The organism is Streptantibioticus rubrisoli (assembly GCF_024436055.1).
GTDB lineage: Bacteria > Actinomycetota > Actinomycetes > Streptomycetales > Streptomycetaceae > Streptantibioticus_A > Streptantibioticus_A rubrisoli.
In genome coordinates, this window is the sequence record NZ_JANFNH010000045.1 from 1 (window position 1) to 57,671 (window position 57,671).

Here is a 57,671-nt window from a genome sequence, read left to right on the forward strand (position 1 = left end):
GGGGCGGGGTGCCGGGCGGAGGCGGTGTCGGCGGCTGAGGCGGTGCTGGGGCGGGGGCCGGTGTGCGGCAGCTGGACCGCGTAGCCGATGGCGGTGGCCAGCACCAGCAGGGCGGCGGCGGCGCGGAACGCCACCGGGCGGTAGTCGGCGGGGAGTTCGTACACCCGGCCGCTGCGCTCGGCGGACCAGCGCAGCGCGGCGGCGCGGGCGAGCAGCACCGCCACGACGGCGAGTGCCGCGAGCGGCGCCGTACTCAGCAGGGCAGAATCCACCGGCGCACCAACTTGGGGGACGACGCGGGCCGTGCGGCCCGGGGCAGCGTGCAAGGCTTCCCCCCGCCGGGTGCGCCGCCAACCGCGCGACGCCCGAGGATCACCCGAAGGCACCAAGCGGCCGACGGCTGGTCGGGGCGCCCCGGTCAGCCCGCGCGCAGCGCCATCGTCATCGCCTCCACCGCGAGCAGCGGCGCCACATTGCCGTCCAGCGCCTCGCGACAGGCCAGTACCGCCTCTATGCGGCGCAGGGTGTTCTCCGGGCGGCCGGACGCCGCCACGCGGCGGATGGCGTCGCTCACCTCGGCGTTGGCGATCGGCCTGGACGTGCCCAACTGGACAACCAGTACGTCGCGGTAGAAACCGGCGAGATCGGTCAGCGCCTGGTCCAGGGTGTCCCGCTGGGTACGGGTGGCGCGGCGCTTCTGGCGGTCGGCCAGCTCCTTCATGGCGCCCGCCGTGCCACGCGGCATCCGGCCGCCGGTACCGGCCGCGGCGCCCAGCGCGGCGCGCAGTTCCTCGGTCTCCTTGGCGTCGACCTCCTCCGCGACCTGCTTGGCGTCCTCGGTGGCCGAGTCCACCAACGTCTGCGCGGCCTTCAAACAGCCACCTATGTCGTCGAGTTGGAGCGGCAGCCGCAGTACGGCGGCGCGGCGCTCCCTCGCCCGCTCATCGGTCGCCAGCCGCCGCGCCCAGTCGATGTGGCCCTGGGTGGCGCGGGCGACGGTCGCGGCCAGTTCGGGTTCGATGCCGTCGCGGCGGACCAGGACGTCGGCGACCGCGTCCACCGGCGGGGTGCGCAGATTCAGGTGGCGGCAGCGGGAGCGGATGGTCGGCAGCACGTCCTCGATGGACGGCGCGCACAGCAGCCACACCGTGCGGGGGGCGGGCTCCTCGACCGCCTTGAGCAGGACGTTTCCGGCGCCCTCGGTGAGGCGGTCGGCGTCCGCCAGGACGATCACCTGCCAGCGGCCGTTGGCCGGGGACATCGAGGAGCGGCGCACCAGGTCGCGGGTGTCCTTCACGCCGATCGAGAGTTGGTCGGTGGCGACGACCTCCACGTCGGCGTGCGTGCCGACCAGGGTCGTATGGCACCCCTCGCAGAATCCGCAGCCGGGCGCGCCACCGAGCGCGCGGTCCGGACTGACGCACTGCAGGGCGGCGGCGAAGGCGCGGGCGACGGTGGTGCGGCCGGAGCCGGGGGGGCCGGTGAACAGCCAGGCGTGCGTCATCTTCGATGACGCACGCGGCGGGGCGGGTTCGCCTGCGGCGGGCTGGGCAGCGGTGACCAGCGCGTCCGCGTCGCGCGCGGCGGCGGTGAGCTGCGCTACGACGGGGTCCTGACCGATCAGGTCGTCCCAGACTGCCATGGGTGCGCCTTTCCCTGCGGTGCGTGCGTTTTCATTTTGCGGGATGGGTCTGACAGGGCGGCTTTTCCCACCCGTCCGCCCTTTTCCGGTTTCCGGGGGCGCGGTCCCGGGGACGCGGTCCCGGGGAGGCCGGGGGTCAGGTGAGGCGGGGGTCAGGTGAGGCGGGGTCGGGTGAGGCGGGGGCCCCGGAGGCCAGGAGCCCGGGAGCCCCCTACCGCTTGCCCCCGCCCCTTCGGTCGTCCGGGTCCTCCTCCCGGGGGCCGAGCAGTTCGTCCGCCAGCGAGGGCAGGTCGTCCAGCGGGGTCTCCTCCGCCCAGCTCGGGCGGGGGCGCTTGCGGGGTTGCGGGTCTTGTGGGTCTTGCGGGTCCAGCTGCGGGAGTTCGCGGGTGCGTTCCTCGTCGCGGAAAAGCCACGGCGGAACGCGGTGCGTGGGGTCGGCCTCGGGGCGTACCGGAGGTAGTACCGCGGTCTCGTCCTGCGCGGACTCCGGCCGTACGGGAGGCAGTACCGCCGTCTCCTCAGCGTCCGAGGGGTATGCGGAGGGCAGGACGGTCGTCTCCTCAGCCTCGGAAGGCCGTGCCGCAGGCAGGACGGTTGTCTCCTCCGCGTCCGGGTGGCGGGGGACCTCGACGGTGCGGGTGGCCTCCGAGTCGGGGTGCGAGGTCTCCACCGTCGGCGTCTCGACCGTCTTCTCGGCGGCGGCAGCCGCCTCCGCCGCCTGCCGGGCCCGTTCCGCGCGCAGCAGGGCCTCCTCGGCCTCGCGCTGCTTCTCCCGGCGGCGTTCCTCCGCCTCGGCGCGCAGCCGGTCCTGCTCCTCCTTCTGGCGGCGCAGCCGCTCCTGCTCCTCGGCCCGGGCGCGTTCCTCCGCCTCGGCGCGCAGCCGGTCCTGCTCCTCCTTCTGGCGGCGCAGCCGCTCCTGCTCCTCGGCCCGGGCGCGTTCCTCCGCCTCCTTCCGGGCCCGCTCCTCCTCGGCCCGCCTGCGGGCCTCCTCCGCCTGGCGCTCGGCCTCCTCGCGGCGGCGCTGCTCCTCGGCGAGGCGCTTGCGCTCCTCCTCCTCGGCGCGTAGCCGGGCCAACTGCTCCTGCCGTTCGCGCTCCTTGCGCTCCTCCTCGGCCTTGCGGGCGGCTTCCTCCTCGGCCCGCCTGCGGGCCTCCTCCGCGGCCTTGCGCTCGGCCTCGGCGCGGGCCTGGACCTCCTGCGCGGACAACGGCAGCAGTTGGTCGAGCCGGTGCCGCACGACCCGCGTCACCGTCTCCGGCTCCTGACCGGCGTCGACCACCAGGTAGCGCGCCGGGTCCGCCGCGGCCAGCGTCAAGAAGCCCTTGCGCACCCGCTCGTGGAACTCCACCGGCTCGGACTCCAGCCGGTCCGGCGCCTCCGTGAACCGCTCCCGCGCCGTCTGAGGCGAGACGTCGAGCAGCACCGTCAGATGCGGCACCAGCCCGTTGGTCGCCCAGCGGGAGATGCGGGCGATCTCGGTCGGCGACAGGTCGCGCCCCGCCCCCTGGTAGGCCACCGAGGAGTCGATGTACCGGTCGGAGATCACGACGGCGCCGCGCTCCAGCGCCGGGCGGACCACCGTGTCGATGTGCTCGGCGCGGTCCGCGGCGTACAGCAGCGCCTCGGCGCGGTGCGAGATGCCGGTGCTGGAGACGTCCAGCAGGATCGACCGCAGCCGCTTGCCGATGGCGGTGGCGCCCGGCTCGCGGGTCACGACGACCTCATGGCCCTTGCCGCGGATCCACTCCGCGAGCGCCTCCACCTGGGTGGACTTGCCCGCGCCGTCACCGCCCTCGACCACCAGGAAGAAGCCGCTGGCGGTCGGCGCCTGCTCAGGCTCACCGCCGAGCAGCGCCTCGCGCAGGTCGCGCCGGAGCGACACGCCCTGCCGGTCGTCCAGCTTGCCCAGTACCAGCGCGGCCACCGGCAGCAGCAGCGCGCCGACCAGCATCAGGGTGTAGGCGGCACCGCCGTGGTCGAAGGTGAAGTGCCCGGTGACCACCCGGTGCGGCCCGATCGCTCCGGCGACCACCGGTGCGATGACGACCGCGGCGCCCACCGCGACCCGTGCCACCGCGTGCAGGTGCTCGGTGGTGCGGGCCCGGCGCGGCTCCTCGGCCTCCTGGTCGATCAGCGCGTGGCCGGTGTTGGCGGCGACCCCGGCCGCGTAGCCCGCGAGCAGTGTGAGCAACAGCACCGTGGTGGCGTCCGGCACCAACCCGGCGAGCAGCAGCGCGATCCCGCTCACCGCGATGGCCAGGCCGAGCAGTCGGCGCCGGGACAGGGCGGGCAGCACCCGGGTCGCGGTGCGCACCCCCACTACCGGCGCGGCGGTGAGCGCCAGCACCAGCAGCCCGAACTCGACCGGTCCGCCGTCCAGGTCGGCGGCGTGCAGCACGGCGAGCGACACCGCCGCCGCTATGGCCCCGGCGACCGCGCCGCAGGCCAGCACGAGGGTGGGCAGCGCACCGGTGCGTCCGCGCTCGGCGCCCGCCAAGCCCCTGGGCAGCCGCAGGCCCTCCAGCGGCGAACGCGGCCGGGGCGTGCTGCCCCCGGGCAGTTCGAGGAAGTACAGCACCGCGACGGACGCGGCGAACAGCCCGGCCGCGACGTACGAGGAGAGCGCGACGGAGTGCAGGGAGAACCATTCGACGCCAAGCGCCAGCACGTTGTTGATCAACGTGACGACGACCAGGGCGGCCGCCGCGACCGGCAGCGCGACGAATCCGGTGCGCAGGTTCAACCGGCGCAGCGCGTCGAGATGGTCCGGGGCGGGCCGCACCGCGCCGCCGTCGGTCGGTGGCGCGGGCAGCAGTGCCGGGGCGGCGGCGTCCTTGGCGACCTTCCAGAAGCGTTCCGCCACCCCGGTGACGAAGGCCGTCATCAGCAGCCAGGCCAGCGCGCTGTTCGGCAGCCACTCGATCCACAGCGGGGCGACGACGAACAGCGCGAGCCGTACCCCGTCCGCGCCGATCATGGTCCAGCGCCGGTCCAGCACCCCGGAGGACGCGGTGAGCGCCGACAGCGGGCCGAGCAGTACCGCGCCGAAGACGAGCGTGGCCAGCAGCCGCAGCCCGAAGACGGCGGCCAGCGCGAAGGCCACCCCGCGGTAGCCGCCGCCGAAGCTCTGCGCCTCGTCGGCCGCCTGGACCGCGAGCACCAACAGCACCAGCAGTCCCAGTCGGTCGCCGATGGCTCCGGTGAACTGGGCGGTCCACAGCTTTCGCAGGGTCGGAATACGCAACAGCGAGGACACGGCACGCTCGCGGGAGTCCGCGGCGAGTGCTTCCGTGAAGTCGGTGGAACCGTGGGCCTCGCCCGTTGGCTGCTCGGCACGCGTCATCCTGCCAGCCTAACCGCACGGACCCCGCCCGAACCGCCCCAGCCGAGGGGCCGTCCGGGGCGGTTGCGGAGTCGTAACGGAACGATCATCCGCCGATCGAAACGCCTTCCGGCCGGGGCTACTCGGGCTGCTCCGCGACAGCCGCCTTCTTCGCCGCCGTTGTCTTGGCCGCGGCCTTCTTGGTGGTCGTCTTCTTGGCGGCGGTCTTCTTCGCCGCCGTGGTCTTCTTCGCGGTGGTGGTCTTCTTGGCGGCCGTCTTCTTGGCCGCGGTCTTCTTCGCCGGGGCCTTCTTGGCGGTCTTCTTCGCCGGTCCCTTGGCGCGCTTCTCCGCGAGCAGCTCGAAACCGCGGTCCGGCGTGATCGTCTCCACGTCGTCCTCGCGACGCAGCGTCGCGTTGGTCTCGCCGTCGGTGACGTACGGGCCGAACCGGCCGTCCTTGACCACCACCGGGCGCCCGCTGGTCGGGTCGGTGCCCAGCTCCTTCAGCGGGGGCTTGGCGGCGGCCCGGCCGCGCTGCTTGGGCTGCGCGTAGATGGCCAGCGCCTCATCCAGGGTGATGGTGAACAACTGCTCCTCGCGCTCCAGCGAGCGCGAGTCGGTGCCCTTCTTCAGGTACGGGCCGTAGCGGCCGTTCTGCGCGGTGATCTCGGTGCCGGACTCCGGGTCAGTGCCCACGACGCGCGGCAGCGACATCAGCTTCAGCGCGTCCTGGAGCGTCACGGTGTCCAGCGCCATCGACTTGAACAGCGAGGCGGTACGCGGCTTCACCGCGTTCTTGCCGGTCTTCGGAGTGTCCTCGGGCAGCACCTCGGTGACGTACGGACCGTAGCGGCCGTCCTTGGCGACGATCATCCGGCCGGTCTGCGGGTCGGTGCCCAGCTCGACGTCGCCGCTGGGCTTGGCCAGCAGTTGCTCGGCGAGCTCGACGGTCAGCTCGTCAGGGGGCAGGTCCGCGGGCACGTCGGCGCGCTGGCTGCCCTCCTCGCCCTTCGCGCCTCTTTCGACGTACGGCCCGTACCGGCCGACGCGCAGCACGATGCCTTCGCCGACGGGGAAGGACGAGACCTCCCGTGCGTCGATCGCGCCGAGGTCGGTGACGAGTTCCTTCAGGCCGCCGAGGTGGTCGCCGTCGCCGTTGCCCGCCTCGGCGGCGCCGCCCGCGGTGCCCTCGCCGAAGTAGAAGCGCCTCAGCCACGGCACGGCCTGGGCCTCACCACGGGCGATGCGGTCGAGGTCGTCCTCCATCTTGGCGGTGAAGTCGTAGTCGACCAGCCGCCCGAAGTGCTTCTCCAGCAGGCCGACCACGGCGAAGCTCAGGAACGACGGGACGAGCGCGGTGCCCTTCTTGAAGACGTAACCGCGGTCCAGGATCGTGCCGATGATCGACGCGTAGGTGGACGGGCGGCCGATCTCGCGGTCTTCCAGCTCCTTGACCAGCGACGCCTCGGTGTAGCGGGCCGGGGGCTTGGTGGCGTGACCGTCGGCCTCGATCCGCTCGGCGGTCAGCGGGTCGCCCTCGGCGACCTGCGGCAGCCTGCGCTCACGGTCGTCCAACTCGGCGTTGGGGTCGTCGGCGCCCTCGACGTAGGCCTTCATGAAGCCGTGGAACGTGATGATCTTGCCGGAGGCGGAGAACTCGGCGTCCCGACCGTCGGAGGAGCGGCCACCCACCTTGACGGTGACCGACTGGCCGACGGCGTCCTTCATCTGGGAGGCGACGGTGCGCATCCAGATCAGCTCGTAGAGCCGGAACTGGTCGCCGGTCAGCCCGGTCTCGGCCGGGGTGCGGAAGCGGTCGCCGGAGGGGCGGATCGCCTCGTGCGCCTCCTGGGCGTTCTTGACCTTGGAGGCGTAGGTGCGCGGCTTGTCCGGCAGGTAGTCGGCGCCGTACAGCTCGGTGACCTGCGAGCGGGCGGCGGCGATCGCGGTGTCCGACAGCGTGGTGGAGTCGGTTCGCATGTACGTGATGAAGCCGTTCTCGTACAGCTTCTGCGCCACCTGCATGGTCACCTTGGCGCCCATGCCCAGCTTCCGGCTGGCCTCCTGCTGCAGCGTGGTGGTACGGAACGGGGCGTACGGGGAGCGGCGGTACGGCTTGGACTCGACGGACCGCACGGTGAACCGGCTGTCCGCCAGCGCGGCGGCCAGCGCCCGGGCGCCCGCCTCGTCCAGGTGGAGTACATCGACGCCCCGCTTGAGCTGACCGTTCGGGCCGAAGTCCCGGCCCTGGGCGACTCTTCGGCCGTCCACGCTGGTCAGCCGGGCGCCGAAGGTGCCGGGGTCGGTCTGGTCGCCGTCGCGGCCGGTGCCGAAGGTGCCGGTGAGGTCCCAGTACTCGGCGGAGCTGAAGGCGATCCGCTCCCGCTCGCGCTCGACCACCAGACGGGTGGCGACGGACTGCACCCGGCCCGCCGACAGCCGCGGCATGACCTTCTTCCACAGCACCGGGGAGACCTCGTAGCCGTATAGCCGGTCGAGGATGCGGCGGGTCTCCTGGGCGTCGACCAGCCGCTGGTTCAGCTCGCGCGGGTTGGCCACCGCCTCCTGGATGGCCTGCTTGGTGATCTCGTGGAAGACCATCCGGCGCACCGGCACCTTGGGCTTGAGCACCTCCTGCAGGTGCCAGGCGATGGCCTCGCCCTCGCGGTCCTCATCGGTGGCCAGCAGGAGTTCGTCGGCTTCGGCGAGGAGTTCCTTGAGCTTCTTGACCTGGCTCTTCTTGTCGCTGTTGACGACGTAGACGGGCTGGAAGTCGTGCTCGACGTCGACGCCGAGGCGGCGGACCTCGCCGGTGTACTTGTCGGGCACCTCGGCGGCGCCGTTCGGCAGGTCGCGGATGTGCCCCACGCTCGCCTCAACCACGTAGCCGGGGCCGAGGTAGCCCTTGATCGTCTTCGCCTTGGCAGGCGACTCGACGATGACTAGGCGGTGGCCGCCCTGCGTGGTGTCGGTGGTCGGGGACAACTTCGGCTCTCTCTCCGGATCGAAAGGGTGACGCTGCGGAGTGTGACCGTAACCCAGCCCCCCGTGTCAAACGGGAAAAGTCCACAACGCCACTCGAACGGTAACCCGACAGTCGGGCTTTCTGCCCCACGGCCCACCCGGTCGGTTCGCTTCCGGCCGTGCCACCGTGCCGCCCCGGTCAGTCCACCGGTTCGATAAATCCCTGTTCAACGAGGAGGCGGATGGCGGCCGGGGTGCGGTCGCGCAGCACGACGGGGTCCTCGCCGAGCAGTCGTGCGATCGCGTCCAGAATGCGACCGGCGCTCAGCGACCCGTCGCAGACCCCGGCGAAACCGGCGCCGACCGTGTCCACCTTGGTAGCCCGACGCATACCCCGGTTCGACCGGAGCACAACATGCTCGGGGTCCTCCGAGCCGGGCAGTCCGACCTGCTCCTGCACCACCTCGTCGGCCAGCCGGAAACAGGTCGCGAGCAGCGCCGCGTCGTCGTGGGCGCGCAGGAAGTCCTGGCGTTCGAACCACTTCCTGATCTCCGGACCGAGCGGCTGCTCCACCGGGTGTGGCCACTCTTCCGCTGTGACGGACGGCATAGCGGAACCGGAGTTGCGCAGCGTGATCCAGCCGAATCCGACGCCCTTGACCCGACGGTGTTCGAACTCATCCAGCCATTCGTCGTAACGGGCGGCGTAGCTGGCCGGATCGGAGCGGTGGTCGCCGCCGTCGCGCAACCACAGCTCGGCGTACTGCGCCGGGTCCTGCACCTCGCGCTGGACGATCCACGCGTCGCAGCCGGACGGCACCCAGGAGGTGACGCGCTCCCGCCAGTCCTCGCCGTCCACGTGCTCCCAGTTGGCCAGCAGCTGGCAGTAGCCGCCCTCGGTGAGGTGGTCCGCGGCCCGCTGCACCAGGGTGCGGCACAGGTCGTCGCCCGCCATGCCGCCGTCGCGGTAGACGAAGCGCTCACCCGGGGAGATCACGAACGGCGGATTGGAGACGATCAGGTCGAACCGCTCCCCGCTGACCGGTTCGAACAGGGTGCCCTGGCGCAGGTCCGCCTCGCGCGCCCCGGACAGCGCGAGGGTGAGCCGGGCGAAGTGCAGGGCGCGCGGGTTGACGTCGGTCGCGGTGACCCGGGAGGCGTGCGCACCGGCGTGCAGCGCCTGGATGCCGGAGCCGGTGCCCAGGTCCAGGACGCGGGAGACGGGCTCGCGGATGGTGATCCCGGCGAGCGTCGTGGAGGCGCCGCCGACGCCCAGCACCAGCTGGGAGCGGTCGAGGGTGGGGGAGAAACCGGCGCCGATCCCTCCCGCACCGCCCACCGCGCACCCCAGGTCGGAGACGATCCACCAGTCCTCGCCGGACTCCCCCGCGTACGGCCGGACATCCACGGTGGCCCGAACGGTGGCGTCGTCCGCACCGCGCAGCCAGCCGTCGGCGAGGGCGTCGTCCAGCGGGAGCGCGGCGCGGGCCTGCTCCGTGGTGACCGGCCGCTGCAGCAGGAACAGCCGGATCAGCGTCTGCAACGGGCTACCGCCACGGGTGGCGCGCAGCGCCGGAACGGTCTCGCTACGGGACAGCGCCGCGTAGGCCGTGGCGCCCAACAGATCCAGGCAGCCGTCGGCGGTGAACGCGGCGGCGCGCAGCGCGGCGCGCAGCCGGGCGGTGCGGTCGGGGTCCGCGGTGGGGAGGCCGGGGACGCTGCTGGCGGTGGGGCTGTTCTGGCTCACGGGGTCATTCTCCCGGACTTGGGCCCGGCCGGACGCCCCTGATCGGGTCACCCGGCCGGGCCGCGGTCAGCGCGCTCGGCCCTCAGCTCGACTTGGACGCCGACGGGGAGGCCGAACCCGACGGCTTCCCGGACGATTTCGCCGACGAACCCGCCGACGGCTTCGCCGAGGAGCCGCGCGACGGCTTCCCGGACGGCGCCTGGGAGTCGCCCGGGTTACCGCCCGCCGCACCGGACGCCGACGGGGAGTTGGCCGAGGAGGGCTTCTGGCAGCCGCGCTGCTTGGCCATCGCCTTGCCGATGTCGCCAGACTGCAGGTTGTTCAGCGCGTCGGCACCGATCTTGCCCGCATTGGTGAGTTGGCTGATCATGCCCTTGAGTCCATCGGCGAACTTGCCTTGGTCGCCGGTGTTCAGACCGTCCGTGTCCTGCTTGAGCTTGGCGTAGGCGGCTGCCGCGTCGTTCAGTTGCTTGACCGTGTTCTGCCGCAGCGTCGCGCCGTCCTTGACGGGTGGGTCGCCGGCCTTGTCCACCGCGTCGGCAAGGGCCTTGTAAGCGGAGGAATCCTGCTGGAACGCCGCCGAGTCGGTGCTCTTGACGTCTTCCGGCTTGTGGTCGCCGTTGGAGACCGACGCGATGGAGTTGCTGGCGTCCGTGATCTTCTTCAGCTGCGGCTGCACCTGGTCGCAGACCGACTTGGCGTACTTGTCGACCTTGTCGTTCGAGCTGCTGCTGCACCCCGCGAGCGCCAGCGTCAAAGTCGCCGCACCGGTCGTCACGGCCATGAGCTTCTTGTTCACCGGGTGAGTCCCTTCCGTGGCTCTACGGCCCCGGAACATACACGCAGAACCAGGAGCGTTCGCGAGTCGATCAACCGTTACGACCGGGAATTGGGCCAATTGCACCACGCCCCGGCCGACACGTGACGCTTCTCGCACCGGGGCGGGCGGCGCGCCCAACGCACGCCGTCCGCCCCAGTATTGACGCTGTGTCGGGTCCCGCTGCTACGACACCACCGCCGGGTCGGCTGATCGGGCCGCCTTCTCGCTGTTGTCTTCGTCACCCACGGCGATCCCGCGCCGCTTGGAGACGTAGACCGCGCCGATGATCACGGCCAGCGCGAGCACCGCGACCGCGACGCGCAGCGGCAGGCTCGCCTTGTCACCGTAGGAGTAGGTGACGATGGCCTGTGCGATCAGCAGCGAGACCAGGTTCATCACCTTCAGCAGCGGGTTGATGGCCGGTCCCGCGGTGTCCTTGAACGGGTCGCCGACTGTGTCGCCGATCACGGTGGCGGCATGGGCGTCGCTGCCCTTGCCGCCGTGGTGGCCGTCCTCGACCAGCTTCTTGGCGTTGTCCCAGGCGCCACCGGAGTTGGCGAGGAAGACCGCCATCAGCGTGCCCGCGCCGATCGCGCCCGCGAGGTAGGAGCCGAGTGAGCCGACGCCGAGCGCGAAGCCGACCGCGATCGGCGCCAGCACCGCCAGCAGGCCCGGCGTGGCCAGTTCGCGCAGCGCGTCCTTGGTGCAGATGTCCACCACCCGGCCGTACTCCGGCTTCTCGCTGTAGTCCATGATCCCCGGGTGCTCGCGGAACTGGCGGCGCACCTCGAAGACCACTGAACCCGCCGACCGCGAAACGGCGTTGATGGCGAGCCCCGAGAAGAGGAAGACGACCGCCGCGCCGAGCAGCAGCCCGACGAGGTTGTTCGGCTGCGAGATGTCCAGGCTCAGGGCCAGCCCGTGCGCGGCCGGGCCGACGCTCGCCTTCGCCGAGCTGATGGCGTCGGTGAACGAACCGAACAGCGCGGTGGCGGCGAGCACCGCGGTGGCGATGGCGATGCCCTTGGTGATGGCCTTGGTGGTGTTGCCGACCGCGTCGAGGTTGGTGAGCACCTGGGCGCCCTCGCCCTCGACGTCACCGGACATCTCCGCGATGCCCTGGGCGTTGTCGGAGACCGGGCCGAAGGTGTCCATCGCCACGATCACGCCGACGGTGGTGAGCAGACCGGTACCGGCCAGCGCCACCGCGAACAGCGCGAGTGTCAGCGAGCCGCTGCCGAGCAGGAACGCGCCGTAGACGGCGAGGCCGATCAGCACCGCCGAGTACACCGCGGACTCCAGGCCCAGCGAGACCCCGGAGAGCACCACGGTGGCCGGGCCGGTGAGCGAGGTCTTGCCGACGTCCCGTACCGGGCGCCGGTTGGTCTCGGTGAAGTAGCCGGTGAGCTGTTGGATGAGGGCGGCGAGCACGATGCCGATGGCGACGGCGACCAGGGCCAGGATCCGCGGGTTGCCGCTGTGGCTGGTGATCGACGCCGGAACACCCTTCAGATCGGCGAAGTGCCCGGGCAGATAGACGAATACCGCGGCCACCACGAGCGCCAGCGAGATCGTGGCCGAGATGAAGAATCCCCGGTTGATCGCGGTCATTCCACTGCGGTCACGCCTGCGCGGCGCGACCGCGAAGATTCCGATCATCGCAGTGATCACACCGATTGCCGGGACGAGCAGCGGAAATGCCAGTCCGGAATTACCGAAGGCGGCCTTGCCCAGGATCAGCGCGGCGACCAGGGTCACCGCGTAACTCTCGAACAGGTCGGCCGCCATACCGGCACAGTCGCCAACGTTGTCACCCACGTTGTCCGCGATGGTCGCGGCATTGCGCGGGTCGTCCTCGGGGATGCCCTGCTCGACCTTTCCGACCAGGTCGGCGCCGACGTCCGCGGCCTTGGTGAAGATGCCGCCGCCGACCCTCATGAACATCGCGAGCAGCGCGGCTCCGAAACCGAAGCCCTCCAGCACCTTCGGGGCGTCCGCCTTGTAGACCAGCACGACCACGGACGCGCCGAGCAGGCCGAGGCCGACGGTGCACATGCCGACCACGCCGCCGGTGCGGAAGGCGATCTTCATGGCGCGGTGCGACACGGTCGTCAGGTCGGCCGCGGGGGCGTCGGCGCTCGGGGTCGCGGCCCGGGCGGCGGCGGCCACGCGGACGTTGCTGCGCACCGCCAGCCACATGCCGAGGTAACCGGTGGACGCCGAGAAGACGGCACCCACCAGGAAGAACACCGAACGTCCGATGCGCTGCGTCCAGTTGTCCGCGGGCAGCAGCATCAGCAGGAAGAAGACCACCACGGCGAACACGCCGAGGGTGCGCAACTGCCGCTTGAGATAGGCGTTCGCGCCCTCCTGCACGGCGGCGGCGATCCGCTTCATGGCCTCGGTGCCCTCGTCGGCGGCGAGCACCTGGCGGACCAGGGCGATCGCGACGAGCAGCGCGACCACGGCGACGGCGGCGATGACGAGCACGAGGTTGCGGTTGCCGCCGGTCAGTACGGCCGCCGCTGCGAGCGGTTGGTGAAGCTGTGTTGGGTCCAGCACGTGAGGGGTGAGAGGCCCCGCCATTCGTCCTCCTTGACGTTTGGCACGTGGGCGCGCGGCTCCTGCGACTGCAACAGCCGCGGCGCTCAGGCTGCTTGAGCTAACTGAGCAAAGATGGACGGATTGTAGGTAGCGGGAACGGATCAAAACAGAGTGCGTGAACGAGAATTGGCCGGTGACACGCGTGTGGAACGGGTTCGCAAATTCCGTGACCGTTCCAGAAATCACCGATTACGGTGAACCGCGAGGCGCGCGGTAGACCCCGAATTGATCATTGGCATTGATCAAGGAGTTGACCGTGGAGATCATTTGGCAGTCTCGGTGTGTGAAAGCCGGGGCTGATGAGGCTTTTGGTACCGGCGGCGGAGCTGAGCGCCCGCGCCGCGCGTACGTGGTGCTTGGGGCGTGAAAAAGGCGCCCCGCGGGGCGCCTGGAGATCGGTGAGCGGTGCCGCCCGGTTACGGCAGCTCGACCGTCGGCGTGGTCGGCCAGCTCATGCGGATGGTGCCGCCGCCCGGACCGGAGGTGACCTCGACGTCGTCCACCAGGCCGCTGATCACCGCGAGGCCCATCGTGCCCTCGTCCTCGGCCTCCTCGGTCCCGGACTCCCCGGAAGCCACCGGGTGCCCGGCAGCCTCGTCAGCGGTCCGCGCACCGGGACCGGAGGGTGTCTCCGGCACCTCGTCCCCGACCTCGATGGAGAACTTCTTCTCCTCCTCGGTCAGCACCACGCGCACCGGCATGTCGACCCCGTTGCTGCGGTGCAGCCCGACGGCGCGCGAGCAGGCCTCGCCCACGGCGAGCCGGACCTCGTCGAGCGCGGCCTCGTCCACCCCTGCCCGACGCGCCACCGCGGCCGCCACCAGCCGTGCGGTGCGGACGTGCTCAGGCAGGGCGCTGAAGCGCAGTTCAACGGTGGCCATGGCCTCCCCCTTGGGCAAACGCGGGCGTGCTTGACAGGGGTCCGGGCTACTGCCGGGCCCGGTACCCCCGTGCTCGGTCAATCACGGAGCTGACACTGACGACGCTACGCCGTCAGACTCAGTCCGTGGCGTTGACAGCCTCGTCCACCGTGGTGTGGATGGGGAACACCTTGGTCAGACCAGTGATACGGAAAATCTTCAGGATGCGCTCCTGGTTGCACACCAGTCGCAACGAGCCCTCGTGGGCGCGCACCCTCTTGAGCCCACCAACGAGCACACCAAGGCCGGTGGAGTCGAGGAAGTCCACGTGCTCCATGTCCACGACCAAGTGGTAGCTGCCGTCGTTGACGAGCTCGACCAGTTGCTCGCGCAGCTTGGGCGCGGTGTATACATCAATCTCGCCACCGACCTCGACGACCGTACGGTCGCCAACGGTCCGGGTCGACAGGGACAGGTCCACGGATCCTCCAGCACCTTGCATCGAGCGGTCGCCCCCCATGGATCGGCAGCCGCGATGGCATTCAATCACTTACCACCGGGCCAAGACGACGCCTTGAAGCGATTGTCCGTCATGCCGGTGACACACTGAGTGCCGATGGCCCACGATGATCCACCGCAGCCCGAGCACGGCCGCCCAACCCCAGCAACGGTCCTGCACCGACTCGCCACAGGGGCGGGCCGCGCCGCGCGTGTCACTCATACGGAGCACTTGCCCCCTAGGACCGGTCGGCATGCCGATTGGCCTGATCAGATCCGCTCCGAAGTGATCAACGCGATCCGCGCGGCCGGTATCGCCCGCCCCTGGGAACACCAGGCCGAGGCCGCCCGGCGCGCCCTGCGCGGCGAATCCGTGGTGGTCGCCACCGGAACCGCGTCCGGAAAGTCACTCGGCTATCTGGCCCCTGTCCTGAGCACGCTGCTGACCGGCTCCGAGGCGCCCAACGGACGGGGCGCCACCGCGCTGTACCTCGCCCCCACCAAAGCGCTCGCCGCCGACCAACGACGCGCCGTGGCGGAGCTGGCCGCCCCGCTCGGCACCGCCGTCAGGCCCGCGGTCTACGACGGCGACACGCCGTTCGAGGAGCGCGAGTGGGTCCGCCAGTACGCGACGTATGTGCTCACCAACCCCGACATGCTGCACCGCGGCATCCTGCCCGGCCATCCCCGCTGGTCCTCCTTCCTGCGCCAACTGGCGTACGTGGTGATCGACGAGTGCCACACCTACCGGGGCGTCTTCGGCTCGCACGTCGCCCAGGTACTGCGTCGGCTGCGCCGCGTCTGCGCTCGCTACGGAGCGGATCCGGTCTTCCTGCTCGCCTCGGCCACCGCGGCCGACCCCGCGGCCGCCGCGGGACGGCTCACCGGCGTACCGGTGAGCGAGATCACCGAGGACGCCTCCCCGCGCGGCGAACTGGTCTTCGCCCTGTGGGAACCGCCGCTGACCGAGTTGAGCGGGGAGCGCGGCGCCCCGGTACGCCGGACCGCGACCGCGGAGTCGGCCGACCTGCTGACCGACCTGGTGGTCCAGGGCACCCGCACGGTGGCCTTCGTACGGTCCCGGCGCGCCGCCGAGCTGATCGCGCTGCTCGCCCAGGACAAGCTCGCCGCGGTCGACCGCTCGCTGCCCGGCCGGGTCGGCGCCTATCGCGGCGGTTATCTGCCCGAGGAGCGCCGGGCGATCGAGCGGGAGCTGCACAGCGGCCGACTGCTCGGCCTCGCCTCGACCACCGCCTTGGAGCTGGGCGTGGACATCTCCGGCCTCGACGCCGTGCTGCTGGCCGGGTATCCGGGCACCCGGGCCTCGCTGTGGCAGCAGGCGGGCCGGGCCGGGCGGGCCGGTCAGGGGGCGCTGGCGGTGCTCATCGCCCGCGACGATCCGCTGGACACCTATCTCGTGCACCACCCAGAGGCGCTGTTCGACCGGCCGGTGGAGTCCACCGTGCTGGACCCGGACAACCCCTATGTCCTCGCGCCCCACTTGTGCGCGGCCGCCGCCGAACTCCCGCTCACCGAGGCGGACCTGGCGCTGTTCGGTCCCGAAGCCCCCGAGCTGATACCGCAGTTGGAAAGGCGCGGACTGCTGCGGCGCCGTGGGCGCTCGTGGTACTGGACCCGGCGGGAGCGCGCCGCCGACCTCACCGACATCCGCGGCGAGGGCGGCCGTCCCATCCAGGTCGTCGAGGCCGCGACCGGGCGGCTGCTGGGCACCGTGGACCAGTCCGCCGCGCACGCCACCGTCCACGACGGCGCGGTCCACCTCCACCAGGGCCGCACCTATTTGGTGAGCCGCCTCGACCTGGACGACAACGTGGCGCTGGTCGAGGAGGCCGATCCGCCGTACTCCACGATGGCCCGCGACACCACCGCCATCACCATCCTCGGCACGGAGACCGAGCAGCCGTGGGGTGAGGCCAGGTTGAGCTTCGGCTCGGTCGAGGTGACCCACCAGGTCGTGTCGTATCTGCGCCGCAAGCTGATCACCGGCGAGGTGCTCGGCGAGACCAAGCTCGACCTGCCGCCGCGCACACTGCGCACCCGGGCGGTGTGGTGGACCCTGACCGAGGACCAGCTTGCGGAGGCCCGCCTTCACCCGGAGGAACTGCCGGGGGCCCTGCACGCGGCCGAGCACGCCTCGATCGGCATCCTGCCGCTGTTCGCGACCTGCGACCGCTGGGACATCGGCGGGGTCTCCTTCCCGCTGCACCCCGACACGGGTCTGCCGACCGTATTCGTCTACGACGGCCACCCGGGCGGTGCGGGCTTCGCCGAGCGGGCCTACCGCACGGCGCGGGCCTGGCTGACGGCGACGCGCGAGGCGATCGCCGCGTGCGAGTGCGAGTTCGGCTGTCCTTCGTGCATCCAGTCGCCCAAGTGCGGGAACGGCAACGATCCGTTGGACAAGCTGGCCGCGGTCCGCCTGCTGGACTGCCTGCTGGCCGCCGCCACCGACGACCACGGCTGACGGCGGCCCCGCACGAGCCCGCACCCGGGCCGGCCCCATCAGCAGCAGTCGCCCGCCGCCCGACACCTCCGCCACCACGTCGGCCACCTCGCCCCGCACCGAGCAGGACACCAGCCGCGCGCCCTGCGCATGGGCGACCCGCTCCGCGCACCGGCACGCCGACCGTTGACCGTCCAGCGCGTGGTCCGCCGCGGCGAGTGCCGCCAGGTCGGCGGCCCCGCCCGCCCGGTGGCGCACCACGACCGCCTGGCCAAGTGCGAGCAGGGCGGCGAAGACCGTGCACAGCGCTCCGATGAGCACCAGCGCCCAGATGGTGGCCGACCCCCGGTCCCGGCTCATCGGACCGTCTCCTCTGCCAGTGCCGCCGCCTCGGCGTGGACCGTCGCCGACAGCATCCCGGCCAGCCGTCCCGGCCCCAGCGACCGTGCGGTCACCCACACCCGCACCAGGTCGCCCTCGCGCCGTAGGTCGACGACCGCCCCATGGGGTGCGGCTGCCGCCGCCGCGGCCAGCGCGACGGTCCGCGGCTCGGACCGTGCGGCGGCCCGTGCCCCGGCTCTCGCGGCGTCCACGCAGCGGATCTGCGCGACCGCCGTCATCAGGCCCCACAGCAGCATCGCGGTGACCATCACCAGCACCGGGACGACCACCGCCGCCTCGGCGGTCACATAGCCGCCGTCCGGAGAGCCCCGCTCAGAAGGAGACATCGAGTGCCCTCTTGATCATCCCGCTGAGCGCCGAACTCACCTCGCCACTGGTGACGACCTTGTACAGCACGGCCGCGAAGGCACAGGCCGCCAGCGTTCCCACCGCGTACTCCGCGGTGCTCATTCCGGCGTCGGTGGCGGCCGCACGCACGGCGCGCCATCGGCCGCGCAGCCCTCGGCTGACGCCTGCGTTCTCCGGTGCGTGTCGCGTTGCGAACATCTTTCCTCCTGAGGTGCGTTGTGTCGCGTATGGCTTATGTGTTCTGTGCGGATGGCGAGTTGTCTTCCTCACCGACATCTCCGTGTTCCAGTGCCTCACCTCGCCCGTGTCATCGCCTGCGCCAGCCCGATCACCACCGGCACCACACCGACCACCAGGAAGGCCGGAAGGAAGCACAGCCCCAGCGGTGCGGTCGCCAGCACTCCAGCGCGGCGCGCCCTGCCGTTGGCTGAGCGGGCCCGTTCGGCGCGGTACTCGGTGGCGAGCCGGGAGACGGCGGCGACCGGCGGCACCCCGGTGGTGGCGGCACGCGCCATCCAGCGGCCAAGTCCGGCCGTTCCGGGCAGCGTTCCCAGCCGGGTCCAGCACTGGACCGGATCCGCGCCGAGCCGCAGTTCCGCAGCGACCCTGCGCAACGCACCGCCCAACTGCCCGTCGAGGGTGCGGCCCACGACGTCGGCGGCGTCCGCGGGGGCGGCGCCCGCCATCAGGCAGGCGGCCAGCAGGTCGGCGGCGAGCGGGAGTTGGCGGCTCGTACCGGATCCCTCGTGGCGGGTTGATGGTCTGGGCCTTCGCTGCCAGCGGCGTATGCCGTACGCCCCGGCGAGTCCGGCCACGCCCCCGGCCGGGCCGCCCACCAGGGCCGTGAGCACTATCCCGGCGGCCACCGGCGGCGCCCACTCGCGAAGCTCGCGCCGGGCGGCCAGGCGCAGACCGGGCCAGCGGTCCGGCCGGGCGGGCTCGATGCCCAGCAGCCACTCGCGGCGCCGTCTGGCGGTCCGCTGGCGGTGCGCCGACACCAGTGCCACGACGGTGCACAGGGCGGCCACCAAGAGCACCCCCGTCATCCCCAGCCTGTGGACAGCGTTTCCGCTCATGTCGCCTCCTGTGCGGCGCCGACGATGCGGGCGGTCCATGCCAGTCCGGCCCACTCCAACGCACCGCCGACCAGCAGGCAGCCGAGCCCGGTGGGGGTGCGCAGCAGCACCCGCAGCGGATCAGCGCCGAGGGTTGCGCCCAGCACCACCCCGAAGACCGGCAGCAGAGCGAGCATCACCGCGGTCGAGCGCGGCCCCGCCAACTGAGCGCGCAGATCCTCGCGTTGGTCCCGCTCGGCCCGTAGCGCGGCGGCCACCCGGTCAAGGCCGTCGGCGAGACCGGCGCCGCCGTCCACCGACACCTCCCAGCACGCGGCGACACCGGCCAGCCCCTGCGCACCCGGTCTGGCGGCCGCCTGCCGCAGCGCGCCCGGCACGTCCCCGCCGAAACGGGCCGCAGCCAGCACGGGCGTCACGCCCTCCGCTCCGTCGGGGCCGTCCGGACCGCGCAGCCCTTCCACGGCCTCGACCAGCGCGGCGTCCGGCGGTCGGCCCGCGCGCAGGTCTCCGGCGACCGTCACACACAGACCGACCACCACCTCCTGCCACCGCTCGGCCGTGCGCCGCCGGGCACGGACCCGCAGCACGCGGCGGACGTACGGGGTGGCGAGCGCTGCGACCAGCGCCGGGACCGGCGAGTGGGCGAGCAGCGCCAGCACCGTCCCGGCCACCGGGCACCACACCTCGTGGCCGAACCGGAACCCCAACCGGTGCTCGGCGCGCGCCCTGCCCCGCCGCAGCGCCTCCCGCGCCCGATCGCACAACGCCCTCCAGCGCGGCCCGACTTGGGGAACCGCCTCGGCCCGACCGCCGCCCGCGAGCATCAGCCGTGCCCTGCGCACCGCCTCGTCCTGCCGGTGCAGCCGCCACACCGCGCCAGCCGCGCAGACCGCCGCACACCACACCGTGAGCAGTTCCGCGTCCCTCATAGGGCACCTCGCTCGCACAGCGCGGCCAACCGTGGCCAACCGCGCTCTCGCCCGTAGCGCCCGTCGGCGTCCCGCACCACGGCCGGAACAGTGCTGACCAGACCGCCGCCGTCCCGCTCCAGCACATGGATCTCGGCGACCCGGCGCCGCCCCGAGCGGTCCCTGGCCAGATGGACGACGACCGAGAGCGCGGCGGCGAGTTGGCTGTGCAGCGCCGCACGCCCCAACCCGGCCGTCGACCCCAGCGCCTCCAGCCTCGCGGGCACATCGCAGGCCGCGTTGGCGTGCACGGTGCCGCAGCCGCCCTCATGTCCGGTGTTGAGCGCGGCGAGCAGGTCCAGCACCTCGGGACCGCGCACCTCGCCGACCACCAGGCGGTCGGGGCGCATCCGCAGCGCCTGCCGGACGAGGTCCCGCAACGTCACGGTGCCGACGCCCTCTTGATTGGCGGGCCGGGTCTCCAGCCGCACCACATGCGGGTGTTCGGGGCGCAGTTCCGCCGAGTCCTCGGCGAGCACGATCCGTTCGCCTGCGCCGACCAGTCCGAGTAGCGTGCTCAGCAGCGTTGTCTTGCCGCAACCCGTCCCACCACTGACCAGAAACGACAACCGAGCGTCGACCACCGCCCGCAGCAGCCGCGCCACCTCACCGTCCACGCTGCCCGCCTCGACCAGTTCGGCAAGGGTGAAGGCCCGGGTCCGCACCACCCGCAGGGACAGGCACGGCGCGCCGATCGCGACGGGTGGCAGCACCGCGTGCAGCCGGGTGCCGTCCGGAAGCCGGGCGTCGACCCAGGGGCGGGCGTCATCCAGGCGGCGGCCAGCGGCCGTCGCCAGACGCTGTGCGAGCTTGCGGACGGCCGCGGCGTCGCGGAAGCGGATACCGGTCCGCTCCAGGCCCGAGCCGCGGTCCACCCACACCTCGTCCGGTCCGTTGACCAGGACGTCGGTCACCCCGGGTTCAGCCAGCAGCGGCTCAAGCAACCCGGCTCCGACCATCTCCGAGCGCAGTGCCCTGACCACGCCGAGCACGGCGGTGTCGCCGAGCAGCCGCCCTTGGGCGCGCAGCGCGGCGGCGACCGCCGACGCGGTGGGCTCGCTCCCGGTCTCGGCCAGCGTGAGCCGTACCGCGTCGAGCAGCGCCGCACGGTCGGCGGGGCCAGTGCGCTGGCGCCGGGTGTCGACGGCGTTCATACGGCAACACTCCCGCCGCTGGGCAGTGCCTCGGCGAGGAACGCCGTACAGAACCTGGCGAGCGGTCCGCGGCCGTTGCCGCCGGGTGGTTTGCCACCGTTGACGGCCTCCAACAGGCCGTTCTCCGGCGGCAGTTCACCAGCCAGCCGCAGCCCCAGCAGCCGGGCGATCTCATGGTCGTCAAGGCCGGAGGGGTAGGGGCCGCGGGCCACCACCCGCAGGTCGGGCAGGATCATGCCGATTCTGGACGCCACCCGGTCCGCCGCCGCGACGGCCCGCAACTCGGCGGGGACGACGAGCAGTCCGATGTCGGTCTGGGACAGCGCCTCTACCACGCTGTCGTCCACCCGGCGCGGTAGGTCCACCACGACCACCCCACCGCGCCGCCGGGCGGCACCAAGGACCGAGCGCATCGCCTCCGGAGTGATGACCACGGAATCGCCACGGTCCCAACTCAGGACACTGAGATCGTGCAGTCGGGGCAGGGACTCCTCCAACGCGCCGCTGCTGACCCGGCCCTGGGACTCGGCGAGGTCGGGCCAGCGCAGGCCCGCGGAGCGCTCGCCGCCAAGCAGTACGTCCAGTCCGCCGCCGAGTGGATCGCCGTCGATCAGCATCGTGCGGCGGCCACCGCGCGCCGCGGTGACGGCGAGCGCGCAGGCCAGGGTGCTGGCCCCGGCGCCGCCTCTGCCACCGACCACGCCGATGGTCAGTGCCGGTTCCCCGACGCCCTCCGCGGCGTCGGCGATCCGGTCGACAAGCCAGGCCTCGGCGTCGGGCAGGAACAGCACATGGTCGGCGCCGATGCCCACGGCGCGGCGCCACACGTCCTGGTCATCGAGGTCGCGTCCGATCAGCAGGACGCCGGAACGGCGCTGCACGCCCCTCAGGGCCGCCGAGCGGTCGTCGCCGACCAGGACCAACGGCGCTGCCTCCCAACTGCCCGGGCTGGTCGGCGGGCCGTAGCTGACCACCGGCTCCACTCCCGCGGCGGCGCACAGCCTCAGCAGGTCGTCCAGCAGGTCCTCGTCCTCGGTGACGATCAGGGGGACGCCTGCTCTGGGAGCCCGGGGGATGCGGCTCGGCCGAGGTTCCGCCCCGGCGCGGCCGATCCGGACGCCCCGGTTTCGGCGCTCCTCCGCCGCCGGTTCCGCCTCCGGCTCCCGCGCGCCGTCAGGCCCCGGGTCCCGGCCACCGCTGCCCCGGCCCTGCGGTGCGGCGCCCGGACCCGGCACCGGCAGCTCGCCGCTCGGGGCTGCGTCTCCTTGGCCAAGGCCGCCCGATGTCAGACCCGAGGCCTGCGTGGCCGCAGCCGAGCTTCCGTCTCCCGGGACTCGGTCGCGCGACCCCGGATCAAAGCCCCCGTCCTCCACTTCGCCGCCCGGGCCTCCGTCTGCTGGACCGCGGCCACATGGCACCGGTGCCGAATCCACGTTCGCTGAGCGCCCGGCTGGGCCCGTGCCCAGCTGGCCGCGGGTCGCCAGGCCCGGCTCCTCGGCCGACACTCCGTCTCCCCGGCCTGGGCCACGTACTGTGCCCCAGCCTTCCTGCCCTCCGGCCGCGTCCCTGCCCCCACCGGGTGCCGGATCCGTGCCCCGGTCCGCCGCCCCGCCCGGGCCCGCGTCGGCACGGAACCAGCCACGCGACACCTTGCCCGAGCGGGCCTCCTCCGGCTCCCCTACCTCCCAGCCCCACCTGGGCCGTGCTCCAGCGGAACCCAGAGCCTCCGGCCCGGCACCCGGTCCACCGAACTCAGCGCCCCGCCCACGCGACCCAACGCTGGGGCCCAACTCCCCACTCAGGCCCCCCGTTTCGCGGAACGAGCCACCCGGCACCGCCCCCACGTCCGGCTCCTTCGGCCTCGCGACGGGGCCAGCGGCATCCACACGCCGTGCCCACGACGGCACCGCACCGGAACCAGGATCGTCCGGCCCGCCAACCCGACCGCGCAGCACCGCACCCGAACCCGGCCCCTCCAGAGCGCCGCCCAGGCCGCTCGGCACCGCATCCCACCCCGGTCGCTCTGGCCTCCCTTCCAACCGCCACGTCTCCCGGGGCTGGCTCTGGGAGCCCTCGGGGCCGGAGTGCATTTCGTTCGCCGTTTGGCCCGGCTGTCCAGTCCGTCCGTTCCTGCCGGGCCGTTCTGGAGTGCCCGGTGAGATGGATTCGGTCATGGCCCCCTCACTTCCCTCGCTGATACCGCGTACCTCGCGGGCCTTCTTGCCTCGCGGTTCTTCACGGTGGAGGAAGACCAGGAATCGAGTGGATCTTGGTCAAAAACAGGGGATAACTCGACGGTTGTGGATAACTCCGCCACTCACACGGGTGACTTCTCGGCGATAGCGCAACGATTACGTACGGTCACGCGTCGTACGTGTCACCAAGCGGGAAGGGGCAAGGAAATGATCATGAAAAAGATGGCGGCACAACCGGCCACGGGGTACGAAATGTGTCCGGACATGCGACGACCCCCGCCGGGGGGGAGAGCGGGGGTCGTCCCCACGGCCGACTCGGGGGGGGAGGAGCCGGACCGGGTTAGCACGGTCGCGAACGATCCGTGACTTCCATGGTGTACCCGAAGGCCTTCTCAGGCAAACCCACGCGCCTGAGCTTACGCCGAATGGTGGGTGCCTATGCTCGTCTCCGTGGAAAACCACTCCTTGCCGCGAACAGCCGCCTTCTTCGACCTCGACAAGACGGTCATCGCGAAGTCGAGCACTCTGGCCTTCAGCAAGTCCTTCTATCAAGGCGGACTGATCAACCGCCGGGCCGTGCTGCGCACTGCTTATGCCCAGTTCGTCTATCTACTCGGCGGTGCTGACCACGATCAAATGGAACGCATGCGGGAGTATCTGTCGGCGCTCTGCCGGGGCTGGAACGTCCAGCAGGTCCGGGAGATCGTCGCGGAGACCCTGCACGACCTGATCGATCCGCTGATCTACGACGAGGCCGCCTCACTGATCGAGGAGCACCACGCCGCCGGTCGCGACGTGGTCATCGTCAGCACCTCGGGCGCCGAGGTCGTGGAGCCGATCGGCGCGATCCTCGGGGCTGATCACGTGGTCGCCACCCGGATGGTGGTCGAGGACGGCCGCTACACCGGGGAGATCGAGTACTACGCCTACGCCGACACGAAGGCGAAGGCGATCGCCGAGCTGGCCGAGAACGAGGGATACGACCTCTCCCGCTGCTACGCGTACAGCGACTCGGCGACCGACATTCCGATGCTGGAGTCGGTGGGACATCCGTACGCGGTCAACCCGGACCGTGCGCTGCGCCGCGAGGCGATCGCGCGGGAATGGCCGGTGCTGACGTTCAGCCGACCGGTTCGGCTGCGTCAGCGCATTCCGTCGATGCCGAGCCGTCCGGTGCTCGCGGCGGCCGCCGCGGTGGCAGCCGTCGCCACGGCGGGTCTCGTCTGGTACGCGTCGCGTCGCCGTCGACCAGTAATGTCCTAAGACGCGCCATTAGTTGTTGATTGAGGCTAAAAGTAAAAGAACTGCGGCCAGGGGTTCCGCTTGCTGGTGGCGCGGAGTAGAAAGGAATTGACGGCCCGCGAGACCACGGATATCCGAGAGGAACCCCGTTGTATCAGGCCCCACGGACCGAAGCACGCACGTCGGGCACCCACGCGAAGCCAGCCCGCTGACCGGGCCAGCAGCACCAGGTGACGGGCGAAGTTCCCGACCTGATGGGCCAAGAGAGTGCACGCATGGTCACCCGGCGGACGTGCCAGCGGTGGCACCTGCGGGTGCCACCGCACATTTTTGCCCGCACGTACCGCGAGCGGCGCCGCAACCCGGCCTTCGGCCGCGCGTGATTGCCGTGCGGCGGATCGGCCGGGTCGCGCAGCGCCTGCGGCCGAAGCGGGTGCGTGCGCCGCCCGAACGGCGACGTCCGCCAGCGGGTCATAGCGGTGACGGTGGCGTGCGCCCGTAGCCGTAGCCCCCGCGAAGCCACTGCCCCGCCCCGACACGAGCCCCCACCCGGGCGCGCCCCGACCCGCCAAACCCCGCCACGAACCCGCGAACCCCACGCCACAACACCCCCCGCCGCGCCCCCCCCCCGAACCCCCCGCCGCGAAGCCCGCCGCAACGCCCCCGCCGGAGGCGCCCCTCAGGCCGCTCCGCGTTGGAGCGCCTCGCACACAGCGGTGCTTTCCCGCACCCCGAGCCGTACCGCCTCCGCGCAGTGCGCGATCCACTGGGCCATGCCCTGCGGCGTCCCTGACATGTACCCCTCCAGAGCCTTGAGGTACTCGGCGCGGCCGAGTTCCGCGTGGCCCACCTCCGCCGGGCAGATCGACTTCGGGTCGAGCCCGCTGCCCACCAGGACGATGCGCTGTGCCGCCCGCGCCACCGGGCCGTTGAAGGAGCCGAACGGGCGCAGCGCCAGCAGCTCGCCGTGCACCACGGCGGCGACCACCAGCGCGGGCGCCGAGCTTCCGGCCAGCAATAGCCCGGCCAGCCCTTCCAGCCGCGCCGCGACCTCCGCCGCATCGGGGAGCGGCAGTTCGGCCCACTGCTCATCGGCCACCGACTCACCCGCCCGGCGCGGCCGCCCCACGGTGTCGTCCGGTGCCACACCGCCCGCCGCGACCAGGTGCAGCCGCGCCAGCGCCTGCAGCGGTGACTGCCGCCAGACACTGAGGAGTTGACCGGACTCGGCGGTCAACCGCAGCGCCGCGCCCACCATGCGGGCCTGCTCGTCGGCCCCGAAGTCGCTGCGTCGACGCACCTCTTCCAACGGCCAGTCGGCCCCGGACAACGCGGCGGAAGCCCGCGCTCCGCGCAGTGCCGCCTCCGAGGTGATCTCGTTCGAGCGGCGGCGCATCACCCGGTGCCCGTAGACCCGGTCCACGGCCTGGCGCACCGAGTCCACCGAGTCGGCCACCCCGGGCAACGTGCCCAGTACGGCAAGCGGATCGGAGGACGCCGGGGATTCGGGGGCCGCCCCCCGGGAGAACGCAGTCATGGATACGACCCTACGCACCCATGGCCGCGTACCCCTCGTTGGAGTGGTGTTCTTCACTTCAGTGAGGGGCGGTGAGCGGACCGACCACTATCTTGTTGAACATGAAGATCGCTTTCGTTGGAAAGGGCGGGAGCGGCAAGACCACGCTCTCCTCCCTGTTCATCCGACACCTCGCCGCCGCCGGGCTCCCGGTCATCGCGGTGGACGCGGACATCAACCAGCACCTCGGCCCGGCCCTGGGCCTGGACGAAGCGGAGGCCGCCGCGCTACCGGCGCTGGGCGCCCATCTGCCGGAGATCAAGGAGTACCTGCGGGGCGCCAATCCGCGGATCGCCTCGGCCGAGACCATGATCAAGACCACCCCGCCCGGGCACGGCTCACGGCTGTTGCGGGTGACAGCGGAGAACCCGGTCTACGCGGCGTGCGCCCGGACCGTGGAACTCGACGGCGGTACGGTGCGGTTGATGGCGACCGGCCCGTTCAACGAGTCGGACCTGGGCGTCGCCTGCTACCACTCAAAGGTCGGCGCGGTCGAACTCTGCCTGAACCACCTGGTGGACGGGCGCGACGAGTACGTCGTGGTCGACATGACGGCGGGCAGCGACTCCTTCGCCTCGGGCATGTTCACCCGCTTCGACATGACGTTCCTGGTGGCCGAGCCGACCCGCAAGGGGGTCGCCGTGTACCGCCAGTACAAGGAGTACGCACGGGACTTTGAAGTGAACCTGCGCGTGGTGGGCAACAAGGTGCAAAGCCAGGACGACATCTCTTTCCTGCGCGACGAGGTGGGTGACGACCTGTTCACCACCGTCGGCCACTCCGACTGGGTGCGCGCGATGGAGAAGGGCCGCCCACCGCGGTTCGAGCTGCTGGAGCCGCCCAACCGCCAGGCGCTGCAGGCGCTTCACGAGGTCGCGGACGCCTCCTACGAGCGGCGGGACTGGCAGCGGTACACCCGTCAGATGGTGCAGTTCCACCTGAAGAACGCGGAGAGTTGGGGCAACGAGAAGACCGGCGCCGACCTCGCCGCGCAGGTCGATCCGTCCTTCGTGCTGAGCGAGGACGCGCTCGCCGCGCGGCCGCTGCCGGAGTACGCCGGGGTGGCTGGCGGCACCTGAGGCGGAGGGGCGCCCGCGAAGCAATCGACTAGCCATATCGCGGGCGCCTTTTCAAGGACTCCCGACCCACTTCACCCGATAGGGGCAAATACGGTCGGTCCGGCCTGTTCGCCCTTCCCAGGGGCGTTGAGCGTCCATTACTCTCCATTTACCGATCCTTGAAATAACGGAGTCACACACTCCGCGACCGACGCTCTGCCGGCCCGCTGGAGACCCAGATGCCCGAACCGCACGCCTACTCCCCCTGGACGCCCTGGCACCACCACCGCTGCACTCATCCACGGTCCGCCCCGCATGGAAGGAGTCAACTCCTCGGCGGCGTAAGGGCGTTCCAGAGCCACACGGCACCGCTGGTGCGGGACGAGCTGGCCCGGCTCGCCCGTGAAGGGCAGCGCCCCACCCACACCTTCCTGACCTGCGCGGACTCCCGCCTGGTCACCAGCATGATCACCGCAAGCGGCCCCGGGGACCTGTTCACCGTGCGCAACGTCGGCAACCTGGTCCCACCGCCAGGCGCCGAGGGAGCGTGCGACTCGGTGGCCGCCGCCATCGAGTACGCCGTGGAGGTGCTACGGGTCGACTCCATCACGGTCTGCGGCCACTCCGGCTGCGGAGCGATGCAGGCGCTGCTCGCATCGGCCACCACCGGGGCGGCAGCAGAGGCCGACCAACCAGCCAGCGCGCAGACCCCGTTGGCCCGCTGGCTGCGGCACGGGCGGCCGAGCCTGGACCGCCTCACGTCGGTCCGGTATGAACCGCTCGCCGACCGGGCGGTGGCCGACGAGGTGGAACGGCTCTGCCTCGTCAACATCACACAGCAGTTGGATCACCTGATCGCGCACAGTTGCGTGGCACGACATGCAGAGGAGGGAAGACTGAAGCTGTACGGGATGTACTTCCATGTCGGCGAGGCCCAGGCGTACCTGCTCGACAGCGGGTCGGGCGTCTTCCACGCCGTACGCCCCGAAGCGCGCCCACACACCGCACAGGTCTAAACCAATATCCGGCAGGTAACCCTTGTCAGCGCGCTTGTGGGCTGATGAGCTATGCGAAGGGACACATGGGGCATCCCCCCAGGGACATCCTGCGGCCAAGCGGATAAAGGGAGATGGGCGTGAGCAGCAACGAGAGCCTGGCCAACCTGTTGAAGGAGGAGCGGCGTTTCGCGCCTCCGGCGGAGTTGGCGGCGGCCGCGAATGTCACCGCTGAGGCCTACAAGAAGGCGGCGGCGGACCGGCTGGAGTTCTGGGCCACCCAGGCCCGTCGGCTGACCTGGGACATCGCGCCCACCGAGACACTGGACTGGTCGAACCCGCCGTTCGCCAAGTGGTTCGCGGACGGCAAGCTGAACGTGGCGTACAACTGCGTCGACCGGCATGTCGAGGCCGGGCACGGCGACCGGGTCGCGCTGCACTTCGAGGGCGAGCCCGGCGACGGCCGCACCGTCAGCTACGCCGAGCTGAAGGACGAGGTGTGCCGAGCGGCCAACGCGCTGATCGAACTCGGTGTCAAGGCGGGCGACCGGGTAGCCATCTACCTGCCGATGATCCCCGAGGCGGTCATCGCGATGCTGGCCTGCGCCCGTATCGGCGCCCCCCATTCAGTGGTCTTCGGCGGCTTCTCCGCCGACGCGCTGGCCACCCGTATCGCGGACGCCGACGCGCGCGTGGTCATCACCGCCGACGGCGGCTACCGGCGCGGCAAGCCCTCGGCGCTCAAGCCCGCCGTGGACGAGGCACTGACCCGGCCCGGCACCGAGAAGGTGCGCAACGTCCTGGTCGTCCGCCGCACCGGCCAGGAGACCGCGTGGACCGAGGGCCGCGACCTGTGGTGGCACGACCTCGTGCCACGGCAGTCGGAGCAGCACACCCCGCAGGCGTTCGACGCGGAGCACCCGCTGTTCATCCTGTACACCTCCGGCACCACCGGAAAGCCGAAGGGCATCCTGCACACCACGGGCGGCTATCTGACCCAGACGTCCTACACCGTGCACGCCGTCTTCGACCTGAAGCCGGAGACCGACGTCTTCTGGTGCACAGCGGACGTCGGCTGGGTCACCGGCCACTCGTACATCGTGTACGGACCGCTGTCCAACGGCGCCACCCAGGTCCTCTACGAAGGCACCCCGGACACTCCGCACCAGGGCCGCTGGTGGGAGATCATCCAGAAGTACCGCGTCTCGATCCTCTACACCGCCCCCACCGCGATCCGCACCTGTATGAAGTGGGGCGAGGACATCCCGGCCAAGTTCGACCTGTCCAGCCTGCGGCTGCTGGGTTCGGTGGGCGAGCCGATCAACCCCGAGGCATGGGTCTGGTACCGCAAGTACATCGGCGCCGACCGCACCCCCATCGTGGACACCTGGTGGCAGACGGAGACCGGCGCCATCATGATCAGCCCGCTGCCGGGCGTCACCACCACCAAGCCCGGTTCCGCGCAGCACCCGTTGCCTGGCGTCGCCGCCACCGTGATCGACGACGAGGGCAACGAGGTGCCCAACGGCTCCGGCGGCTACCTGGTGCTCACCGAGCCGTGGCCGTCGATGCTGCGCACCATCTGGGGTGATGAACAGCGCTACCTCGACACGTACTGGTCGCGGTTCGAGAACCGGTACTTCGCGGGCGACGGCGCCAAGAAGGACGAGGACGGCGACATCTGGCTGCTGGGCCGGGTGGACGACGTCATGCTGGTCTCCGGGCACAACATCTCGACCACCGAGGTCGAGTCCGCCCTGGTCTCCCACCCCAAGGTGGCCGAGGCGGCGGTGGTCGGCGCCGCCGACCCCACCACCGGTCAGGCCATCGCCGCGTTCGTCATCCTGCGCGGTTCCGCCACCGAGGAGGAGGGCCTGATCGAGGAGCTGCGCGCCCATGTCGCCAGGGAACTGGGCCCGATCGCCAAGCCCAAGCGGATCCTGGCGGTCGCGGAGCTGCCCAAGACCCGCTCCGGCAAGATCATGCGCCGACTGCTGCGCGACGTGGCGGAGAACCGGCAACTCGGTGATGTCACCACGCTCACCGACAGCACCGTGATGGAGCTGATCCAGTCCAAGCTCCCGGCCGCGCCCAGCGAGGACTGAGCCCGCCGAAGGACCACACACGCCATGAGGGGCGCCCGGCAACATGCCGGGCGCCCCTCGTGCACTTACTGTAACGATCAGCGGCCAACCCGTTCGAGGTCACGCGGTAAAGTGGCTGATGCGTCAAGAAAGCGCAAAATTTTCGGGTGTGCCGGGAAGTCTGGTCGGCGGATGCGACAGCCGTATCCAGCCACCGAGCCAGACCGGAGGACATCTCGTGACCCAGCCACGCCGCCGTTCCGTCTTCCTCGGCCGCCTGCCACTGCCCGAGCGGAACTACGTGGCGGACGCGCTGCGCACCGAGACCGTCGGCGGTGTGCTGCTGCTGGTAGCCGCCGTGGTGGCGCTGATCCTGGCCAACACCCCGGCGAATAGCGGCTATGTGGCCCTGCGGGACTTCCAGTTGGGACCGGCCGGGCTGCACCTCAACCTGTCCGTGGCCGACTGGGCCAAGGACGGCCTGCTCACGGTTTTCTTCTTCGTGGCCGGCATCGAGCTGAAACGTGAACTGGTCGCGGGTGAACTGCGCTCCCCGTCGGCCGCCGCGCTTCCGGTGGTCGCCGCCGTGTGCGGCATGGCACTGCCCGCGCTGGTGTACGCCACGGTGAGCCTGAGCGGCGGCGGCGACATCCGCGGTTGGGCGGTGCCCACGGCCACCGACATCGCCTTCGCACTCGCCGTGCTGGCGGTGATCGGCACCTCCCTGCCGTCCGCGCTACGGGCGTTCCTGCTCACCCTCGCGGTGGTGGACGACCTCTTCGCCATCCTGATCATCGCGGTCTTCTACAGCGCCAGGATCGACTTTCCGGCGCTCGGCCTCGCCGTGCTCGGCCTGTTCGTCTTCTGGCTACTGCTGCGCAGGCGGGTCCACGGCTGGTACGTCTACGTACCGCTGGCCCTGGTCATCTGGGCGCTGATGCACGTCAGCGGGGTGCACTCCACCATCGCGGGCGTGGCCATGGGACTGATGCTGCGCTGCGCCAAGGACGCCGGAGAAGACGTTTCTCCGGCCGAGCGCATCGAGCATGTGGTGCGTCCGCTCTCCGCCGGGATCGCGGTTCCGCTGTTCGCGCTGTTCGCCGCCGGGGTCCCGCTCTCCGGTGGCGCGATGCGGGGCGTCTTCACCAACCCCGAGACGCTCGGCGTGGTCCTCGGCCTGTTCCTGGGCAAGGCGGCCGGGGTCTTCGGCGGTGCCTGGTTCGCCGCCCGGTTCACCAGGGCGGAGCTCAACCCGGAACTGGCCTGGGCGGACGTGGGCGCCGTCGCGTGCCTGGGCGGCATCGGGTTCACCGTCTCACTGCTGATCGGCGAACTGGCCTTCGCCGGCAGTCCGGTGCTCGCCGGGGAGGTCAAAGCGGCGGTGCTGCTCGGCTCGCTGATTTCCGCGGTGGTCGCGGCAGCGCTGCTGAAGCTGCGCAACCGCAAGTACCGCGCGCTGTGCGACGAGGAGGAGCGCGACGACGACCACGACGGCATCCCCGACGTCTACGAGAAGGACGACCCCGAGTACCACCTGCGGATGGCCGCCATCTTCGAGGCGAAGGCTGCGGAGCACCGCAGACTCGCAGAACTGGCCCGCAGCGGAACTAACGGGGACCATGGTTCAACATGAATCCGGCATGATCGAACGTGACGGAGCACCGATCCACTACCGGACACGAACCGAATACGACGGAGGACGCGATGAGCGCAGTCGAACGGACCGATGAGCGGAGCCTCGGCCAACTGGTCGCGACGGCCACGGCCGAGTTGTCCGCACTCGTCCACGACGAGATCGCGCTCGCCAAGGCAGAACTGCGGGAGGACGCCAAGCGCGCTGGCATCGGCGGCGGCGCGATCGCCGGAGCGGGGGTCTTCGCGCTCTTCGCGTTGCCGGTGCTGAGCTTCGCGGCCGCGTACGGCATCCACAACCTCGGTCTGGGGCTCGCCTGGTCGTTCCTGATCGTGGGCGCCGCGTACCTGGTCCTCGCGGCGGTGTTGGGCGTCTTCGCACGGTCGAAGTTCAAGAAGGTCAAGCCGCCGGAGCGGTCGATCGCCTCCGCCAAGGAGACCGCCGCCGTGCTCCAGGGCGTCAAGCCGCATCCCCGCTCCCCCGCCGACCAGACGTCGTCGGGCCAAATGTGACAGTCTCTCGGACATGACGGTCGCTGACTCAACAGGTGTGCGCCTCGACGGCCCCTGGACCCACCGGGACGTCGCCGCCAACGGCGCCCGGTTCCATATCGCCGAGATCGGCGACGGCCCGCTGGTCTTGCTGCTGCACGGCTTCCCGCAGTTCTGGTGGGCCTGGCGGCGCCAGCTCACCGCGCTGGCCGACGCGGGGTTCCGGGCGGTCGCGATGGACCTGCGCGGCGTCGGCGGCAGCGACCGCACCCCGCGCGGTTACGACCCGGGCAACCTGGCGCTGGACGTCACCGGTGTGATCCGCTCGCTCGGCGAGCCGGACGCCGCGCTCGTCGGCCATGACCTGGGCGGCTATCTGGCCTGGACGGCCGCGGTGATGCGCCCGAAGCTGGTGCGCAGGCTGGCGGTCTGCTCGATGCCGCATCCACGGCGCTGGCGCTCCGCGATGCTGGCGGACTTCCGGCAGACCGCCGACAGCTCCTACATCTGGGGCTTCCAACGGCCCTGGCTGCCCGAGCGCCAGCTGGTCGCGGATGACGCGGCGCTGGTCGGACGGCTGATCCGGGAGTGGTCCGGGCCGCGGCTACCGGACGACGAGGCCGTGGAAACGTATCAGCGGGCGATGCGGATCCCGTCCACCGCGCACTGCTCGATCGAGCCCTACCGCTGGCTGGTGCGGTCGATGGCGCGGCCGGACGGGGTGCAGTTCTACCGGCGGATGAAGCGGCCGGTGCGGGTGCCGACGCTGCATCTGCACGGCTCGCTGGACCCGGTGCTGCGCACCCGCAGCGCGGCGGGGTCCGGGGAGTACGTGGAGGCGCCGTACCGCTGGCGGCTGTTCGACGGGCTCGGGCACTTCCCGCACGAGGAGGACCCGGTGGCGTTCTCCACCGAGTTGATCAACTGGCTGAAGGACCCCGAACCGGACAGGTGACGCACCGGACGGGTGATGCGCCAGAGTCCACTGGAGTCCTACTTTCTGACGATCGGCCAAATGCCGGGCGCATAGACCAATTGGGCGAGCACGGAGTGGTTACCGACCTTGCGGCGCGGGCACGTAGCTCGGTATGGGCTGGACGCACGACTACCGTGACGTATCACGCGACCACCGCGACACCACCGCTACGGGCCGCTCGGCGCCCACGGCGGCGCTGCGCCACCGGGCACAACTGTTGCCGCTGCCACGCATCCTGGGCCGCCGCGCCCGGTGGGTGGGCGCCCGGCTGCGCCATTCCGCGCGCAGTTGACGGCGGCACACCGCCTGAACACCGACAACCGCCAGATACCGGACCGCCTTCAGGCCCGAGACCGACCCCTACCCGCGGCCGAAAACAGACGGCTACAGGGCGCACTCCTGCGTGCCCACCGCCCGTACCGCGCCGCGGCCCGCGGTGACGTCCTGGGCCACCTCGTGTGCCGTCAGGGCGTACCCGGTCGAGTCGTCGTCAAGTGACTTGGCGAAGACCACCCCGTAGACCTTGCCGTCCGGAGTGAGCAGCGGGCCACCGGAGTTGCCCTGCCGCACCTCGGTGTAGAGCGAGTACACATCGCGGCTGACGCTGCCGCGCCGGTAGATGTCCGGCCCGTGCGCCTGGATACGGGCCCGCACCCGGGCGGCGCGCACGTCGTAGCCGCCGTTCTCCGGGAAACCGGCGACGATGGCGCCGTCGCCGCTGTGCCCCGAGTGGTTGACGAAGTCCAAGGCGGGCGCGTCAAGTGACGGAACGTCGAGTACCGCGATGTCGCGCTGCCAGTCGTAGAGCACCACCCTGGCGTCGTACTGCCTGCCCTGACCTCCGATCTGCACCGTCGGGTCCTTCACCCCGCCCACCACATGCGCGTTGGTCATCACCCGGTGCGAGGCGAAGACGAAGCCCGAGCCCTCCAGCACCTTGCCGCAACTCGGCGCCGTACCAACGACCTTGACGATGCTGCGCTCCGCGGTGGTCGCCGTGGCGCTGGAGGCCAGCTTCGGGTCGGGCGGACGCACAGAGGTGATCGGCTCGCTGGAGAACGGCGTGAAGACCTGCGGGAAGCCGTTCTGGGCGAGCACCGAGGAGAAGTCCGCGAACCACATGTCGGCGCGCTGCGGGATCAGCCGCGACACACCGGTGAGGACCTTGGAGGCCCGCACCTCACGGCCGATGGTGGGCAGCGCGGTACCGGCCAGCGCCGAGCCGATCAGCCAGGCGACCAGCAGCATCGCCAGCACGTTCACCAGCGCGCCGCCGGTCGCGTCGACGGCCCGCGCGGGCGACCAGGTGATGTGCGTTCTCAGCCGGTTGCCCAGATGAGTGGTGAACGCCTGTCCCACGGAGGCGCAGACGATCACCACGGCGACGGCGGCGATCGCGCCGAACGTGCCCGGTGGGGCGTTGCCCGTCGCCTGGTCCCAGACCAGCGGGAGGACGTAGACGGCGATCAGCCCGCCACCGAGGAAGCCGAGCACGGAGAGGATGCCGACCACGAATCCCTGCCGGTAGCCGACAACGGCGAACCACACGGCGGCCAGCAGCAGCAGGATATCCAGCGCGTTCACCGGGATACCGTCTCACGCGTGGGCGCTGAGCGGGACTTCCCTGGCGCGGTCCCACGGCTGTTCCCACCCGGAGAAGTGCAGGATGCGGTCGATCAATCCGGCCGTGAACCCCCAGACCAGGACATCCGACACCAGGAACGCGGGGCCGCGGAAGCCGCTCGGATGCGTGACGGTCCGCCTGTTCGCCGGATCCACCAGATCGGCCAGCGGAACGCTGAACACCCGCGCGGTCTCCGCCGGATCCACCGGCCGCACCGGAGAGGGCTCCCGCCACCAGCCGAGCACCGGTGTCACCACGAAACCGCTCACCGGGATGTACAGCCGCGGCAGGACGCCGAAGATCTGCACGCCGAGCGGGTCAAGGCCGGTCTCCTCCTGCGCCTCGCGCAGCGCGGCGCGCAGCGGACCGTCGCCTTCCGGGTCGCCGTCCACCGGATCGACGGCGCCACCGGGGAAGGACGGCTGCCCGGCGTGCGAACGCAACTGCCGGGCGCGCTCCATCAACAGCAGCTCGGGACCGCGCTCCCCCTCGCCGAACAGGACCAGCACCGCGGAGGGCCTACCGCCCGAGGCGGGCGGCAGGAAGCGGCTCAACTGCTCCGGCCGTATGCTCGGCGCCATCTTCGCCATCGGAGCGAGCCAGTCCGGCAGTTCGCTCAGCGACACCTCCGGCGCATCCGTCATTCCGCCCCCAGCGCGGGCGCGGGCTTGCCGGGGAAGTCCGGCGGCGGTTTGAGGCGCTGTCCCGGCCCGCCGCCCAACTCGTACTTGAGCAGCTTGGCGGCCTTGGCCGGATCCGTCTCACCCTCGCCGTACGAGGGGCACAGCGGCGCGATCGGGCAGGCGCCGCAGGCGGGGCGGCGCGAGTGGCAGACGCGACGGCCGTGGAAGATCAACCGGTGCGAGAGCATGGTCCACTCGCTCTTGGGAAACAGCGAGCCGACCTCCTCCTCGATCTTCACCGGGTCCTCGGAAGTCGTCCAGCCGAAGCGGCGGGCCAGCCGACCGAAGTGCGTGTCGACCGTTATCCCAGGGACGCCGAACGCGTTGCCCAGAACGACGTTCGCCGTCTTCCGCCCCACCCCGGGCAGGGTGACCAGGTCCTCCAGCCTGTTGGGCACCTCACCACCGAAGCGGTCGCGGATGGCCGCCGACAGGCCCAGGCACGACTTGGCCTTCGCCCGGAAGAACCCGGTCGGCCGCAGCAACTGCTCCAGCTCCTCGGGGTCGGCCGCCGCCATCGCCTCCGGCGTCGGGTACTTGGCGAACAGCGCGGGCGTCGTCTGGTTGACGCGCAGGTCCGTGGTCTGCGCGGACAGGACGGTGGCGATCAGCAGCTGGAAGGGGTTCTCGAAGTCCAGCTCGGGGTGGGCGTACGGGTACGCCTCGGCGAGCTCGCGGTTGATACGCCGGGCACGCCGCACCAACGCGACCCGAGACTCCGGCTTGGCGGGGGCCGCCTTGGCGGGGGGCTTCTTCGCCGCCGTCGTTTTGGCCGTGGCCTTGGCGGGGGCCGCCTTGGTGGGGGCCGCCTTGGTGGGGGCCGCCTTGGTGGGGGCGGGCTTGGTGGGGGGCTTCTTCGCCGCCGCCGTCTTGGCCGTGGCCTTGGTGGGGGGCTTCTTCGCCGCGTTCTTGGCGGTCGCCTTGGCGACCATCTTCGCGGCGGCGTCCTCGGCCGCCTTGGACGTGACCTTGCCGGACCTCCTGGACGCGGCTCTTCCGGACGCCTTGGCTCCGGGCGCGGCCGTACGGGCGGCTTGTTCGCTCACAGCGGAATCGGGGTCCTGGGTCCCCCGTACGGACCCTCCACCCTGCAGCTTCTTGCGCGCACTTGGCGTATCAGGCACCCGGCCAGCCTAAGCCTCAGCACCGACATCCGCCCTTGACCATCACGATTCGCGGCACAATCCGACCCCGAAGGACACCGGCGCGGCACTATAGGTCACACTTGTGATCGATAGCACTGTTTTACCGTCCGGCATTATGGGGACTGGACACGGTCGGTGAAATCAACAAGGAGAGACCTCGTGGACGACGTTCTGCGGCGCGCTCCGCTGTTCGCGGCGCTAGACGATGAGCAGGCCGCTGAGCTGCGCGCCTCCATGACGGAGGTCACCCTCGCGCGCGGTGACTCCCTCTTCCACGAGGGCGATCCGGGCGACCGGCTCTACGTGGTCACCGAGGGCAAGGTGAAGCTGCACCGCACCTCGCCGGACGGCCGGGAGAACATGCTCGCGGTGCTGGGGCCCGCCGAGATGATCGGCGAGCTGTCCCTCTTCGACCCCGGACCGCGCACCGCCACCGCGACCGCGCTGACCGAGGTCAAGCTGCTCGGCCTGGGCCACGGTGACCTCCAGGTGTGGATCAACGCCCGGCCCGAGGTCTCGGTCGCGCTGCTGCGCGCCGTCGCCCGTCGGCTGCGCCGCACCAACGACAACATGTCCGACCTGGTCTTCTCCGACGTGCCCGGCCGGGTGGCCAAGGCGCTCTTGGACCTGTCGCGCCGGTTCGGTGTGCAGTCCGATGAGGGAATCCACGTCGTGCATGACCTGACGCAGGAGGAGCTGGCCCAACTGGTCGGCGCCTCGCGCGAGACGGTCAACAAGGCGCTCGCCGACTTCGCGGGTCGCGGCTGGCTGCGTCTGGAGGCGCGAGCGGTGATCCTGCTGGATGTCGAGCGGCTGGCCAAGCGGTCGCGCTGACGCTTGGTCTTCAGGGGGTTGATGTGCGGGGGCTTCGCCCCCGCCCCCCGGGGTGTGGCTGAGGTTGCGTTATCCCGGGGGCTTCGCCCCCGGACCCCCTGCGGGGCTGCGCCCCTGCCCCGTTGGGCTGCGCGTCGGCTCTCCGTGCGGTGGTGGCCTCTTTGGGGCTGCGCCTCGGCCTTCGTTGGGCTGCGCGTCGGTCTTTCTTGCGGTGCGGCCTGGGTTCCTTGGTGCTGCGCCCCGGCCTTCGTTGGGGCTACGTCCCGCATCCGTTGGGGCCTCGGGCCCTGACCCTGCGCTCTTGGGGCTGCGCGTCACGTGCGCGGTTGGGATGCGTCCCGGCGCCCCGGCGCACACCCCCGCACGCGGTTGCGGCTGCCCTGGCACGTCCGTTGGGGCGTCGGCCCCGCACTGTCGCGGCTTCGGGCCTGCCCCCTGCGGTCCCTCAGATGAGGCCGTGTTCGCGTAGGTAGTCGAGTTGGGCCCGTACGGACAGTTCCGCGGCGGGCCACAGGCTGCGGTCGACGTCCGCGTAGACGTGTGCGACGACCTGCGCGGGCGTGGTGTGGCCCTGTTCCACCGCCGTCTCGACCTGGGCGAGCCGGTGGGCGCGGTGCGCCAGGTAGTACTCGACGGCGCCCCGCGCATCCGACAGCACCGGCCCGTGCCCGGGCAGAATCGTTTCCACCGAGCCGTCAGCGGTGAGCGCCCGCAGGTGGCGCAGCGAGTCCAGGTAGTCGCCGAGACGCCCGTCGGGGTAGGCAACCACGGTCGTGCCGCGTCCGAGCACGGTGTCTCCGGTCAACACCGCGCGGTCCGCAGACAGTTGGAAGCAGAGCGAATCCGCCGTGTGGCCCGGCGTCGGCACCACCCGCAGTTCCAGCCCGCCGGTGGTGATCACGTCACCGGCGGCCAGGCCCTCGTCGCCGAGCCGCAGCGCCGGGTCCAGCGCGCGGACGTTGGTACCGGTCAACTCGGCGAACCGGGCGGCACCCGCGGCGTGGTCGGGATGGCCGTGGGTCAGCAGGGTGAGCGCGACGCGCTTGCCCAGTCGCTCGGCGACGGCCAGCACGTTGCGCAGATGCGCCTCGTCCTGCGGCCCCGGGTCGATCGCCACCGCGAGGTCCGAGTCCGGCTCGGAGACCAGCCAGGTGTTCGTGCCGTCCAGCGTCATGGGGGACGGGTTCGGCGCCAGGACGCACACCGCGCGCGCGGTCGCGGGCCCGCCAACGGAGGGCTGGGGGGCGCCGGGCAGTATCGCGGCGGTCATCACTCGGCTCCTGGGGTGTCGCCCGCGGCGACGTTCTCGGACGGCCGCCTCGGTATGCGTCGGGTGAACTCGTCGTGCCCCGGCCAGCTCAACACGATCTCCTCGCCGTCGAGTTGGGCGCGCGCCAGGACGGGGGTCAGGTCGCGGCTGCCGCAGTCCGCGTGGGCGGCGGCGACCGACCCGTACCGGGTCAGCGGCCGCAGCGTGGCGATGGTCGGCGGCATCATCAGCAACTCGCCCCGGTCGTAGCCGGATGCCGCGTCCCGGGGCAGCAGCCACTCGGTGCGGTCGGCCTCACCGGAGACGTCGCGGGTGCGCTGACCCTCGGGCAGCGCCGCGAGGAAGAACCACGTGTCGTAGCGCCGCTCCTCGAACTCCGGGGTGATCCAGCGTGCCCAGGGCCCCAGCAGGTCGGAACGGAGCACCAGGTCGCGGCGGGCCAGGAACTCGGCGAACGAGGACTCACGCCTGACCAGCGCCTGCCGGTCCGCCTCCCAGTCCTCGCCCGTGGTGTCCGCGACGACCGAGTCGGCGTCCGGCCCGGCGAGCAGCACCCCGGACTCCTCGAACGTCTCCCGTACCGCCGCGCACACGATGGCCTGGGCGGCCGCCGCGGAATCGCCGTCCGGCAGCAGTCCGAGCCGTTCGGCCCACATCTGCGGGGAGGGCCCGGCCCAGCCGACGGGGCGCTCGTCGCGCGGGTCGACACCGCCGCCCGGATACGCGTACGCGCCTCCGGCGAAGGCCATGGAGACGCGTCTGCGCAGCATGTGGACCTGCGGTCCGGCCGCGGAGTCCCGCAACAGCAGGACGGTCGCGGCACGGCGCGGTGGTACGGGCGTGAGCGCGCCGCCCGCGAGGGCACGGATCTGGTCCGGCCAGGTCGACGGGAACCACTGCCCGTTGGTCGTGGTCATGCCGTAACGCTATCGCTCGATGTCCGCTATTTCTCCCCCGCCCGCCCACCCGTTCGCCCTCGGCCTTCACCTGCCGTCGCGCCCTGTCCCGTGGTGCGGGTCGAGGACGCGTCGTCGCGAACAGGATGGGCGTGAGCAACCCGCGTGCGGCTACGGCCGGGCGGCTACTCGACCTCGACCTGGATCTCCACCTCGACCGGCGCGTCGAGCGGCAGCACCGCCACGCCCACCGCGCTGCGGGCGTGCACGCCCTTGTCGCCCAGGACCTCGCCCAGCAGCTCGCTGGCACCGTTGAGCACGCCCGGCTGGCCGGTGAAGTCCGGTGCGGAGGCGACGAAGCCGACCACCTTCACGACCCGCTTGATCCGGTCCAGGTCGCCGATCACCGACTTGACCGCGGCCAGCGCGTTGAGCGCGCAGGTGCGGGCCAGGTCCTTGGCCTCCTCAGCGGTGACCTCCGCGCCCACCTTGCCGGTGGTCGGAAGGGTGCCGTTCACCATCGGAAGCTGGCCCGCGGTGAAGACGTAGTCACCGGACCGGACGGCGGGCTGGTAGGCGGCCAGCGGAGGAACGACGTCCGGAAGCTTCAGGCCGAGCGAGGCGATCTTCTCCTCAACCGCGCTCATCCCTGCTTCTCCCTCTTGAGGTAGGCCACCAGCTGCTCGGTGTTCGGCCCGGGGACGACCTGGACGAGCTCCCACCCGTCCTCGCCCCAGGTGTCCAGGATCTGCTTCGTGGCGTGCACGAGCAGCGGCACAGTCGCGTATTCCCACTTGGTCATGGCTGCGACTGTAATGCCTCAACCCGGCGGCACCGCCGCCAGACCGCCACAAGCCGCCCGGCCCGGTGCGTAGATCCAGAACCGACTGGTTAGGCTCACAAGGGTGAGCGCCCAACACTCAGCCGCGCCGTCGGCGCCCCGGCTCCACATCGTGACGGGCAAGGGCGGGACCGGGAAGACCACGGTCGCCGCCGCCCTCGCGCTCGCCCTCGCGGACGAGGGGAAGCGCACCCTCCTGGTCGAGGTCGAGGGGCGCGGCGGCATCGCCCAACTCTTCGAGACCGAAGCGCTGCCCTACGAGGAGCGCAAGATCGCCGTGGCCCCCGGCGGCGGGGACGTCCACGCGCTGGCGATCGACCCCGAGTTGGCGCTGCTCGACTACCTGGACATGTTCTACAAGCTGGGCCGAGCGGGCCGGGCGCTCAAGAAGCTCGGCGCGATCGACTTCGCGACCACCATCGCCCCCGGCCTGCGGGACGTCCTGCTGACCGGCAAGGCGTGCGAGGCGGTGCGCCGCAAGGGCGCCTCCGGCGGACGGGCCTATGACGCGGTGGTGATGGACGCACCGCCGACCGGCCGGATCACCCGCTTCCTCAACGTCAACGACGAGGTGGCGGGCCTGGCCCGGTTCGGCCCGATATACAACCAGGCGCAGGCCGTCATGAGGGTGCTCAAATCGGCCGAGACCGCGGTGCACCTGGTGACGCTGCTGGAGGAGATGCCGGTCCAGGAGACCGTGGACGGCGTCGCCGAACTGCGCGCCGCCGGGCTGCCGGTGGGGGCCGTGGTGGTCAACATGCTGCGGCCCGCGGTACTGGACGAGGCGGCGGTGCGCATCGCCGCCAGCACTCAGCGGCGCGGTCAGCGTGCGGCGGTGGCCAAGGCGCTGTCGCAGGCAGGCCTCGGCGGCGCGCGCCGCGGCGGGCTGGCGGAACGGCTGGTGGACCCGCTACTGGAGCAGGCGCGCGAGCACGCCGAGCGGGTGGCGCTGGAGCGCCGGGAACGCGCCGAGATCGAGGAGCTGGGCCTGCCGACCTACGAACTGGAACTACTAGGCGACGGCATCGAGGTGGGCGGGCTGTACCGGCTGGCCAACTCGCTGCGGGAGCAAGGAATTTCGGGCACCCAGAGGGAGGGCGGGCGATGAGCTGGCAGACACCGTCGCTCGACATCGATCCGCTGCTCGACGACCGCACGACGCGGATCATCGTGTGCTGCGGGTCGGGCGGGGTGGGCAAGACCACGACGGCCGCGGCGCTGGGGCTGCGCGCGGCCGAGCGCGGCCGAACCGTCGTGGTGCTGACCATCGACCCGGCGCGGCGTCTGGCGCAGTCGATGGGGCTCACCGAGCTGGACAACACACCGCGCCGGGTCGCGGGCATTGACGAGTCCGCGGGCGGTCAACTGCACGCGATGATGCTGGACATGAAGCGGACGTTCGACGACATCGTCGTCCAGCACGCCGATCCGGAGCGCGCCCAAGCGATCTTGGAGAACCCTTTCTACCAGTCGCTTTCCGCCGGTTTCGCGGGCACGCAGGAGTACATGGCCATGGAGAAGCTGGGCCAGCTGCGGGCGCGCGACGAGTGGGACCTGATCATCGTGGACACCCCGCCGAGCCGCTCCGCGCTGGATTTCCTGGACGCTCCCAAGCGGCTCGGCTCGTTCCTCGACGGCAGGTTCATCAAGCTGCTGATGGCCCCGGCGAAGGCGGGCGGGCGTGCCGGGATGAAGTTCCTCAACGTCGGCCTGTCGATGATGACCGGTGCGCTGGACAAGGTGGTCGGCGCGCATCTGCTGCGGGACGTGCAGACGTTCGTGGCGGCGATGGACACGATGTTCGGCGGGTTCCGCAAGCGCGCGGACGCCACCTACCGGCTGCTGCAGGCCCCCGGTACGGCGTTCCTCGTGGTGGCGGCGCCGGAGCGGGACGCGCTGCGCGAGGCCTCGTACTTCGTGGAGCGGCTGGCGGCGGAGAGCATGCCGCTGGCCGGACTGGTGCTCAACCGGGTGCACGTCAGCGGTGCCGCGCGGTTGACGGCGGAACGGGCGCTGGCCGCAGCCGAGGCGTTGGAGGATCTGGCGGCGGAGTGGCCAGGCGCCGGAGATCCGGCGCCAAGTGCCGCCAGTGACACGGAAGTTGGGGATCCGGTGGACTGCCCCGCCGTAGAAAATCTTACCGACGACCGGATTGCCGATCGCGACACAGGGAAAGCTGAGGGCAAGACCTTCACCGACGAGGTTTCGCTCACCGAGCCGGACGGGCTGCCCGCGGAGAGCCTGGCGGCGGGCCTGCTGCGGCTGCACGCGGAGCGGATGCAGGTGGTGGCCCGGGAGAGCCGCACCCGCGACCGTTTCGCCTCAGTGCATCCCGACGTGGCCGTCGCCGAAGTGGCCGCGCTGCCCGGTGACGTACACGACCTGGAGGGGCTACGTGCGGTGGGAGAGCGGCTGGCGAAGGGTCAGCCGGCCGCCGCGTAGTCCTCTTCCACGTCGCCGGTCAGCAGGCCCATGCTGCGCTCGTACTCGTGGCGCGCTGTCTCCAGCAGTCTGCGCCAGGAGGTGACCGTCGGGCGGCGTCGCAGCAGTGCCCTGCGCTCGCGCTCGGTCATCCCACCCCAGACGCCGAACTCCACGCGGTTGTCGAGCGCGTCCGCCAGGCATTCGGTACGCACCGGACATCCCGTGCACACCGCCTTGGCCCTGTTCTGAGCCGCCCCCTGGACGAACAGTTCGTCCGGATCTGTGGTGCGGCACGCGGCCTGCGCGCTCCAGTCGGTAACCCAGCTCATGCTGGCGCCGTCCTCTCCCGAATCGGGGCTCCCCCACGGCGGCAGCGGCATATTCACCGTCGCCAGTTGAGGACGTTACGGAAGGAGGACACGACACAACAGCCCTTTCAGGCCCAATCTTGAATGGCCCGAATGGACTATGCGTGCGCAACAGATCACCCAACGGAGTGAGCGTCTTTCAGAGCCGCTTCAAAGGTGACAACTCTGGGCATAACGGTCAGATTGCCAGGGATATCACTCAAGTCCCCTGGCATATGCCGGAATCAGGACAGTTCTCATCACCCACAAGAGTGATGATGAGAGACAAACGCCGAACTCGCTGGTGTGTCGCCTTCCACAGATTAGGCGAACAGGTGGGCGTACGTCCTCAGAATCGACACGTAGGCTGCTCCTCATGGCCTACAAGCGCTCCGGCGGGGGTCTGGCAACGACCCGGCAAGCCGCCAAGTTCCTCGGTGTCAGTGTGCTGTCCGGGGTGGTGCTGGCAGGCATCGCACTGCCCGCCACCGGCGCCATCGGGCTGTCCGCCAAGGGTACGGTGGCGGACTTCAACGCGCTGCCCGGCGAGCTCAAGCGCCCGCCGCTGAGCCAGGCGACCAAGATCCTGGACGCCAACGGAGGCCTGATCGCCACCGTCTATTCGCGCGACCGCACCTCGGTACCGCTCAGCGACATCAACCCCACCATGCAGCAGGCGATCGTCGCCATCGAGGACTCGCGCTACTGGCAGCACGGCGCGATCGACGTGAAGGGCATTCTGCGCGCGCTCAACACCAACGCGGCGTCCGGAGGCGTCTCCCAGGGCGCCTCCACGCTAACCCAGCAGTACGTCAAGAATGTGTTCATCGAGGAGGCCGGTGACGACCCGGACAAGGTCGCACAGGCCACCCAGCAGACCATCGGCCGCAAGATCAAGGAACTGAAGTACGCGATCCAGGTCGAGAAGGAACTGGGCAAGAAGCAGATCCTGGAGAACTACCTCAACATCACGTTCTTCGGCGAACAGGCGTACGGCATTCAAGCGGCTGCCCAGCGGTACTTCAGCACGGACGCCAAGGATCTGACCCTCGATGAAGCGGCCATGTTGGCCGGAATCGTTCAGTCACCCACCCACTACGACCCGCTCACCTATCCCAAGGAAGCGATCGAGCGCCGGAACACGGTGCTCAAGCGGATGGCCGAGCTCGGCGACATCACCCGGGCACAAGCCACCGAAGCCCAGGCCAAGCCGCTCGGGCTGAAGCCCAGCACCCCGAAGAACGGCTGCATCACCGCGGTCAGCGGCGCGGGCTTCTTCTGCGACTACGTGCGCGAGACGTTCCTGAACAACCCGGTCTTCGGCAAGACCCGGGAAGAGCGCGCCAAGCGCTGGACCACCGGCGGCATGACGATCAAGACCACGCTGGACCCGCAGGCCCAGCAGTCCGTCCAGGCCTCCATCAACAAGCACGTCTACCAGACCGACCAGGTGGCCACCGCCGTGACCCTGGTGCAGCCCGGCACCGGCAAGATCGTGGCGATGGGCCAGTCGCGGCCGTACGGGTTCGGGCAGAACGAGACCCAGATCAACTACAGCGTGGACCAGTCGATGGGCGGCGGCCGGGGCTTCCAGTCCGGTTCGACGTTCAAGCCCATCACAGCCGCGGCGGCGATCGACGGCGGCACCGACCCCAACACCGTCTATCCGTCGCCGTATTCGATGCCCTACCCGAGCCCGGTCAACACCTGCGGCAAGCCCTGGGTCAACACCGACGGCTCGACGCTGTCCAACGAGGACAAGTCCGAGGTCGGGCCGATGAACATGCAGAAGGCCACGGCCCTTTCGGTCAACACCTACTACGTGCAGCTCATCAGCGACATCGGGGTCTGCCCGGTGACGACGATGGCGGGGAAGATGGGCGTGCACCGCGCGGACGGCAACCGGCTCGCCCAGGTGCCGTCGATCACCCTGGGCACCCAGGAGGTCAGCCCGCTGACGATGGCCGCGGCGTACGCCACCTTCGCCAACCACGGCGTCTACTGCACGCCGATCGCGATCGAGTCGATCACGGACGCCAACGGCAAGTCACTGCCGGTGCCGCAGAGTTCGTGCACCCAGGCCATGTCGGACAAGACCGCCGCGACGCTCAACACCCTCCTCAAGGGCGTGGTCGAGGACGGCACCGGCAAGCAGGCGGGGCTCTCCGACCGGGACAGCGCGGGCAAGACCGGTACCACGGACAGCCGTTACGCCGCCTGGTTCGTCGGCTACACCTCGAACATGGCCGGGGCGGTCTGGGTCGGCAGCCCCACGAAGAACCTGTCGATGACCAACATCACCATCGGTGGCGTCTACCACGACAAGGTCTTCGGCGCCGACACCCCCGGTCCGATCTGGAAGGACGCCATGAGCGGCGCCCTGACGGGCACCCCGGCCGGGACGCTGCCCACCGTCCCGCTGGCAAGCAGCAACCCGCCGGGCGGCAACCAGAGCCCCAGCCCGAACCCCGGCAACCCGGGGGGCGACCAAGGGAAGGGCAAGGGGCACGGCCATGGCAACCCGTTCCCATGGCCGACGTTCAGCCTGCCGCCGGGACTGCTGGGCGGCGGCCAGAACGGCGGCAACTGACCGTGGGAGCGGGAGCTGTGGTGTGTTTCACGTGAAACACGCGTTCTAACGGCGTGTGGGGCGCCCCCGGAGTCCGGGGGCGCCCCACCGCTTCTCGAAGTCGGATCAGCTGCCCAGGTGCCGCTTGACCTCGGCGGCCACCCGGCCGCCCTCGGCACGACCGGCGACCTTCTGGTTGGCCAGCTTCATGATCGCGCCCATCGCGCGCGGCCCCTCGTTGCCCTGCGCGGCGGCCTCGGCCACCGCTTCGGCGACCACGGTGGCCAACTCCTCGTCGCTGAGCGGCTTGGGCAGGTACTCGGCGAGCACCTCGCCCTCCGCTCGCTCCCGCTCGGCGGACTCCGCACGACCGCCCTTGTCGAAGGCCTCGGCCGCCTCACGGCGCTTCTTGGCCTCGCGGGCGATCACCTTCTCCACCTCGGCGTCGGACAGCTCACGGGCCTCGGTACCCGCGACCTCTTCCTTGTGAACGGCGGTGATGGTGAGGCGGAGCGTGGACGCGCGCAGTTCGTCGCGCGTCTTGATGGCCGCGGTGAGATCTTCCTGGAGCCGGGCTTTGAGCGTGGTCATACCGTGAGTCTGCCATGGGCATGGGGAAGACCGCCGGAAGATTTCCAGCGCTGCCGGGCGTCTGCCACGATGGGCGCATGCGCGCTCGTTATGGGATCCCGCTGGGAATTACGGCAGTCGGCGCGGCCTCGGTGGCGTACGCCGCGGGCTTCGAAGTCCGTTCCTTCCGCCTGCGACGGGTCGAGGTTCCCGTCCTGCCGCCGGGGATGCGGCCGTTGCGCGTGCTCCAGGTCTCCGACATCCACATGGTGAGCGGTCAGAACAAGAAGCGCCGCTGGCTGCAGTCGCTGGCCGGGCTGCGGCCCGACTTCGTGATCAACACCGGCGACAACCTCTCGGACCCCGAGGCGGTGCCCGAGGTGCTGGACGCGCTCGGCCCGCTGATGGATGTGCCGGGCGCGTACGTCTTCGGCTCGAACGACTACTACGGGCCCAAGCTGCGCAATCCGGCCCGCTACCTGGTGGAGCGGGCGCGCGGCAGGCACGGGCTCAACGGCAACCCCCCGGTGCGCGGCGCGATCCACAACCCGTGGCAGGAGCTGCGCGACAGCTTCGACGCGGCGGGCTGGATCGGCCTGAACAACACCCGCGGTCGGCTCAAGCTGAGCGACGGCACGGAGATCGCGCTCACCGGACTGGACGACCCGCACATCAAGCGCGACCGGTACGGGATGGTGGCGGGCGGCCCGTCCGCCGACGCCGACCTGTCCCTCGCCGTGGTGCACGCCCCGTACCTGCGCGTCCTCGACGCCTTCACGGCCGACGGCTACCCGCTGATCCTGGCCGGACACACCCACGGCGGCCAGCTGTGCGTGCCCTTCTACGGCGCCCTGGTCACCAACTGCGACCTGGACGCTCGCCGGGTCAAGGGCCTGTCCACCCATCGCGCGGGCGGTCGCACCGCCTATATGCACGTTTCCGCAGGCTGCGGCACGAACCGGTACACCCCGGTACGTTTCGCCTGCCCGCCCGAGGCCACCCTGCTCACCCTGACCCCCGGCTCCTGACCCCGGCGGAATCGGATTTCGCCTCCGGTCACGAGTCCGCTAGAGTAGAGCCCGTTGCACCGGGGTGTAGCGCAGCTTGGCAGCGCGCTTCGTTCGGGACGAAGAGGCCGTGGGTTCAAATCCCGCCACCCCGACTGGTGAAACACCTGATCAGGGCCAGTCTCCTCTCGCGTGGGACTGGCCCTGGGTCGTTTCTGGGGGCCGCTGGTGTGGCAACCGTCGCTGAGGGCCCTTCGGCTGCGGGAACGCCCAGGGCGTCCGGCAGTTGGGTAGCTTCCGTCCGCTCGCCGGGTGAACGACCGACCCAGCAGACAGTGTTGGGAGGCACCCGGCAGGCGCGGCGAGGGTGTCGGCGGGGAGCGGGGTGGCCGGGGCCGTTCGTTTCACGGTGATCGACCCCGCCGCCGCCAACAGTGGCGGTAGCCGCCCTCACCGGTCGACAAGATCGAGATCGTGCGGCCCTCCGCCACTGGGGCCACGCCGTGCGTCGTTGACCGGTACCGGGTGCCAGGCCGCGGCGTAGCGGGCGGAGGTGATCGGCTGGCAGGGCACGTCGGCCGGGACACGTCACAGCAGGCTCAGGCGTGGGGTGTCGCCGTCGGAGCGCGCCTCGCCCCCAGGTGTCGACGGCCCGCGCTCCAGGAGCCCGCGGGTGCGGCCTGGGACTGGGCAGCCGCGGCGGCGGTATGCGGGACGGCGGCCGTCCCCGCGGTCGGGGCCCTGCGGCCGGGGCCCCGCGGTCTCGGGGCGACGCCGTCGGAGCGTGGCCCGCCCGGCCAGAGTCCATATGTCGGTTTTGCACCGATATGCTAGGCGCATGATCGAGTTTGGGCGGCTACGGCTCCGCCGTCGTCCCCACGGCCGGTTGCCCGCTGAGATGATGCTGCCGGTGATGGCGGCCATCCTCATCGCCAGCCTGGCCTTCGCCACGCCCAGGAGCGTCGCCATCAGCCGCTTCCTGCCCGCGGTGCCCGCCCTCGCCGCCTCCATGTGGCCCGTGCTCCCCACCATCTTGCTGGGCACCTTCTGCCTGCTGCTCATGATCGGCCTCAGCTTCGAGTTCCCCGACCTGGGGACCTGGTACACCGCCGGTGGAATCGTCGCGGTCACCGTGGCGGCCGCGTACGGAAGCCATGTCCGGCTGCAGCGGGAGCAGACCCTCTTCCAGGTCCGGCTCGTCGCCGACGCGGCGCAGCAGGTGGTGCTGAGCCCGATGGCGCGCTGCTTCGGGGGCGTGGAGGTCGAGTCGCTGTACATCGCGGCCGCGGCGGAGGCCCGTATCGGCGGCGACTTCTACGAGGTGGCCGAGACGCGGTTCGGGGTGCGGCTGCTCATCGGTGATGTGCGGGGCAAGGGCCTGCCCGCGGTCGGGGCGGCCGCGGCCGTGGTCAACTCCTTTCGGGAGGCGGCCTACGACCATCCCGACCTGTGCGACCTGGCGCGTCGGCTGGAGTCCAGCAGCGCCCGGTACACCGCCGCGTTTCCCCCCGACGACCTGGTGGAGCGCTTCGCCACCGCCCTGCTGGTGGAGATCCCGTACGAGGGCGGCCACATCAAGATCCTCAACTGCGGACACCCCCCGCCACTGCTGCTGGGCCACGGGCGACTACGTGTCCTGAGACCCAGCGATCCCTCGCCGCTGCTCAACCTCCGTGAGCTGATCGGCGATCAGTACACCGTCGACACGGTCACCTTCGGCCCCGGCGACCAGTTGCTCCTCTACACCGACGGTGTCACCGAGGCCCGCGACCACGCCGGGGAGTTCTTCCCGCTGGCGGAGTGGATGGAGCGGCAGACCGCGACGCGGCCGCGCGAACTGCTCGACGCGCTGCACCACGACCTGCTGCACCACAGCAGCGGAGGCCTCGACGACGACATCGCCGCCCTGGCCGTCCGCTGGAACGAGGACGCGGCCCCGTACACCGGCCAGAGGGGCCGCGCCGCGTGAACCCGTCGCACGGCGGGATACCGCCGGTTCGGATGCCGGGCGGTCAGGTTTGAATGGAAGGCATGAGTGATGTCTTCGCTGGCATGCCGGACTGGGAGAAGCGCTTCCGGGCGCCGCGCGTGGGGTTGCCGGAGTGGGCGCAGGACGCGCCGCACCGTTCGCTGTACGTGTCCAACGCCACGGGCACGTACGAGCTGTACGCCTGGGACCGGAGGACCGGTGAGCGGCGGCAGGTCACCGACCGGCCGAACGGCACCACGGACGGGACGCTGAGCCCGGACGGGGAGTGGATCTGGTGGTTCTCGGACACCGACGGGGACGAGTTCGGGGTCTGGATGCGCCAGCCGTTCGCCGGTGGAGACGACGAGCCGGGGGTGCCGGATCTCGCACCGTCGTATCCGGCAGGGCTCGCCCTGGGACGGGACGGCACGGCGGTGGTCGGCCGGTCACTGGACGACGAGGGCACCTCGATCCACGTGGCCAGGCCCGGCCGGCCGGCCGAGACGGTCTACCAGCACCCGCAGTCAGCGGGCGTCGGCGACCTCAGCGAGGACGGCACACTGCTCGCCGTCGAGCACACCGAGCACGGTGACGCCATGCACGCGTCGCTGCGGGTGATGACGCTGGACGGCGCGACCGTCGCCGAGCTGGACGACACCGCGGGCGGTGTGCGGGAGCTGGGCCTTGAGTGCCTGGGGTTCGCCCCGGTCGCCGGTGACAGCCGACTGCTCGTCGCCCACCAGCGGCGCGGCCGATGGGAGCCGATGATCTGGGACGTCGCCACCGGCCAGCAGAGCGAGCTGGCGATCGGCCTGCCCGGCGACGTGGCCGCCGAGTGGTTCCCGGACGGCTCCGCCCTGCTGGTCGAGCACACCTACCAGGGCCGCAGCGAGCTGTGGCGGTACGGGTTCGCCGACGGCGCGCTGACCCGGGTCCCCACCGACCCCGGCACGATCAGCGCGGCGACGGCCCGCCCGGACGGCACGGTGGAGTTCCTGTGGTCGTCGGCCGCGCTGCCGCCCACCGTACGGTCCAGCACCGGCGCGACCGTGCTGGAGGTCCCCGGCTTCACGGCACCGCCGTCGGTGCCCGCCCGGGACGTGTGGGTCGACGGGCCGGGCGGCCGGATCCACGCCTTCGTCCAACAGCCGCACGGCGACGGGCCGTTCCCGACGGTGTTCGACATCCACGGCGGCCCGGCCTGGCACGACAGTGACGCGTTCGCGGCGGCTCCGGCGGCCTGGATCGACCACGGCATCGCGGTGGTACGGGTCAACTACCGCGGCTCGACCGGGTATGGGCGGGAGTGGACGGACGCGCTCAAGCACCGGGTCGGGCTGATCGAGCTGGAGGACATCGCGGCGGTACGGGACTGGGCCGTCGCCTCCGGGCTCGCGGATCCGGCCAAACTGGTGCTGGCGGGCGGCTCCTGGGGCGGCTACCTCACCCTGCTCGGGCTCGGCACCCAGCCGGAGGCGTGGGCCGCGGGCATCGCGGCGGTCCCGGTGGCGGACTACCTGGCCAGCTACGAGGACGAGATGGAGGCGCTCAAGGCGCTGGACCGCACGCTGTTCGGCGGCTCACCGCAGGAGGTGCCGGAACGGTACGCGGCCTCGTCACCGCTGACGTACGTGGAGCAGGTGCGGGCGCCGGTGTTCATCTCGGCCGGGATGAACGATCCGCGCTGCCCGATACGGCAGATCGACAACTACATCGAGCGGTTGGCGAGCCTGGGCAAGGTGCACGAGGTGTACCGGTACGACGCCGGTCACGGGTCGCTGGTGGTCGAGGAGCGGATCAAGCAGCTCCGGCTGGAGATCTCGTTCGCACTCGGCGTTCTGGGGTGATCGCCAGCCCCTCGCCCGTCCCTTCGCCGTCGGCCTCCGCTCGCCGTCGCGCCCTACCGCGCTGTGGCTGGCTCCTCGGGGACCAGCCCCAGCGCCAGGTCGCGCTGGACCTCAGCCTCCCGGCGGACCAGCCGGATCCAGATGAAGACCACGAAGCCCGCGAAGACAAACCACTCGCCGGTGTAGCCCAGGTTCTGGAACGCCCGCATGTCCAGCCCGGTGTTGGGCGCGGCGGCGGGCGGCACCGGCTTCATCGGCGCCGGGCTCTGCGCCAGGGTGACCCAGCCGTCGTAGACCGGGTACGGCACGAGATTGACCAGGGAGGCGGCGCTGATCATGCCGAGCTGACCGGCCGGCAGCCCGCCACCGGAGTCGACGCCGTTGTCGCCGACCCCCTCCGACGCCTGGAGCGTCCCGCGCACCGTGGTCTGCCCGCTCGGGGCGGGAGGGATCGCACCGGGCGCGGAGGCGTTGCCGGGCATCCAGCCGCGCACCACCGCCAGCGCGCCGCCTGACGTGCGCAGCGGGGTGAGGACGTAGAAGCCCTGCCTGCCGTCGAGCGTCCGGCCCGGTACCAGCAGCTGGTGCGCGCTGTCGTAGTGACCGGTGGCGGTGACCGTGCGGCCCGCGGAGGCCTCGGTGACCTGCGCCTTGACGTTCGGCAGCAGGTCGGGCAGCGCGACCGCGTCGGCGGCCGAGGGCTTGGGCGCCTGCTCGGCCGCGTGGTGCTGGGCGACCCGTGCGTCGAACCGGCCGAGCTGCCACGTGCCCATGAAGACGCAGAACGGGATGGCGAGCAGGACGAACAGGTGGATCCCCAGCCAGCGGGGGGTCAGCAGGAACCGGTACACCCCATCAACGGTACGGGCAGTTCGCAGGCCGCCAGAACCCGGCCCCGGGCTACGAGGCGGGCAGCGCGGGCGTGCGGTAGACCGTGCCCGCGCAGGCCCCGTTGATGGTGGTCGAGGCGGTGCTGGGGGGACCGGAGTCGGGAATGTTGGACAGCGTGATGCCGCCCGCCGCCGGGGGCGAGGTGGGCGTACCGCCGCCCGACGAGGAGTCGGCGGGCGCCTGGGCGTTGCCGGTGGCAGGGGTGTTGCCCGAGGTACCGGCGTCGGTGGTGCTCGGCCCGGTGTTGCCGGAACTGGTGGTTCCGGCTGAGCCGCCGCCGGTGGTGGACCCGCCGGTCGAGGGCGCGGCGCAGCCGGAGGCGCCGCCGCCCGCGGCCGGGATCCAGGCGAAGTCCACCTGGTACGCCTTGCCCGGGGGCAGCGTCACGCTGTCCGGCGCGGTGGCCGGGTCGGGGAGCAGGCCGCTGGCCGGGTCACCCGCGGTGTGGTCCACCACCTGGATCCTGCTGGGGTCGGTGGAACCCTGGGCGGTGACCGAGATCTGGCCCTCGCCGGAGACGGTACAGCTGGTGTTGGAGACGTTGACGACCCGGAACGAGCCGTAGACCCGGCCCTCCTGGTCGGGCGCGCCGGTCTGTGCGCTGCCCCGGCCGAGCTGGCCGCGGGCGCAGGTCGGCGAGGCGACGGTCATCAGGCCCCCGGTCGGCGCGGTGCTGCCGCGGCTGCCGGAGCGGCTGGCCGAGGGCAGCGGGCTGGGCCGCGCCGTGCTGCCGCCGCCCGCTCCGCCGCCGGTGACCGTACCGGCCGGGTCCGACGTGCCGCCGCCGGTGCCCGGACCGCCCAGGGCGCCCGGGCTGCTGACAGCGGTGTGGCTGCTGGCGTTGGCCGCGCCCACGGTGTCGGTGCCGCCGGTGGTGGCGGCGTGCAGTACGGCGGGGACGGCGGTGCCGACCAGCAGAACTCCGGCGGCGGCGCCGACCATGGCCTGACGGCGGCGGGTGCGGCGGGCCGGGATCGCGTGGCGCAGCCGGTCGAGCGCTTCGGGGCCGGGCTCCAGGTCCCGTACCGCGTCCCGCATCAGTCGGCGCAGCGCGAGCTCGTCGAAGGCGTCGGCGGTGTTGTCGGGGTGGTTGTGTTCAGGCATTCCGTCGGGGACATCGGGATCGGAAGGGTGCTGGGTCATGCCGGCGCCTCCATGGCGACGCGGAGCGCGGCGATGCCGCGGGAGCCGTACGCCTTGACGGAGCCGATCGATATGCCGAGCGTCTCGGCGACCTGCGCCTCGGTCATGTCCGCGAAGTAGCGCAGCACGAGCACCTCGCGCTGGCGGCGCTGCAACCCCCGCATGGAGCGGATGAGTTGGTCACGCTCCAACTGCTCGTAGGCGCCCTCCTCCGCGCTGGCCATGTCCGGCATCGGCTTGGACAGCAGCTTCAGTCCGAGGATGCGGCGGCGCAGCGCGGAACGGGAGAGGTTGACGACGGTCTGGCGCAGGTAGGCGAGGGTCTTCTCGGGTTCACGGACCCTGCTACGGGCCGAGTGGACCCGGATGAAGGCCTCTTGGACCACGTCCTCGCAGGAGGCGGTGTCATCAAGGAGCAGTGCGGCGAGGCCGAGCAGCGACCGGTAGTGGGCCCGGTAGGTCTCGGTGAGGTGGTCGACCGTGGTACCAGCGGCCATGGCGCCCTCAGCGCCCACGGCCTCGGAGGGCAACTTGGCGACCGGCCATGGCGCGATCACCGGCAGACCGCCGGGCGCCGAGGGGCGCTTTGCACGCGTGCTCGCGGGTTTGCCGAGTGCGGGGGCGTCGCCCACGGCCCCCCAGGTTGCGATCCCGACTGCCTCTGCCACGACTGTTGGACGCACATCCCCTGGCCAGGGTTGTACGGCTTCCCCATGCGTACCAACTCATCCCCACTGTCCCGGTTTTCCCGATCCCCGACGAGTCGCGTCTGTGGCAGGGCACTGACACAAAGACGCTCCCCGCCAACTGCCGGTTGCGGCAAGGCGGGGAGCGAAATTGTCGAACGCGGTGAGTCTCCGCATCAAGCGGTACAGACCATCAGGTTCGTCACAGGTTCTTCACAAACAGGCGGGGTTGGCGGCCAGGCCCCCGAACCCCTAGGCCGCCGAGGTCAGTTCGGCCGCGACCAGTTCGGCGATCTGCGCGGTGTTCAGCGCCGCGCCCTTGCGCAGGTTGTCGCCGCACAGGAACAGGTCCAGCGCGTACGGGTCGTCCAGCGCCCGGCGCACCCGGCCCACCCAAGTGGGGTCGGTGCCCACCACGTCGGCGGGGGTCGGGAACTCGCCCTCCGCCGGGTTGTCGCAGACCACGACGCCCGGCGCGCTGCCCAGGATCTCGTGCGCCCTGGTCACCGTCACCTCGTTCTCGAACCGCGCGTGCACGGAGAGCGAGTGGGTGGTGATCACCGGCACCCGCACACAGGTGGCGTTCACCCGCAGGTTGGGCAGACCGAGGATCTTGCGCGACTCGTTGCGCACCTTCAGCTCCTCGGACGACCAGCCCTCGTCCTTCAACGACCCGGCCCACGGCACGACGTTGAGCGCCAGCGGCGCCGGGAACGGCCCGAACTCGCCCACCGCGCGGCGGACATCGCCCGGCTGGGTACCCAGGTTCGTACCGCCGACCTTGCTGATCTGCTCGCGCAGCGTGTCGATCCCCGGCTGCCCGGCGCCGGACGCCGCCTGGTACGAGGAGACCACCAGCTCGGTCAGCCCGAACTCGGCGTGCAGCGCGCCCATCGCGACGATCATCGACAGCGTGGTGCAGTTGGGGTTGGAGATGATGCCGCGCGGCCGCAGCCGGGCGGCGTGCGCGTTCACCTCCGGGACGACGAGCGGAACGTCCGGATCCATGCGGAACGCACCGGAGTTGTCGACGGCGACCGCGCCCTTGCTGGCGGCGATCGGCGCCCACTGCGCGGAGACCTCGTCCGGTACGTCGAACATCGCCACGTCGACGCCCTCGAAGGCCTCCTCGCTCAGCGCGATGACCTCGACCTCCTCACCCCGCACCACGAGCTTGCGGCCCGCCGAGCGCGGCGAGGCGATCAGCCGGATCTCGCCCCAGACGTCCTCACGGGACGACAGGATGCCCAGCATCACGGTGCCCACGGCACCGGTGGCGCCGACCACGGCCAGGGTCGGCTTGTCCTTGCGGTCGGTGGCGGTCATCGGCCGGTACCTCCGTAGACCACGGCCTCGTCGCTCTCGCTGTCCAGGCCGAACGCGGTGTGCACGGCGCGCACCGCCTCGTTGACGTCGTCGGCGCGGGTGACCACCGAGATGCGGATCTCCGAGGTGGAGATCAGCTCGATGTTGACCCCGGCGTTGGACAGCGCTTCGAAGAAGCTCGCGGTGACTCCCGGGTTGGTCTTCATGCCCGCGCCGACCAGCGAGATCTTGGCGATCTGGTCGTCGTAGCGCAGCGACTCGAAGCCGACGGCGCCCTTGGTCTTCTCCAGCGCCTCAAGGGCCTTGCGGCCGTCGGTCTTGGGCAGCGTGAAGGAGATGTCGGTCAGACCGGTGGACGCGGCGGAGACGTTCTGCACCACCATGTCGATGTTGATCTGGGCGTCCGCGATGGCACGGAAGATCGTCGCGGCCTCGCCCGGCTTGTCCGGCACCCCGACGACCGTGACCTTGGCCTCGGACGTGTCGTGGGCAACCCCCGAGATGATCGCCTGCTCCATCGGCTGGTCCCCTTGCGGTTCGCTACTGACCCAGGTCCCCTTCAGCCCGGAGAAGGACGAGCGGACGTGGATCGGGATGTTGTATCGGCGTGCGTACTCGACGCACCGGTGCAGCAGCACCTTTGAGCCGGAGCTTGCCAGCTCCAGCATGTCCTCGAACGAGATCCAGTCGATCTTGCGGGCCTTCTTCACCACCCGCGGGTCGGCGGTGAAGACACCGTCGACATCGGTGTAGATCTCGCACACCTCGGCGTCCAGCGCGGCGGCGAGGGCCACCGCGGTGGTGTCGGAGCCGCCCCGGCCCAGGGTAGTGATGTCCTTCTTGTCCTGGGACACCCCCTGGAAACCGGCCACGATGGCGATGTTGCCCTCGTCGATGGCGGTCCGGATCCGGCCCGGCGTGACGTCGATGATCCGCGCTTTGTTGTGGACCGAGTCGGTGATGACTCCCGCCTGGCTGCCGGTGAACGACTGTGCCTCGTGTCCGAGGTTTTTGATCGCCATCGCCAGCAGTGCCATGGAGATCCGCTCTCCGGCGGTCAGCAGCATGTCGAACTCGCGACCGGCAGGGATCGGAGAAACCTGCTGCGCCAGATCGATCAGCTCGTCCGTCGTGTCACCCATCGCCGAGACCACGACGACCACCTGGTGGCCGCTCTTCTTGGCATCGACGATCCGCTTGGCGACGCGCTTGATGCCCTCGGCATCCGCAACGGAGGAGCCGCCGTACTTCTGCACGACAAGGCCCACGTGCGCTCCTCGCAACTGTGTCTTCTGGGGGCTGCCCCAGATCCCCGTTTCGGGGTATGCGTTCGGCTCAGTCTAACGAGCGGGCGGAATCCACCGCGTATGTATCAAAGTGTGAGACGCAAGGCTCACTCCATGATCAGCCGCTCAGCCGCTTGCGCCGCGAGCCTGCCCGCTACGCGGCGGCCCACACGAAGACGTGCCCTACCTCACAAATCGTCCGTCAGCCCTCACGCCCGCCGAGCTCGGCGGCCATGACCTTCCCGGCCTCCTCGGCGAGCTGCTCCTCGCCGACGGAGTCGTCCGTGTCCAGCCCGTCCAACTCGTCCAGCGGCGAATCCAGCCGGACATGGGCGACCAGCGACTGCAGCGCACGCAACGAGGCGCTGGCGGTCGGCCCCCAGTTGGACAGGTAGGAGAACTGCCACCACCACAGCGCCTCGCTGACCCGGCCCTCCCGGTAGTGCGCCAGACCGTGGTTGAGGTCGGTGACCACGTCCGCCAGGTCGTCGGAGATCCGGCAGGCCACCGGCATGCTGCGCGGCACGTACGGATCGAAGACCTCGGAGTAGACGTCCACCGGTTCCAGCAGGGCGGCCAGCCGCTCCCGCAGCTCGTCGGCGTCCGGCTCCGGGCCGACGTCCGGCTCATAGCGCTCGTCCGGAACGATGTCCTCATGAGCGCCCAGGCGGCCTCCGGCGAGCATCAGCTGGGAGACCTCAAGGAGCAGGAACGGTACGGCGCTGTCCGGTTCGTCGCCCTTGGCCACTTCACGGACCGCGACGATGAAGCTCTCGATCTGGTCGGCGATCTGGACCGCGAAGTCACCGGGATCCCCGGACTGCTTCGGGTCGCGCCCCTTCAACCGGCCGCCGCCGTTGCGTACTGCGGTGTCAGACATCGAACAGTCGTCTCCCTTCGAAGGCACGCCCAACGTGACCTCGTCGGCAGCAGTATGTTCCGCGTCCCCCGCACCGCTCGACCCCGGGGGGTTTACGCGTCGCTGAACGCTCCCTGGCATGACATCACACATCGAGCAGCCGCCTCCCCTCGAAGGCCCGGCCCAGTGTCACCTCGTCCGCGTACTCCAGGTCGCCGCCCACCGGCAGACCACTGGCCAGCCGGGTCACCTTCAGGCCCATCGGCTTGACCATACGGGCCAGATAGGTGGCGGTGGCCTCGCCTTCGAGGTTCGGGTCGGTGGCCAGGATCAG

Annotated in this window: 46 protein-coding genes, 1 tRNA gene and 2 pseudogenes (1 of these 49 running past the window's edge); 16 read left to right on the forward strand and 33 right to left on the reverse strand. The window is 71.1% G+C overall.

Translation table 11 applies throughout. The features are described 5' to 3' along the window. From NON19_RS27025 to bldG, 9 genes and pseudogenes are all read right to left on the reverse strand, one after another. Nucleotides 1–272: pseudogene (locus NON19_RS27025) on the reverse strand (hypothetical protein); the annotation flags it as partial. A gap of 146 nt (nucleotides 273–418) precedes the next feature. Then, nucleotides 419–1,642, reverse strand: a complete 1,224-nt coding sequence (locus NON19_RS27030; protein WP_255931720.1) for a DNA polymerase III subunit delta' — start codon at nucleotides 1,640–1,642, stop codon at nucleotides 419–421. 211 nt (nucleotides 1,643–1,853) lie between these two features. Further along, complete coding sequence (tmk, locus tag NON19_RS27035) at nucleotides 1,854–4,985, reverse strand: dTMP kinase (protein ID WP_255931721.1); 3,132 nt, start codon at nucleotides 4,983–4,985, stop codon at nucleotides 1,854–1,856. A 118-nt stretch (nucleotides 4,986–5,103) separates the two neighbouring features. Beyond that, entirely contained in the window at nucleotides 5,104–7,950 is a 2,847-nt protein-coding gene (gene topA, locus NON19_RS27040) for a type I DNA topoisomerase (protein WP_255931722.1), read from the reverse strand. A 178-nt stretch (nucleotides 7,951–8,128) separates the two neighbouring features. Continuing rightward, nucleotides 8,129–9,676 carry a DUF7059 domain-containing protein gene (locus tag NON19_RS27045; protein WP_255931723.1) on the reverse strand — a complete coding sequence of 516 codons (1,548 nt, stop codon included), beginning with the start codon at nucleotides 9,674–9,676 and terminating at the stop codon, nucleotides 8,129–8,131. Nucleotides 9,677–9,758: 82 nt separating this feature from the next. Further along, the gene (locus NON19_RS27050; RefSeq protein WP_255931724.1) at nucleotides 9,759–10,475 is read right to left on the reverse strand and encodes a small secreted protein; all 717 of its coding nucleotides are present in this window, start codon (nucleotides 10,473–10,475) and stop codon (nucleotides 9,759–9,761) included. Between the two features lie 204 nt (nucleotides 10,476–10,679). Beyond that, nucleotides 10,680–13,082 carry a sodium-translocating pyrophosphatase gene (locus NON19_RS27055; RefSeq protein ID WP_255931725.1) on the reverse strand — a complete coding sequence of 801 codons (2,403 nt, stop codon included), beginning with the start codon at nucleotides 13,080–13,082 and terminating at the stop codon, nucleotides 10,680–10,682. A gap of 434 nt (nucleotides 13,083–13,516) precedes the next feature. Then, entirely contained in the window at nucleotides 13,517–13,981 is a 465-nt protein-coding gene (locus NON19_RS27060; RefSeq protein ID WP_255931726.1) for an ATP-binding protein, read from the reverse strand. Between the two features lie 118 nt (nucleotides 13,982–14,099). Next, a complete protein-coding gene (gene bldG, locus NON19_RS27065; protein ID WP_255931727.1) occupies nucleotides 14,100–14,441 on the reverse strand; it encodes an anti-sigma factor antagonist BldG in 342 nt (113 codons plus the stop codon). 135 nt (nucleotides 14,442–14,576) lie between these two features. Between bldG and sftH the strand changes: the two genes are divergently transcribed. Further along, entirely contained in the window at nucleotides 14,577–16,943 is a 2,367-nt protein-coding gene (sftH, locus tag NON19_RS27070; protein ID WP_255931728.1) for a DEAD/DEAH box helicase, read from the forward strand. 63 nt (nucleotides 16,944–17,006) lie between these two features. On the opposite strand, the pseudogene NON19_RS27075 reads toward sftH, so the two are convergent. The 7 genes and pseudogenes from NON19_RS27075 to ssd form a co-directional block, all read right to left on the reverse strand. Next, nucleotides 17,007–17,282, reverse strand: a pseudogene (locus tag NON19_RS27075) (Rv3654c family TadE-like protein); the annotation flags it as partial. After that, entirely contained in the window at nucleotides 17,279–17,650 is a 372-nt protein-coding gene (locus NON19_RS27080; protein WP_255931729.1) for a TadE family type IV pilus minor pilin, read from the reverse strand. The gene NON19_RS27080 and the pseudogene NON19_RS27075, both read right to left, overlap by 4 nt. Beyond that, complete coding sequence (locus tag NON19_RS27085; protein ID WP_255931730.1) at nucleotides 17,637–17,870, reverse strand: DUF4244 domain-containing protein; 234 nt, start codon at nucleotides 17,868–17,870, stop codon at nucleotides 17,637–17,639. The genes NON19_RS27080 and NON19_RS27085 overlap by 14 nt, the downstream gene beginning before the upstream one ends. Before the next feature lie 95 nt (nucleotides 17,871–17,965). Continuing rightward, nucleotides 17,966–18,748: a type II secretion system F family protein gene (locus tag NON19_RS27090; protein WP_255931731.1), complete on the reverse strand. Its 783-nt coding sequence runs from the start codon at nucleotides 18,746–18,748 to the stop codon at nucleotides 17,966–17,968. After that, nucleotides 18,745–19,677 carry a type II secretion system F family protein gene (locus NON19_RS27095; RefSeq protein WP_255931732.1) on the reverse strand — a complete coding sequence of 311 codons (933 nt, stop codon included), beginning with the start codon at nucleotides 19,675–19,677 and terminating at the stop codon, nucleotides 18,745–18,747. The genes NON19_RS27090 and NON19_RS27095 overlap by 4 nt, the downstream gene beginning before the upstream one ends. After that, entirely contained in the window at nucleotides 19,674–20,870 is a 1,197-nt protein-coding gene (locus tag NON19_RS27100; RefSeq protein WP_255931733.1) for a TadA family conjugal transfer-associated ATPase, read from the reverse strand. The genes NON19_RS27095 and NON19_RS27100 overlap by 4 nt, the downstream gene beginning before the upstream one ends. After that, on the reverse strand, nucleotides 20,867–21,946 hold the full coding sequence (gene ssd / locus NON19_RS27105; protein WP_255931765.1) for a septum site-determining protein Ssd: 1,080 nt from the start codon (nucleotides 21,944–21,946) through the stop codon (nucleotides 20,867–20,869). The genes NON19_RS27100 and ssd overlap by 4 nt, the downstream gene beginning before the upstream one ends. A gap of 1,557 nt (nucleotides 21,947–23,503) precedes the next feature. On the opposite strand from ssd, the gene NON19_RS27110 reads away from it, so the two are divergent. Continuing rightward, a complete protein-coding gene (locus NON19_RS27110) occupies nucleotides 23,504–24,328 on the forward strand; it encodes an HAD family hydrolase (RefSeq protein WP_255931734.1) in 825 nt (274 codons plus the stop codon). A 658-nt stretch (nucleotides 24,329–24,986) separates the two neighbouring features. On the opposite strand, the gene NON19_RS27115 is transcribed toward NON19_RS27110, so the two are convergent. Beyond that, nucleotides 24,987–25,844 (reverse strand): Fic family protein, encoded by an 858-nt coding sequence (locus NON19_RS27115; protein WP_255931735.1) that lies wholly within the window; start codon nucleotides 25,842–25,844, stop codon nucleotides 24,987–24,989. A 101-nt stretch (nucleotides 25,845–25,945) separates the two neighbouring features. On the opposite strand from NON19_RS27115, the gene NON19_RS27120 reads away from it, so the two are divergent. The 6 genes from NON19_RS27120 (at nucleotide 25,946) to NON19_RS27145 (ending at nucleotide 33,099) form a co-directional block, all read left to right on the forward strand. Continuing rightward, on the forward strand, nucleotides 25,946–26,962 hold the full coding sequence (locus NON19_RS27120) for an ATP-binding protein (protein ID WP_255931736.1): 1,017 nt from the start codon (nucleotides 25,946–25,948) through the stop codon (nucleotides 26,960–26,962). A gap of 218 nt (nucleotides 26,963–27,180) precedes the next feature. Next, a complete protein-coding gene (locus tag NON19_RS27125; RefSeq protein ID WP_308213741.1) occupies nucleotides 27,181–27,957 on the forward strand; it encodes a carbonic anhydrase in 777 nt (258 codons plus the stop codon). A 113-nt stretch (nucleotides 27,958–28,070) separates the two neighbouring features. Next, a complete protein-coding gene (gene acs, locus NON19_RS27130) occupies nucleotides 28,071–30,041 on the forward strand; it encodes an acetate--CoA ligase (protein WP_255931737.1) in 1,971 nt (656 codons plus the stop codon). A gap of 217 nt (nucleotides 30,042–30,258) precedes the next feature. Further along, on the forward strand, nucleotides 30,259–31,653 hold the full coding sequence (gene nhaA, locus NON19_RS27135) for a Na+/H+ antiporter NhaA (RefSeq protein ID WP_255931738.1): 1,395 nt from the start codon (nucleotides 30,259–30,261) through the stop codon (nucleotides 31,651–31,653). A gap of 71 nt (nucleotides 31,654–31,724) precedes the next feature. Continuing rightward, nucleotides 31,725–32,165, forward strand: a complete 441-nt coding sequence (locus tag NON19_RS27140; protein ID WP_255931739.1) for a phage holin family protein — start codon at nucleotides 31,725–31,727, stop codon at nucleotides 32,163–32,165. A 13-nt stretch (nucleotides 32,166–32,178) separates the two neighbouring features. Then, nucleotides 32,179–33,099 carry an alpha/beta fold hydrolase gene (locus NON19_RS27145; protein WP_255931740.1) on the forward strand — a complete coding sequence of 307 codons (921 nt, stop codon included), beginning with the start codon at nucleotides 32,179–32,181 and terminating at the stop codon, nucleotides 33,097–33,099. A gap of 405 nt (nucleotides 33,100–33,504) precedes the next feature. On the opposite strand, the gene NON19_RS27155 is transcribed toward NON19_RS27145, so the two are convergent. Genes NON19_RS27155 through nth form a run of 3 tightly spaced genes read right to left on the reverse strand, consistent with a single transcriptional unit; the run spans nucleotide 33,505 to nucleotide 36,359 of the window. Then, nucleotides 33,505–34,704 carry a MarP family serine protease gene (locus NON19_RS27155; protein WP_255931742.1) on the reverse strand — a complete coding sequence of 400 codons (1,200 nt, stop codon included), beginning with the start codon at nucleotides 34,702–34,704 and terminating at the stop codon, nucleotides 33,505–33,507. A gap of 12 nt (nucleotides 34,705–34,716) precedes the next feature. Beyond that, the gene (locus tag NON19_RS27160) at nucleotides 34,717–35,388 is read right to left on the reverse strand and encodes an NUDIX hydrolase (protein WP_255931743.1); all 672 of its coding nucleotides are present in this window, start codon (nucleotides 35,386–35,388) and stop codon (nucleotides 34,717–34,719) included. Next, nucleotides 35,385–36,359 (reverse strand): endonuclease III, encoded by a 975-nt coding sequence (gene nth, locus NON19_RS27165; protein ID WP_255931766.1) that lies wholly within the window; start codon nucleotides 36,357–36,359, stop codon nucleotides 35,385–35,387. The genes NON19_RS27160 and nth overlap by 4 nt, the downstream gene beginning before the upstream one ends. Nucleotides 36,360–36,731: 372 nt before the next feature. Here nth and NON19_RS27170 point away from each other — a divergent pair, with 372 nt between their 5' ends. Next, nucleotides 36,732–37,406: a Crp/Fnr family transcriptional regulator gene (locus NON19_RS27170; protein WP_255931744.1), complete on the forward strand. Its 675-nt coding sequence runs from the start codon at nucleotides 36,732–36,734 to the stop codon at nucleotides 37,404–37,406. Nucleotides 37,407–37,851: 445 nt separating this feature from the next. On the opposite strand, the gene NON19_RS27175 is transcribed toward NON19_RS27170, so the two are convergent. The 4 genes from NON19_RS27175 to sp36 form a co-directional block, all read right to left on the reverse strand. Then, nucleotides 37,852–38,676, reverse strand: a complete 825-nt coding sequence (locus tag NON19_RS27175) for an MBL fold metallo-hydrolase (protein WP_303654389.1) — start codon at nucleotides 38,674–38,676, stop codon at nucleotides 37,852–37,854. Next, nucleotides 38,676–39,593, reverse strand: coding sequence for an NUDIX hydrolase (locus NON19_RS27180; protein ID WP_255931746.1), 918 nt, complete (start codon nucleotides 39,591–39,593; stop codon nucleotides 38,676–38,678). The genes NON19_RS27175 and NON19_RS27180 overlap by 1 nt, the downstream gene beginning before the upstream one ends. A 164-nt stretch (nucleotides 39,594–39,757) precedes the next feature. Continuing rightward, entirely contained in the window at nucleotides 39,758–40,219 is a 462-nt protein-coding gene (locus NON19_RS27185; RefSeq protein ID WP_255931747.1) for a RidA family protein, read from the reverse strand. Then, nucleotides 40,216–40,374: a Sp36 family protein gene (gene sp36 / locus NON19_RS27190; RefSeq protein ID WP_107473996.1), complete on the reverse strand. Its 159-nt coding sequence runs from the start codon at nucleotides 40,372–40,374 to the stop codon at nucleotides 40,216–40,218. The genes NON19_RS27185 and sp36 overlap by 4 nt, the downstream gene beginning before the upstream one ends. Before the next feature lie 103 nt (nucleotides 40,375–40,477). Between sp36 and bagA the strand changes: the two genes are divergently transcribed. Together bagA and bagB are read left to right on the forward strand one after the other, a co-directional pair. Then, nucleotides 40,478–41,521 carry an ATPase BagA gene (gene bagA / locus NON19_RS27195; RefSeq protein ID WP_255931748.1) on the forward strand — a complete coding sequence of 348 codons (1,044 nt, stop codon included), beginning with the start codon at nucleotides 40,478–40,480 and terminating at the stop codon, nucleotides 41,519–41,521. Continuing rightward, nucleotides 41,518–42,855, forward strand: coding sequence for an ATPase BagB (gene bagB / locus NON19_RS27200; RefSeq protein ID WP_255931749.1), 1,338 nt, complete (start codon nucleotides 41,518–41,520; stop codon nucleotides 42,853–42,855). The genes bagA and bagB overlap by 4 nt, the downstream gene beginning before the upstream one ends. On the opposite strand, the gene NON19_RS27205 is transcribed toward bagB, so the two are convergent. Continuing rightward, nucleotides 42,837–43,166 (reverse strand): WhiB family transcriptional regulator, encoded by a 330-nt coding sequence (locus NON19_RS27205; RefSeq protein WP_255931750.1) that lies wholly within the window; start codon nucleotides 43,164–43,166, stop codon nucleotides 42,837–42,839. The genes bagB and NON19_RS27205 overlap by 19 nt on opposite strands. A 394-nt stretch (nucleotides 43,167–43,560) precedes the next feature. Here NON19_RS27205 and NON19_RS27210 point away from each other — a divergent pair, with 394 nt between their 5' ends. Beyond that, on the forward strand, nucleotides 43,561–45,774 hold the full coding sequence (locus tag NON19_RS27210; RefSeq protein WP_255931751.1) for a transglycosylase domain-containing protein: 2,214 nt from the start codon (nucleotides 43,561–43,563) through the stop codon (nucleotides 45,772–45,774). 105 nt (nucleotides 45,775–45,879) lie between these two features. Here the strand turns inward: NON19_RS27210 and NON19_RS27215 are convergent, their stop codons facing one another. Then, complete coding sequence (locus NON19_RS27215; RefSeq protein WP_255931752.1) at nucleotides 45,880–46,344, reverse strand: GatB/YqeY domain-containing protein; 465 nt, start codon at nucleotides 46,342–46,344, stop codon at nucleotides 45,880–45,882. A gap of 77 nt (nucleotides 46,345–46,421) precedes the next feature. Between NON19_RS27215 and NON19_RS27220 the strand changes: the two genes are divergently transcribed. The 4 genes from NON19_RS27220 to NON19_RS27235 all read left to right on the forward strand — a co-directional run bounded on the left by NON19_RS27220 (nucleotide 46,422) and on the right by NON19_RS27235 (nucleotide 51,146). Continuing rightward, nucleotides 46,422–47,351 carry a metallophosphoesterase gene (locus NON19_RS27220; RefSeq protein WP_255931753.1) on the forward strand — a complete coding sequence of 310 codons (930 nt, stop codon included), beginning with the start codon at nucleotides 46,422–46,424 and terminating at the stop codon, nucleotides 47,349–47,351. 60 nt (nucleotides 47,352–47,411) lie between these two features. Continuing rightward, nucleotides 47,412–47,485: transfer RNA gene (locus tag NON19_RS27225), tRNA-Pro, on the forward strand. 743 nt (nucleotides 47,486–48,228) lie between these two features. Continuing rightward, on the forward strand, nucleotides 48,229–49,299 hold the full coding sequence (locus NON19_RS27230) for a PP2C family protein-serine/threonine phosphatase (protein ID WP_372514303.1): 1,071 nt from the start codon (nucleotides 48,229–48,231) through the stop codon (nucleotides 49,297–49,299). A gap of 62 nt (nucleotides 49,300–49,361) precedes the next feature. After that, nucleotides 49,362–51,146, forward strand: coding sequence for a S9 family peptidase (locus NON19_RS27235; RefSeq protein WP_255931756.1), 1,785 nt, complete (start codon nucleotides 49,362–49,364; stop codon nucleotides 51,144–51,146). Between the two features lie 53 nt (nucleotides 51,147–51,199). Here NON19_RS27235 and NON19_RS27240 read toward each other — a convergent pair whose 3' ends face one another. The 7 genes from NON19_RS27240 to recR form a co-directional block, all read right to left on the reverse strand. Further along, the gene (locus NON19_RS27240; RefSeq protein WP_255931757.1) at nucleotides 51,200–51,997 is read right to left on the reverse strand and encodes an SURF1 family protein; all 798 of its coding nucleotides are present in this window, start codon (nucleotides 51,995–51,997) and stop codon (nucleotides 51,200–51,202) included. A gap of 49 nt (nucleotides 51,998–52,046) precedes the next feature. After that, nucleotides 52,047–53,180 carry an anti-sigma factor gene (locus NON19_RS27245; RefSeq protein WP_255931758.1) on the reverse strand — a complete coding sequence of 378 codons (1,134 nt, stop codon included), beginning with the start codon at nucleotides 53,178–53,180 and terminating at the stop codon, nucleotides 52,047–52,049. Then, nucleotides 53,177–53,812, reverse strand: a complete 636-nt coding sequence (locus tag NON19_RS27250; RefSeq protein ID WP_255931759.1) for a SigE family RNA polymerase sigma factor — start codon at nucleotides 53,810–53,812, stop codon at nucleotides 53,177–53,179. The genes NON19_RS27245 and NON19_RS27250 overlap by 4 nt, the downstream gene beginning before the upstream one ends. Nucleotides 53,813–54,118: 306 nt before the next feature. Then, complete coding sequence (locus NON19_RS27255; protein WP_255931760.1) at nucleotides 54,119–55,192, reverse strand: aspartate-semialdehyde dehydrogenase; 1,074 nt, start codon at nucleotides 55,190–55,192, stop codon at nucleotides 54,119–54,121. Continuing rightward, nucleotides 55,189–56,460, reverse strand: coding sequence for an aspartate kinase (locus tag NON19_RS27260; RefSeq protein WP_255931761.1), 1,272 nt, complete (start codon nucleotides 56,458–56,460; stop codon nucleotides 55,189–55,191). Before NON19_RS27260 ends, NON19_RS27255 begins: the two co-directional genes overlap by 4 nt. A 220-nt stretch (nucleotides 56,461–56,680) precedes the next feature. Further along, the gene (locus NON19_RS27265; protein WP_255931762.1) at nucleotides 56,681–57,358 is read right to left on the reverse strand and encodes a DUF5063 domain-containing protein; all 678 of its coding nucleotides are present in this window, start codon (nucleotides 57,356–57,358) and stop codon (nucleotides 56,681–56,683) included. Between the two features lie 124 nt (nucleotides 57,359–57,482). Further along, on the reverse strand, nucleotides 57,483–57,671 hold the 3' end of the coding sequence (gene recR / locus NON19_RS27270) for a recombination mediator RecR (RefSeq protein ID WP_255931763.1). 411 nt of this gene lie beyond the right edge of the window; the window shows 189 of its 600 coding nt (coding positions 412–600); the start codon falls outside the window, past its right edge — the gene reads right to left on this strand; it ends in the stop codon at nucleotides 57,483–57,485.

Coding starts and splice junctions, on each gene's coding strand:
- bagB (WP_255931749.1), top strand. CDS start 41,518: ATGAGCTGGCAGACACCGTCGCTCGACATCGATCCGCTGCTCGACGAC.
- NON19_RS27175 (WP_303654389.1), bottom strand. CDS start 38,676: ATGACCGCCGCGATACTGCCCGGCGCCCCCCAGCCCTCCGTTGGCGGG.
- sftH (WP_255931728.1), top strand. CDS start 14,577: ATGGCCCACGATGATCCACCGCAGCCCGAGCACGGCCGCCCAACCCCA.
- NON19_RS27095 (WP_255931732.1), bottom strand. CDS start 19,677: ATGAGGGACGCGGAACTGCTCACGGTGTGGTGTGCGGCGGTCTGCGCG.
- NON19_RS27125 (WP_308213741.1), top strand. CDS start 27,181: ATGCCCGAACCGCACGCCTACTCCCCCTGGACGCCCTGGCACCACCAC.
- NON19_RS27230 (WP_372514303.1), top strand. CDS start 48,229: ATGATGCTGCCGGTGATGGCGGCCATCCTCATCGCCAGCCTGGCCTTC.
- NON19_RS27030 (WP_255931720.1), bottom strand. CDS start 1,642: ATGGCAGTCTGGGACGACCTGATCGGTCAGGACCCCGTCGTAGCGCAG.
- NON19_RS27160 (WP_255931743.1), bottom strand. CDS start 35,388: ATGACGGATGCGCCGGAGGTGTCGCTGAGCGAACTGCCGGACTGGCTC.
- NON19_RS27145 (WP_255931740.1), top strand. CDS start 32,179: ATGACGGTCGCTGACTCAACAGGTGTGCGCCTCGACGGCCCCTGGACC.
- tmk (WP_255931721.1), bottom strand. CDS start 4,985: ATGACGCGTGCCGAGCAGCCAACGGGCGAGGCCCACGGTTCCACCGAC.
- NON19_RS27085 (WP_255931730.1), bottom strand. CDS start 17,870: ATGTTCGCAACGCGACACGCACCGGAGAACGCAGGCGTCAGCCGAGGG.
- NON19_RS27220 (WP_255931753.1), top strand. CDS start 46,422: ATGCGCGCTCGTTATGGGATCCCGCTGGGAATTACGGCAGTCGGCGCG.
- NON19_RS27140 (WP_255931739.1), top strand. CDS start 31,725: ATGAGCGCAGTCGAACGGACCGATGAGCGGAGCCTCGGCCAACTGGTC.
- NON19_RS27205 (WP_255931750.1), bottom strand. CDS start 43,166: ATGAGCTGGGTTACCGACTGGAGCGCGCAGGCCGCGTGCCGCACCACA.
- NON19_RS27255 (WP_255931760.1), bottom strand. CDS start 55,192: ATGACCGCCACCGACCGCAAGGACAAGCCGACCCTGGCCGTGGTCGGC.
- NON19_RS27060 (WP_255931726.1), bottom strand. CDS start 13,981: ATGGCCACCGTTGAACTGCGCTTCAGCGCCCTGCCTGAGCACGTCCGC.
- NON19_RS27080 (WP_255931729.1), bottom strand. CDS start 17,650: ATGTCTCCTTCTGAGCGGGGCTCTCCGGACGGCGGCTATGTGACCGCC.
- NON19_RS27210 (WP_255931751.1), top strand. CDS start 43,561: ATGGCCTACAAGCGCTCCGGCGGGGGTCTGGCAACGACCCGGCAAGCC.
- NON19_RS27185 (WP_255931747.1), bottom strand. CDS start 40,219: ATGAGCGCGGTTGAGGAGAAGATCGCCTCGCTCGGCCTGAAGCTTCCG.
- NON19_RS27090 (WP_255931731.1), bottom strand. CDS start 18,748: ATGAGCGGAAACGCTGTCCACAGGCTGGGGATGACGGGGGTGCTCTTG.
- NON19_RS27180 (WP_255931746.1), bottom strand. CDS start 39,593: ATGACCACGACCAACGGGCAGTGGTTCCCGTCGACCTGGCCGGACCAG.
- NON19_RS27110 (WP_255931734.1), top strand. CDS start 23,504: ATGCTCGTCTCCGTGGAAAACCACTCCTTGCCGCGAACAGCCGCCTTC.
- NON19_RS27100 (WP_255931733.1), bottom strand. CDS start 20,870: ATGAACGCCGTCGACACCCGGCGCCAGCGCACTGGCCCCGCCGACCGT.
- NON19_RS27215 (WP_255931752.1), bottom strand. CDS start 46,344: ATGACCACGCTCAAAGCCCGGCTCCAGGAAGATCTCACCGCGGCCATC.
- NON19_RS27115 (WP_255931735.1), bottom strand. CDS start 25,844: ATGACTGCGTTCTCCCGGGGGGCGGCCCCCGAATCCCCGGCGTCCTCC.
- NON19_RS27245 (WP_255931758.1), bottom strand. CDS start 53,180: ATGACCCAGCACCCTTCCGATCCCGATGTCCCCGACGGAATGCCTGAA.
- NON19_RS27265 (WP_255931762.1), bottom strand. CDS start 57,358: ATGTCTGACACCGCAGTACGCAACGGCGGCGGCCGGTTGAAGGGGCGC.
- NON19_RS27055 (WP_255931725.1), bottom strand. CDS start 13,082: ATGGCGGGGCCTCTCACCCCTCACGTGCTGGACCCAACACAGCTTCAC.
- nth (WP_255931766.1), bottom strand. CDS start 36,359: ATGGTCGCCAAGGCGACCGCCAAGAACGCGGCGAAGAAGCCCCCCACC.
- acs (WP_255931737.1), top strand. CDS start 28,071: ATGGGCGTGAGCAGCAACGAGAGCCTGGCCAACCTGTTGAAGGAGGAG.
- sp36 (WP_107473996.1), bottom strand. CDS start 40,374: ATGACCAAGTGGGAATACGCGACTGTGCCGCTGCTCGTGCACGCCACG.
- NON19_RS27120 (WP_255931736.1), top strand. CDS start 25,946: ATGAAGATCGCTTTCGTTGGAAAGGGCGGGAGCGGCAAGACCACGCTC.
- NON19_RS27235 (WP_255931756.1), top strand. CDS start 49,362: ATGAGTGATGTCTTCGCTGGCATGCCGGACTGGGAGAAGCGCTTCCGG.